Origin of the sequence: Nitrosomonas nitrosa, from assembly GCF_003051105.1 — a bacterium.
GTDB lineage: Bacteria > Pseudomonadota > Gammaproteobacteria > Burkholderiales > Nitrosomonadaceae > Nitrosomonas > Nitrosomonas nitrosa.
The window spans coordinates 57,672-113,649 of record NZ_QAOO01000006.1; the positions used below are offsets into that span (position 1 = coordinate 57,672).

Annotated in this window: 62 protein-coding genes and 1 tRNA gene (2 of these 63 only partly in view); 42 read left to right on the forward strand and 21 right to left on the reverse strand. The window is 48.2% G+C overall.

Annotated features, from left to right (window positions below; all coding sequences use genetic code 11):
• From C8R30_RS04395 to C8R30_RS04445, 12 genes are all read left to right on the forward strand, one after another.
• Nucleotides 1-571 carry the final stretch of an FtsX-like permease family protein gene (locus tag C8R30_RS04395; protein WP_107789626.1) on the forward strand. Its footprint begins 1,979 nt before the window's first position, so only the last 571 of its 2,550 coding nucleotides appear in the window; the start codon falls outside the window, past its left edge; its stop codon occupies nt 569-571.
• A gap of 12 nt (nt 572-583) precedes the next feature.
• A complete protein-coding gene (locus C8R30_RS04400) occupies nt 584-1,651 on the forward strand; it encodes a lipocalin-like domain-containing protein (protein WP_107789627.1) in 1,068 nt (355 codons plus the stop codon).
• A gap of 15 nt (nt 1,652-1,666) precedes the next feature.
• Nucleotides 1,667-3,961 (forward strand): site-specific DNA-methyltransferase, encoded by a 2,295-nt coding sequence (locus C8R30_RS04405; protein ID WP_107789628.1) that lies wholly within the window; start codon nt 1,667-1,669, stop codon nt 3,959-3,961.
• Nucleotides 3,958-4,830 (forward strand): ATP-binding protein, encoded by an 873-nt coding sequence (locus C8R30_RS04410; protein WP_107789629.1) that lies wholly within the window; start codon nt 3,958-3,960, stop codon nt 4,828-4,830. Before C8R30_RS04405 ends, C8R30_RS04410 begins: the two co-directional genes overlap by 4 nt.
• Before the next feature lie 10 nt (nt 4,831-4,840).
• Nucleotides 4,841-5,203, forward strand: coding sequence for an STAS-like domain-containing protein (locus tag C8R30_RS04415; RefSeq protein WP_107789630.1), 363 nt, complete (start codon nt 4,841-4,843; stop codon nt 5,201-5,203).
• Entirely contained in the window at nt 5,196-5,735 is a 540-nt protein-coding gene (locus C8R30_RS04420) for a type II toxin-antitoxin system VapC family toxin (RefSeq protein WP_181258698.1), read from the forward strand. The genes C8R30_RS04415 and C8R30_RS04420 overlap by 8 nt, the downstream gene beginning before the upstream one ends.
• Before the next feature lie 28 nt (nt 5,736-5,763).
• Nucleotides 5,764-5,934, forward strand: coding sequence for a hypothetical protein (locus C8R30_RS15815; RefSeq protein WP_181257754.1), 171 nt, complete (start codon nt 5,764-5,766; stop codon nt 5,932-5,934).
• A 9-nt stretch (nt 5,935-5,943) separates the two neighbouring features.
• Nucleotides 5,944-8,622, forward strand: coding sequence for a DEAD/DEAH box helicase family protein (locus C8R30_RS04425; RefSeq protein ID WP_107789632.1), 2,679 nt, complete (start codon nt 5,944-5,946; stop codon nt 8,620-8,622).
• 345 nt (nt 8,623-8,967) lie between these two features.
• Nucleotides 8,968-9,921 (forward strand): ankyrin repeat domain-containing protein, encoded by a 954-nt coding sequence (locus C8R30_RS04430; RefSeq protein WP_090672191.1) that lies wholly within the window; start codon nt 8,968-8,970, stop codon nt 9,919-9,921.
• 210 nt (nt 9,922-10,131) lie between these two features.
• Nucleotides 10,132-12,471, forward strand: coding sequence for a DNA translocase FtsK (locus C8R30_RS04435; RefSeq protein WP_090672194.1), 2,340 nt, complete (start codon nt 10,132-10,134; stop codon nt 12,469-12,471).
• Nucleotides 12,472-12,692: 221 nt separating this feature from the next.
• The gene (lolA, locus tag C8R30_RS04440) at nt 12,693-13,307 is read left to right on the forward strand and encodes an outer membrane lipoprotein periplasmic chaperone LolA (RefSeq protein WP_107783396.1); all 615 of its coding nucleotides are present in this window, start codon (nt 12,693-12,695) and stop codon (nt 13,305-13,307) included.
• Nucleotides 13,300-14,628, forward strand: coding sequence for a replication-associated recombination protein A (locus C8R30_RS04445; RefSeq protein WP_107789633.1), 1,329 nt, complete (start codon nt 13,300-13,302; stop codon nt 14,626-14,628). Before lolA ends, C8R30_RS04445 begins: the two co-directional genes overlap by 8 nt.
• A 155-nt stretch (nt 14,629-14,783) precedes the next feature.
• Here the strand turns inward: C8R30_RS04445 and C8R30_RS04450 are convergent, their stop codons facing one another.
• Nucleotides 14,784-15,923: a choice-of-anchor E domain-containing protein gene (locus C8R30_RS04450; protein WP_107789675.1), complete on the reverse strand. Its 1,140-nt coding sequence runs from the start codon at nt 15,921-15,923 to the stop codon at nt 14,784-14,786.
• Nucleotides 15,924-16,289: 366 nt separating this feature from the next.
• On the reverse strand, nt 16,290-17,423 hold the full coding sequence (locus C8R30_RS04455; RefSeq protein ID WP_107789634.1) for a CapA family protein: 1,134 nt from the start codon (nt 17,421-17,423) through the stop codon (nt 16,290-16,292).
• A gap of 372 nt (nt 17,424-17,795) precedes the next feature.
• Here C8R30_RS04455 and C8R30_RS04460 point away from each other — a divergent pair, with 372 nt between their 5' ends.
• From C8R30_RS04460 to C8R30_RS04470, 3 genes are all read left to right on the forward strand, one after another.
• Nucleotides 17,796-18,311, forward strand: a complete 516-nt coding sequence (locus tag C8R30_RS04460) for a DUF2780 domain-containing protein (protein ID WP_090672207.1) — start codon at nt 17,796-17,798, stop codon at nt 18,309-18,311.
• A 46-nt stretch (nt 18,312-18,357) separates the two neighbouring features.
• Nucleotides 18,358-20,241 carry an SLC13 family permease gene (locus C8R30_RS04465; protein WP_239654172.1) on the forward strand — a complete coding sequence of 628 codons (1,884 nt, stop codon included), beginning with the start codon at nt 18,358-18,360 and terminating at the stop codon, nt 20,239-20,241.
• A 143-nt stretch (nt 20,242-20,384) separates the two neighbouring features.
• Nucleotides 20,385-21,707: a pyridoxal-dependent decarboxylase gene (locus tag C8R30_RS04470; RefSeq protein ID WP_107789635.1), complete on the forward strand. Its 1,323-nt coding sequence runs from the start codon at nt 20,385-20,387 to the stop codon at nt 21,705-21,707.
• 13 nt (nt 21,708-21,720) lie between these two features.
• Here C8R30_RS04470 and C8R30_RS04475 read toward each other — a convergent pair whose 3' ends face one another.
• Together C8R30_RS04475 and C8R30_RS04480 are read right to left on the reverse strand one after the other, a co-directional pair.
• On the reverse strand, nt 21,721-22,053 hold the full coding sequence (locus C8R30_RS04475; RefSeq protein ID WP_107783328.1) for a DMT family transporter: 333 nt from the start codon (nt 22,051-22,053) through the stop codon (nt 21,721-21,723).
• A 36-nt stretch (nt 22,054-22,089) separates the two neighbouring features.
• Nucleotides 22,090-23,595 (reverse strand): flavin monoamine oxidase family protein, encoded by a 1,506-nt coding sequence (locus C8R30_RS04480; protein ID WP_107789636.1) that lies wholly within the window; start codon nt 23,593-23,595, stop codon nt 22,090-22,092.
• A gap of 414 nt (nt 23,596-24,009) precedes the next feature.
• On the opposite strand from C8R30_RS04480, the gene C8R30_RS04485 reads away from it, so the two are divergent.
• From C8R30_RS04485 to C8R30_RS04505, 5 genes are all read left to right on the forward strand, one after another.
• Complete coding sequence (locus tag C8R30_RS04485; RefSeq protein WP_090670959.1) at nt 24,010-24,612, forward strand: peroxiredoxin; 603 nt, start codon at nt 24,010-24,012, stop codon at nt 24,610-24,612.
• Between the two features lie 14 nt (nt 24,613-24,626).
• A complete protein-coding gene (locus tag C8R30_RS04490) occupies nt 24,627-24,845 on the forward strand; it encodes a hypothetical protein (protein WP_107789637.1) in 219 nt (72 codons plus the stop codon).
• The gene (earP, locus tag C8R30_RS04495; protein WP_258191931.1) at nt 24,842-26,023 is read left to right on the forward strand and encodes an elongation factor P maturation arginine rhamnosyltransferase EarP; all 1,182 of its coding nucleotides are present in this window, start codon (nt 24,842-24,844) and stop codon (nt 26,021-26,023) included. The genes C8R30_RS04490 and earP overlap by 4 nt, the downstream gene beginning before the upstream one ends.
• 164 nt (nt 26,024-26,187) lie before the next feature.
• The gene (gene efp, locus C8R30_RS04500) at nt 26,188-26,745 is read left to right on the forward strand and encodes an elongation factor P (RefSeq protein ID WP_090670962.1); all 558 of its coding nucleotides are present in this window, start codon (nt 26,188-26,190) and stop codon (nt 26,743-26,745) included.
• A gap of 180 nt (nt 26,746-26,925) precedes the next feature.
• Nucleotides 26,926-27,429 (forward strand): DUF4156 domain-containing protein, encoded by a 504-nt coding sequence (locus tag C8R30_RS04505; protein WP_107783331.1) that lies wholly within the window; start codon nt 26,926-26,928, stop codon nt 27,427-27,429.
• Between the two features lie 116 nt (nt 27,430-27,545).
• On the opposite strand, the gene C8R30_RS04510 is transcribed toward C8R30_RS04505, so the two are convergent.
• The 3 genes from C8R30_RS04510 to C8R30_RS04520 form a co-directional block, all read right to left on the reverse strand.
• Complete coding sequence (locus tag C8R30_RS04510) at nt 27,546-28,733, reverse strand: hypothetical protein (protein WP_107789638.1); 1,188 nt, start codon at nt 28,731-28,733, stop codon at nt 27,546-27,548.
• The gene (locus C8R30_RS04515) at nt 28,726-29,265 is read right to left on the reverse strand and encodes a hypothetical protein (RefSeq protein ID WP_107789639.1); all 540 of its coding nucleotides are present in this window, start codon (nt 29,263-29,265) and stop codon (nt 28,726-28,728) included. Before C8R30_RS04515 ends, C8R30_RS04510 begins: the two co-directional genes overlap by 8 nt.
• A gap of 246 nt (nt 29,266-29,511) precedes the next feature.
• Complete coding sequence (locus C8R30_RS04520; protein WP_107789640.1) at nt 29,512-30,168, reverse strand: thiopurine S-methyltransferase; 657 nt, start codon at nt 30,166-30,168, stop codon at nt 29,512-29,514.
• A 3-nt stretch (nt 30,169-30,171) separates the two neighbouring features.
• Here C8R30_RS04520 and C8R30_RS15710 point away from each other — a divergent pair, with 3 nt between their 5' ends.
• Nucleotides 30,172-30,354, forward strand: a complete 183-nt coding sequence (locus tag C8R30_RS15710) for a hypothetical protein (RefSeq protein ID WP_146162677.1) — start codon at nt 30,172-30,174, stop codon at nt 30,352-30,354.
• A gap of 408 nt (nt 30,355-30,762) precedes the next feature.
• Here C8R30_RS15710 and C8R30_RS04525 read toward each other — a convergent pair whose 3' ends face one another.
• A complete protein-coding gene (locus C8R30_RS04525; RefSeq protein WP_107789641.1) occupies nt 30,763-31,041 on the reverse strand; it encodes an HU family DNA-binding protein in 279 nt (92 codons plus the stop codon).
• Nucleotides 31,042-31,181: 140 nt separating this feature from the next.
• Here C8R30_RS04525 and C8R30_RS04530 point away from each other — a divergent pair, with 140 nt between their 5' ends.
• Complete coding sequence (locus C8R30_RS04530; protein ID WP_090670981.1) at nt 31,182-31,391, forward strand: TA system antitoxin ParD family protein; 210 nt, start codon at nt 31,182-31,184, stop codon at nt 31,389-31,391.
• Entirely contained in the window at nt 31,391-31,672 is a 282-nt protein-coding gene (locus tag C8R30_RS04535; protein ID WP_107789642.1) for a type II toxin-antitoxin system RelE/ParE family toxin, read from the forward strand. Before C8R30_RS04530 ends, C8R30_RS04535 begins: the two co-directional genes overlap by 1 nt.
• A gap of 378 nt (nt 31,673-32,050) precedes the next feature.
• On the opposite strand, the gene C8R30_RS04545 is transcribed toward C8R30_RS04535, so the two are convergent.
• Nucleotides 32,051-33,550, reverse strand: a complete 1,500-nt coding sequence (locus tag C8R30_RS04545) for a carboxypeptidase M32 (RefSeq protein WP_107789643.1) — start codon at nt 33,548-33,550, stop codon at nt 32,051-32,053.
• Between the two features lie 233 nt (nt 33,551-33,783).
• Nucleotides 33,784-34,392 carry a DUF4202 domain-containing protein gene (locus C8R30_RS04550; protein WP_107783339.1) on the reverse strand — a complete coding sequence of 203 codons (609 nt, stop codon included), beginning with the start codon at nt 34,390-34,392 and terminating at the stop codon, nt 33,784-33,786.
• 166 nt (nt 34,393-34,558) lie between these two features.
• Here C8R30_RS04550 and msrB point away from each other — a divergent pair, with 166 nt between their 5' ends.
• Nucleotides 34,559-35,077: a peptide-methionine (R)-S-oxide reductase MsrB gene (msrB, locus tag C8R30_RS04555; protein WP_107789644.1), complete on the forward strand. Its 519-nt coding sequence runs from the start codon at nt 34,559-34,561 to the stop codon at nt 35,075-35,077.
• 243 nt (nt 35,078-35,320) lie between these two features.
• Here the strand turns inward: msrB and bfr are convergent, their stop codons facing one another.
• Together bfr and C8R30_RS04565 are read right to left on the reverse strand one after the other, a co-directional pair.
• Nucleotides 35,321-35,785 (reverse strand): bacterioferritin, encoded by a 465-nt coding sequence (bfr, locus tag C8R30_RS04560; protein WP_090670997.1) that lies wholly within the window; start codon nt 35,783-35,785, stop codon nt 35,321-35,323.
• A 10-nt stretch (nt 35,786-35,795) separates the two neighbouring features.
• Nucleotides 35,796-36,020 (reverse strand): bacterioferritin-associated ferredoxin, encoded by a 225-nt coding sequence (locus C8R30_RS04565; RefSeq protein WP_107783340.1) that lies wholly within the window; start codon nt 36,018-36,020, stop codon nt 35,796-35,798.
• 253 nt (nt 36,021-36,273) lie between these two features.
• Between C8R30_RS04565 and wecB the strand changes: the two genes are divergently transcribed.
• From wecB to C8R30_RS04595, 6 genes are all read left to right on the forward strand, one after another.
• Complete coding sequence (gene wecB / locus C8R30_RS04570; RefSeq protein ID WP_107789645.1) at nt 36,274-37,392, forward strand: non-hydrolyzing UDP-N-acetylglucosamine 2-epimerase; 1,119 nt, start codon at nt 36,274-36,276, stop codon at nt 37,390-37,392.
• Between the two features lie 69 nt (nt 37,393-37,461).
• Entirely contained in the window at nt 37,462-38,910 is a 1,449-nt protein-coding gene (locus tag C8R30_RS04575) for a mannose-1-phosphate guanylyltransferase/mannose-6-phosphate isomerase (RefSeq protein WP_107789646.1), read from the forward strand.
• A 175-nt stretch (nt 38,911-39,085) separates the two neighbouring features.
• Complete coding sequence (locus C8R30_RS04580) at nt 39,086-39,355, forward strand: FmdB family zinc ribbon protein (protein WP_107789647.1); 270 nt, start codon at nt 39,086-39,088, stop codon at nt 39,353-39,355.
• Between the two features lie 144 nt (nt 39,356-39,499).
• Nucleotides 39,500-41,281 (forward strand): aspartate--tRNA ligase, encoded by a 1,782-nt coding sequence (aspS, locus tag C8R30_RS04585; RefSeq protein ID WP_107789648.1) that lies wholly within the window; start codon nt 39,500-39,502, stop codon nt 41,279-41,281.
• 17 nt (nt 41,282-41,298) lie between these two features.
• Nucleotides 41,299-41,745 carry a dihydroneopterin triphosphate diphosphatase gene (gene nudB / locus C8R30_RS04590; RefSeq protein ID WP_107789649.1) on the forward strand — a complete coding sequence of 149 codons (447 nt, stop codon included), beginning with the start codon at nt 41,299-41,301 and terminating at the stop codon, nt 41,743-41,745.
• A gap of 197 nt (nt 41,746-41,942) precedes the next feature.
• A tRNA-Lys gene (locus C8R30_RS04595) sits at nt 41,943-42,018 on the forward strand.
• A 116-nt stretch (nt 42,019-42,134) separates the two neighbouring features.
• Here C8R30_RS04595 and C8R30_RS16375 read toward each other — a convergent pair.
• Nucleotides 42,135-42,260: a hypothetical protein gene (locus tag C8R30_RS16375; protein ID WP_258191932.1), complete on the reverse strand. Its 126-nt coding sequence runs from the start codon at nt 42,258-42,260 to the stop codon at nt 42,135-42,137.
• A gap of 96 nt (nt 42,261-42,356) precedes the next feature.
• On the opposite strand from C8R30_RS16375, the gene C8R30_RS15820 reads away from it, so the two are divergent.
• The gene (locus tag C8R30_RS15820; protein ID WP_181258699.1) at nt 42,357-42,494 is read left to right on the forward strand and encodes a hypothetical protein; all 138 of its coding nucleotides are present in this window, start codon (nt 42,357-42,359) and stop codon (nt 42,492-42,494) included.
• Nucleotides 42,495-42,556: 62 nt separating this feature from the next.
• Here C8R30_RS15820 and C8R30_RS04600 read toward each other — a convergent pair whose 3' ends face one another.
• The 3 genes from C8R30_RS04600 to C8R30_RS04615 all read right to left on the reverse strand — a co-directional run bounded on the left by C8R30_RS04600 (nt 42,557) and on the right by C8R30_RS04615 (nt 44,383).
• Nucleotides 42,557-42,844 carry a HigA family addiction module antitoxin gene (locus C8R30_RS04600; RefSeq protein ID WP_090671020.1) on the reverse strand — a complete coding sequence of 96 codons (288 nt, stop codon included), beginning with the start codon at nt 42,842-42,844 and terminating at the stop codon, nt 42,557-42,559.
• A gap of 12 nt (nt 42,845-42,856) precedes the next feature.
• Complete coding sequence (locus C8R30_RS04605; protein ID WP_090671024.1) at nt 42,857-43,135, reverse strand: type II toxin-antitoxin system RelE/ParE family toxin; 279 nt, start codon at nt 43,133-43,135, stop codon at nt 42,857-42,859.
• Between the two features lie 405 nt (nt 43,136-43,540).
• Nucleotides 43,541-44,383 (reverse strand): phage protease, encoded by an 843-nt coding sequence (locus C8R30_RS04615; RefSeq protein WP_107789650.1) that lies wholly within the window; start codon nt 44,381-44,383, stop codon nt 43,541-43,543.
• 307 nt (nt 44,384-44,690) lie between these two features.
• On the opposite strand from C8R30_RS04615, the gene C8R30_RS04620 reads away from it, so the two are divergent.
• The 4 genes from C8R30_RS04620 to C8R30_RS04635 all read left to right on the forward strand — a co-directional run bounded on the left by C8R30_RS04620 (nt 44,691) and on the right by C8R30_RS04635 (nt 47,527).
• Complete coding sequence (locus C8R30_RS04620; RefSeq protein WP_107789651.1) at nt 44,691-45,146, forward strand: hypothetical protein; 456 nt, start codon at nt 44,691-44,693, stop codon at nt 45,144-45,146.
• Between the two features lie 49 nt (nt 45,147-45,195).
• Entirely contained in the window at nt 45,196-45,507 is a 312-nt protein-coding gene (locus C8R30_RS04625) for an Abi-alpha family protein (RefSeq protein ID WP_181258700.1), read from the forward strand.
• 96 nt (nt 45,508-45,603) lie between these two features.
• The gene (locus tag C8R30_RS04630; protein WP_107789653.1) at nt 45,604-46,449 is read left to right on the forward strand and encodes a TIR domain-containing protein; all 846 of its coding nucleotides are present in this window, start codon (nt 45,604-45,606) and stop codon (nt 46,447-46,449) included.
• Nucleotides 46,450-46,504: 55 nt separating this feature from the next.
• Nucleotides 46,505-47,527 (forward strand): hypothetical protein, encoded by a 1,023-nt coding sequence (locus C8R30_RS04635; RefSeq protein ID WP_107789654.1) that lies wholly within the window; start codon nt 46,505-46,507, stop codon nt 47,525-47,527.
• 307 nt (nt 47,528-47,834) lie between these two features.
• Here C8R30_RS04635 and C8R30_RS04640 read toward each other — a convergent pair whose 3' ends face one another.
• On the reverse strand, nt 47,835-48,152 hold the full coding sequence (locus tag C8R30_RS04640) for a hypothetical protein (protein ID WP_107789655.1): 318 nt from the start codon (nt 48,150-48,152) through the stop codon (nt 47,835-47,837).
• A 127-nt stretch (nt 48,153-48,279) separates the two neighbouring features.
• Here C8R30_RS04640 and C8R30_RS04645 point away from each other — a divergent pair, with 127 nt between their 5' ends.
• Nucleotides 48,280-48,888 (forward strand): hypothetical protein, encoded by a 609-nt coding sequence (locus tag C8R30_RS04645; protein WP_107783355.1) that lies wholly within the window; start codon nt 48,280-48,282, stop codon nt 48,886-48,888.
• A 39-nt stretch (nt 48,889-48,927) separates the two neighbouring features.
• The gene (locus C8R30_RS04650; protein WP_107783356.1) at nt 48,928-49,851 is read left to right on the forward strand and encodes a J domain-containing protein; all 924 of its coding nucleotides are present in this window, start codon (nt 48,928-48,930) and stop codon (nt 49,849-49,851) included.
• Between the two features lie 250 nt (nt 49,852-50,101).
• On the opposite strand, the gene C8R30_RS04655 is transcribed toward C8R30_RS04650, so the two are convergent.
• The gene (locus C8R30_RS04655; RefSeq protein ID WP_107789656.1) at nt 50,102-50,473 is read right to left on the reverse strand and encodes a phage minor head protein; all 372 of its coding nucleotides are present in this window, start codon (nt 50,471-50,473) and stop codon (nt 50,102-50,104) included.
• On the opposite strand from C8R30_RS04655, the gene C8R30_RS04660 reads away from it, so the two are divergent.
• The 4 genes from C8R30_RS04660 (at nt 50,447) to C8R30_RS16380 (ending at nt 52,843) form a co-directional block, all read left to right on the forward strand.
• Nucleotides 50,447-50,710, forward strand: a complete 264-nt coding sequence (locus C8R30_RS04660) for a hypothetical protein (protein ID WP_107789657.1) — start codon at nt 50,447-50,449, stop codon at nt 50,708-50,710. The genes C8R30_RS04655 and C8R30_RS04660 overlap by 27 nt on opposite strands.
• 137 nt (nt 50,711-50,847) lie before the next feature.
• Nucleotides 50,848-51,447 (forward strand): HNH endonuclease, encoded by a 600-nt coding sequence (locus C8R30_RS04665; RefSeq protein ID WP_107789658.1) that lies wholly within the window; start codon nt 50,848-50,850, stop codon nt 51,445-51,447.
• Nucleotides 51,448-51,896: 449 nt separating this feature from the next.
• Nucleotides 51,897-52,274 carry a VOC family protein gene (locus tag C8R30_RS04670; protein WP_090671038.1) on the forward strand — a complete coding sequence of 126 codons (378 nt, stop codon included), beginning with the start codon at nt 51,897-51,899 and terminating at the stop codon, nt 52,272-52,274.
• 371 nt (nt 52,275-52,645) lie between these two features.
• Complete coding sequence (locus C8R30_RS16380) at nt 52,646-52,843, forward strand: GDCCVxC domain-containing (seleno)protein (RefSeq protein WP_476703508.1); 198 nt, start codon at nt 52,646-52,648, stop codon at nt 52,841-52,843.
• Between the two features lie 6 nt (nt 52,844-52,849).
• Here the strand turns inward: C8R30_RS16380 and C8R30_RS04680 are convergent, their stop codons facing one another.
• On the reverse strand, nt 52,850-53,029 hold the full coding sequence (locus tag C8R30_RS04680) for a hypothetical protein (RefSeq protein ID WP_107789660.1): 180 nt from the start codon (nt 53,027-53,029) through the stop codon (nt 52,850-52,852).
• 757 nt (nt 53,030-53,786) lie between these two features.
• Between C8R30_RS04680 and C8R30_RS04690 the strand changes: the two genes are divergently transcribed.
• Entirely contained in the window at nt 53,787-55,163 is a 1,377-nt protein-coding gene (locus C8R30_RS04690) for a KamA family radical SAM protein (protein ID WP_107783361.1), read from the forward strand.
• Nucleotides 55,164-55,195: 32 nt separating this feature from the next.
• Here C8R30_RS04690 and C8R30_RS04695 read toward each other — a convergent pair whose 3' ends face one another.
• Complete coding sequence (locus C8R30_RS04695) at nt 55,196-55,492, reverse strand: DUF167 domain-containing protein (RefSeq protein ID WP_090671047.1); 297 nt, start codon at nt 55,490-55,492, stop codon at nt 55,196-55,198.
• On the reverse strand, nt 55,492-55,978 hold the 3' portion of the coding sequence (locus C8R30_RS04700; RefSeq protein WP_338061143.1) for a YggT family protein. It continues 89 nt past the right edge of the window; only the last 487 of its 576 coding nucleotides appear in the window; its start codon lies beyond the right edge, outside the window; its stop codon occupies nt 55,492-55,494. The genes C8R30_RS04695 and C8R30_RS04700 overlap by 1 nt, the downstream gene beginning before the upstream one ends.

Below are 55,978 nucleotides of genomic sequence, written 5' to 3' on the forward strand. Positions count from 1 at the left end.
CATAACAGGCGAATTGCGGGTCAATGAAGCCGCGCTTTGGCTACAACCCGATATGACGCCAACACGCTTCATTACCCTGATGAAAGCATTACCTTTTGGCGAAACGCTGACATTCTGGCAGCCTAACGAGATCCGTGCGATCAGCTTGAAAATTTTTGACCGCAGTTTTGCAGTCACCTATTTGCTCGAACTGATCGCAGTCGGTGTGGGCTTGCTTGGCGTGGCGGCCAGCTTCTCGGCGCAGGCATTGAGGCGGATCAAGGAATTTGGCATGCTGCGCCATATCGGCGTCACGCGCGGCCAGATTTATCGCATGCTGGCATTGGAAGGAGGATTATTGGCTGGTTTCGGTATCGGTATCGGCTTCTTATTGGGTAGCTGTATCAGCCTGATATTGATTTTCATCGTCAATCCACAGTCGTTTCACTGGACGATGCAACTCCATCTGCCATGGCAATGGCTGATCAGCATGGCGCTCGCCATGCTGATAGCGGCAGCGCTGACCGCATTGCTGGCCGGGCGGCAGGCGGTATCTGGGAATGTGGTGCGCGCTGTCAAAGAAGATTGGTAAGGAGAATTCGTGATGCATAAGCTGTTCATGCTATTGATAGCGCTGACCACACTGGGGGTGTCGAACGCCGCGCCACCGGAATTTACGCCGGTCACACCCAGGCCGCTGGTGTTTCCGGAGGATTTTGGCTCACATGAGGTTTTCCGCATTGAGTGGTGGTATGTGACCGGTTGGCTAGAAACCTCCGATCAGCAGCCCTTGGGTTTTCAAGTGACCTTTTTTCGTTCTGCTACCAGTCACGATGAGGATAATCCAAGCCGTTTCGCACCAAAACGGTTGATCGTCGGGCATGCGGCGCTGTCCGATCCGAAGGTCAGCAAACTATTGCACGCGGAAAAGAGCGCACGTGAGGGCTTCGGCCTCGCTTATGCCAAAGCGGGCGATACCGATGTGAAGCTCGATGACTGGTATTTCGTCCGGCAAGCCGATGGTCGCTATCGTACCTATACCGAAGGGGAAGATTTTACCCTGGAACTCACGTTGACACCGTCGCAGCCCCTCATGCTGCAGGATTTGGAAGGCTTCTCGCGCAAGGGGCCCAAGCCGGAACAAGCGAGTTATTACTATAGTGAACCGCATTTGCAAGTGAGCGGCACCGTGACGCGCGAGGGTAAGAATCTGCCGGTGAAGGGCAGCGCCTGGCTCGATCATGAATGGTCGAGTGAGCTCCTGCATGAGAACGCGGTGGGATGGGATTGGGCCAGCGCCAATCTCGACGATGGCTCGGCGCTGATGGTGTTTCAGATTCGCGGCAAGGACGGTCAGAAGGTCTGGGCACATGCCGGTTTGCGTGATGCTTCTGGAAATATGACGATTTTCTCACCCGATGAGATCAGCTTTCACCCTATCCGCACCTGGCGCTCCCCACACACTGACGCGGAATACCCAGTCGAAATGCGCATCAAGATCAAGGATGTCGAATGGGTGTTGACGCCGCTGATGGACGATCAGGAACTCGATTCGCGCCAATCGACCAATGCCGTGTACTGGGAAGGTGCGGTTACTTTCACGCGCGATGGCCAACCGGCGGGACGCGGCTACCTCGAACTGACCGGCTATTTTAGGGCATTGTCATTGTGACAAGCAGGCAAGTGGATGAAACTCTCTGACAACGAAATCCGCGATATCACGCTGTGCCTGGAGGCGGGCAAGCCATTGCCGGATAAATACCGTTTCCTGCTGTTCGAGGACAAGCGCGAAGTAGAGCTGGTGTGGAACGGCAAGACCAATGAAGTGTGCAACATCGTGCTCCCCTTCCAGACCATCGAACAAGTCGACGAACCGCGCGCGGAAAAGTCATCGGATACCGCTTTGCAACCGAGCCTGTTCGATATCGACAACCGCGGGCGGCAGCTCAAGGGCTGGACCAACAAGCTGATCTGGGGCGATAACAAGCTGATTTTGTCCTCACTCAAGAATGGGCCGTTACGTGAAGAAATCGAAAAGCAGGGCGGCCTCAAACTGATCTACATCGATCCCCCGTTTGACGTTGGTGCCGATTTCTCGATGGATATCGAAATCGGTGGCGACACGTTCACCAAGAAACCCAACATCCTCGAAGAAATCGCTTACCGTGATACCTGGGGCAAAGGGGCGGATTCCTTCATTGCGATGATCTATGAGCGACTGGTGCTGATGCGCGACTTGCTGGCGGAAGATGGCAGCATTTATGTGCATTGTGATTGGCGGGTGAATAGTTATATTCGTCTTGTAATGGATGAAGTATTTGGTAAGGAGAAATTGCTCAATCAGATTATTTGGAAGCGAATTTTTTCACATAGTGGTGGAAAAAAATTTGGAATCGTTGATGACACAATTCTCTTATACATAAAATCTGATTCATTTATATTTAACAAGCAGACCAAGCCACATAGTGATTCTTATATCAAATCACACTATGGAAATGTGGATGAAGATGGACGAAGATATCGCTTAGTTACACTCTCGGCAAAAGGCTCAGGCCCAGCTCGTCAGTTTGGAGAAAGAACCATCGCTCCTCCTAAAGGACGTCATTGGGCGTGGACGCAAGAGAGAATTAATGAGGGATTAGCTAGTGGAAAGATAGTCTTTGCATCTACAGGTCAACCAAATATCAAACAATATTTAGATGACACTGAGGGAACAGTAATTCAAACGATTTGGGACGATTTGCCAGGCGTAAATCCAGTTTCATCAGAGTTGGTTAGTTATCCTACGCAAAAATCAGAAGCCCTGCTCGAACGCATCATCAAAGCTTCCAGCAACGAAGATGATCTGGTCGCCGATTTCTTCTGCGGTTCCGGCACCACGGCGGCGGTGGCGGAAAAACTCGGGCGCAAATGGATCGCTTCCGATCTCGGTAAATTCGCCCTCCACACCACGCGCAAGCGCATGATCGGCGTACAGCGCCAGCTCAAAGCGGAGGGCAAGGATTACCGCGCGTTTGAGATCCTCAATCTCGGTAAATACGAGCGTCAACATTACATTGGCGTCAATCCCGATCTGCGCGAGGAACAGAAACAACAGCAGCTTGCCGCCAAGGAGGCTGCGTTCCTCGATCTAATTCTGCGCGCCTACCGGGCGGAGAAAGTGACGCAATTTGCCTGTTTCCACGGCAAGAAAGTCGGGCGGCTGGTGGCGGTGGGGCCGGTGAATTTGCCGGTGACACGATTATTCGTTGAAGAGATCATCCTGGAATGCCGCAAGCAGCATATCACCAAGGTGGATATCCTCGGCTTCGAGTTCGAGATGGGCTTGTTTCCCAATGTGCTGGATGAAGCCCGCGCCAAGGGCATCGACATCGCCCCCAAATACATCCCGGCCGAGGTGTTTGACAAGCGTGCGGTGGAAAAGAATCAGGTGGTGTTTCATGATGTATCGTTTATCGAAGTCAAGCCGCATATCAAGGGCAATACCCTCGCCGTCGAGCTGACAGATTTTTCGGTGTTTTATGCGCAGGATTCGATTGCCTATGCCGAAGCAACCCTCAAGGACAAACAGAGCAAAATCGTAGTGGAGAAGGGGCAGATCGTAAAAGTGAGCAGGGACAAGGACGGCGTGATCACCCGCGAGCAACTGACCCGGCACTGGACCGATTGGATCGATTACTGGTCGGTGGATTTCGATTTCGAGAACAAACGTGAAATTATCCGGGTCAGAAAATTTCCCCCTGGCCAAGGTGCATTGGAAGGGATGGAGCCACCACAGTTGACATTGGATGAATACGAAGAGGTCTGGACGGGAGATTACGTCTTCGAAAATGAGTGGCAAAGTTTTCGCACCAAGAAAGACCGTTCGCTGGAATTGATCAGCGTATTTCATGAAGTCATGCCCGGTCGGCGCAAGATCGCAGTGAAGGTGGTGGATATTTTTGGCAATGACACTATGACCATCGTGGAGGTGAGGGTGTGAAGTTTTTACTTCCAGAGATTCGGCATGATCTGAAAGGATTCCAATCATTAGTCAGCTTAGAAGCTGAAACAAAAGATTGCATCTTTGATGAAATTGATATCGACATGATTGCAACCTCTTGGTTTGATGCTGATATGTGTGCTGCATTTGGAGCAATTCTCTATCGTCTTGGGGAGAATTTGAATACAATCAGGCTGATTAACGTTTGTACCAGTGTCGAAAAGATTCTGTCCAAAAATGGTTTTCTCAGTCATTATGGCCGAGAAAAAGTACCTGACCGTTGGGGAACAACTATTCCCTACCGGCGATTCGATGTAAAGGATGATCGCTATTTTGCGGACTATATCGAGAACGAACTGATTCATCGCGCAGAAATGCCAATTATGTCGCCCGGGTTGCTGAAGAAGTTTCGTGAAAGTATTTTTGAAATTTTTAGTAATGCGGTGCTGCATTCGCGTACTGACTTGGGAATCTTTAGTTGTGGTCAATTTTATCCTGCGCGGCAACGGCTTGATTTCTCAGTAACTGATCTAGGTGTAGGAATGCGCCAAAATATACAAGACCATACAGGACTGATCCTTTCAGCAGAGGCTGCAATTCAATGGACAACTGAGGGGCGAAACACAACTAAGAATGGTCCGGTACCAGGCGGGTTAGGGCTTAAGTTGCTCAGAGAGTTTATTGATTTGAATGGTGGTTGTATTCAGATTGTGTCGGACGCGGGCTATTGGCGGCGTGAAAATAGAGAAACTATCACTAGGCCATTAAATTACTCATTTCCCGGCACAGTGGTTACTGTTGAAATCAATACAGCCGATACAAATTCATATAAGCTTGTTTCTGAGCCAGCCACGACAGATATTTTTTGAGGTAGTTATTATGAAGAAAGAATTAACAATATCTATATTCGAGGTTGTAGGCAGTCCTTTGTGTGTGGCCTCCAGCGATGGGCAGAAAATTTATGATCGCTTATCTGCAGCGTTTAAAGACGGCAGGAGTGCGATCCTCTCATTCCATAATGTTTCAACTCTGACCTCGGCGTTTTTGAATGCTGCTATCGGTCAATTATACGGTGAGTTTAACGAAGAGCAAATTCGTGCCTTGCTTAAAGTGAAGGATATGGAACCGGACGATCTTGCACTGCTTAAGCGTGTGGTTGAAACAGCCAAGCAATATTTCAAGAATCCACAGAGATTCGATCAAGCAATTCAGGATACACTGGGGGATGAAGGCAATGGTTAGTAAGGCTTTGTCGGTAGCCAATTACAATTTTACACCAGACGATGAGCTATTGCTGGATACGAATATCTGGTTGTTTATCTATGGTCCGCAAAAACCAGAGGATGCGAGAGTGATGATCTATTCGCAAGCATTCGCAAAAATTCTGGCTGCGCATTGCAAAATTTATATTGATGTACTGATAGTTTCTGAATTCATAAATACCTATGCCCGCATTAAATGGGATGTGCTGGGTAAACCACACAAGGATTTCAAGAAATTTCGAAAATGCCAGGATTTCAAGCCATTAGCGCGGGATATTGCTGACGATGTAAAGCGTGTACTCAGTCACTGCACACGAATCGAAAACAAATTTAATACATTGGATGTCAATGAATTGGTTGCAGAGTATGCTGCAGGAGATGTCGATTTCAACGACCAGATTATTGTGGCGATGTGCAAGGAATGGAGATTCAAGCTCCTCACTCATGACAGTGATTTTTGTAATCAGGGAATTCCGGTTGTGACAGCAAATCAACGATTACTATCATCATGAGTAATTATTTTATTCGCAACTATTAGGTATGACTGAGATTCAACGACTAGCACAGCAAGCCAGAGAGGTATTGCAGCGTGCAGTTGCCGAGGCATTGGACAAGAAGCGGCGTTTGGGGCAATACGCGGTTATTTATCAGAATGGCAAGCTCGTGCGTCTGGAGCCGGAACAAATTGCCGAGCACCTAAGAAAACATTGAGTACTGAGCATGGCGCTCCACCCTGATTTCCCTGATTCCCCGTATGCCATCCTTGATCCCGCTATCCGCTGGTTTCCGGCGGATGAAGCGTTGCGTGAAACCAACATGGACAAGCTTATGCCGCCACTGGTGTCGCAGCTGCGGCGCAAGGTGAGGGTGTTTCGTGAGAGCGGCTATGTCGGGACAACCCGTACCAGTCAGAGCTTGCTCAGATGGTGGTTCCAGGAGCCGCACTTGCAGCCGCAGGTTGAGGGTACCCCGGTCGAGTTTCAATACTTTTTCGCGCAGCGCGAAGCGTTGGAAACGATCATTTATTTGTATGACGTGGTCGGGGTGAAAGATAAATTTGATCTGATGCGCTTCGACAGCAGCGGTTCGGTGTCAGCCAGTCTGTTCGATGAAAGCTGGCGGCGTTTTGTGGTGAAAATGGCAACCGGCAGCGGCAAGACCAAGGTAATGAGCCTGGCATTGGCATGGAGCTTCTTTCACAAGTTGTATGAAGCGGATTCCGCGCTTGCCCGTAATTTTCTGGTGATCGCGCCCAATATCATCGTGCTGGATCGCATTTATAAGGATTTTCAGGGACTGCGTATTTTCTTTGACGATCCGGTGATACCCGATAACGGTTTCGACGGCCAAAACTGGCGGGATGATTTTCAGCTTACCCTGCATCTGCAGGACGAGGTGCGCGTGACGCACCGCTCCGGCAATATCTTTCTGACCAATATCCATCGCGTGTATGCCGGCGAGGATATCCCGCCTTCGCCGGATGATGACAATACCATGGATTATTTTCTGGGCAAGCGCCCTACCGGTACTACCACGGATTCAAAGGTGGATCTGGGCATGATCGTGCGCGACATTGATGAGCTGATGATACTCAACGACGAGGCGCACCATATTCATGATGCGAGACTTGCCTGGTTCCAGTCAATTCAGGATATTCATCACCGGTTGTTACAAAAGGGTGGTTCCCTGAGCTTGCAACTGGATGTGACAGCCACGCCCAAGCACAATAACGGCGCGATTTTTGTGCAGACAGTAGCGGATTATCCATTGGTGGAAGCGATCTGGCAGAACGTGGTCAAGCATCCGGTGCTGCCGGATGCAGCCAGCCGTGCCAAGCTTTGCGAGCGGCAAAGTTCCAAGTACACCGAAAAATATGCTGACTATATCGACCTGGGGGTGATCGAATGGCGCAAAGCCTACGACGAACACCAAAAACTGGGCAAAAAAGCCATTTTGTTCGTGATGACGGATGACACCAAAAACTGTGATGACGTGGCAGCCTATCTGGAAGGCCGTTATCCGGAGTTGAAGGGGGCCGTTTTGGTGATTCATACCAAGAACAATGGCGAGATTTCCGAAGCAGCGACCGGCAAGGCTAAAGAAGAATTGGAGCGGCTACGCAAGCAAGCCAATGAAATCGATACCCTGGCAAGCCCCTACAAGGTAATCGTATCGGTGCTGATGCTCAAGGAAGGCTGGGATGTGCGCAATGTGACGACCATCGTAGGCTTGCGCGCCTATTCAGCCAAAAGCAATATTTTACCCGAGCAGACGTTAGGCCGTGGCTTGCGCAAGATGTATCCCGGCGGCGTGGAGGAATATGTCAGCGTGATCGGCACCGATGCTTTCATGGAATTTGTCGAATCCATCCAGGCCGAGGGGGTGGTGCTGGAGCGAAAGGCAATGGGTGCGGGCACCCAACCCAAGACACCGTTGGTTATAGAGATTGATTATGCAAACAAGCAAAAAAATATCGATACCTTGGATATTGAAATTCCGGTACTGAGTCCGCGTATCTATCGTGAATACAAGCATCTCAGCGACTTGGACATACGTACGATGACTTTCCAACCAGTGGTCTACCAGCAATTCAGCGAGGAAGAGCAACGAGAGATCGTTTTCAAAGACATTACGACTGGTGAAATCACGCATACCACAATACTGGATAGTGCTGGTATGGCGGATTACCGTAGCGTGATCGGCTATTTCACTCAGGCGGTGATGAAAGAATTGCGGCTGATCAGCGGCTATGACGCGTTATACGGCAAAATCAAAGCGTTTGTCCGGGAGGCGCTTTTTGCCCAGATGGTCGATCTCGAATCGCCCAATACCTTGCGTAATTTATCGGAACTGGCTGCGACCAAAACCGTTATCGAGGTTTTCAAGAAGGCGATTAACGCATTGACCGTCCAAACCAAGGGGGACGCGGAAATACGCGACACCATCAAATTGCGGCAAACACGCCCATTTATCGTGAAAGACCAGGGCTATCTGATGCCCAAGAAAAGCGTGTTCAATCGGGTAATCGGCGATAGCCATTTCGAGCTGGAATTTGCTAGCTTTCTGGAGAGCTGCAACGATGTCGTGTCTTTTGCAAAAAACTATCTGGCAGTCCATTTCAAGCTGGACTACGTGAACGTAGGAGGAGATATCGCTCATTATTACCCGGATTTTTTAGTGAAGTTATCCGATAGCCGTATTGTCGTAGTGGAGACCAAAGGGCAGGAAGATTTGGATGTGCCCTTGAAAATGCGGCGATTGCGTCAGTGGTGCGAAGATATCAATACGATCCAGGCTGACATAAACTATGATTTTGTTTATGTGGATGAAGTGGGATTCAAGCAATACGCACCCAAGACTTTTGGAGATTTGTTCGCTGGCTTTCGCGAGTATAAATAGATATCGCAGTGATGGGTTCCAGCAATAAAGTGATAGGGAACAAGCCGTTTCGGAGCTGAATGCTTGGTTGGATGACAAGTGATTTAGCCTTTTCTCCTCACAACTTTCAGCAGAAATATCTTGATCGTTCAAAAATCCAGATTAAATCTTTTGACGGATTCTTATCATCGCCTATTAGGTAGAATTTTAGTAAAACAATAAAAATCAGTTGAGAGCGTTTCTATATCTTGCTTTCAGCGAGATAATGGCCGCTGAAGAACAGTTAATATTCTTAGTATGAAACCGTTTGCGCTATACTTGACGATCATTTCAAATCACGTTATCCCAAGTAGATTAAAGAAAAATATGAAAATTTCGTATAGTTTCCGGTTCAAGCGATTCGTATTCATGATGGTTTCTATGTTGTTGCTGACGTTGGCAACAGTGAGTTTTGCCAGTAATGAAGCAGATTATCTCAAGGCTGCCCTCAAAGGAGATGTTGCGACCATCGAGAAGCTGCTTGCTGAAGGCATCAATATCGATTTGCAAAATCCTGATGGTTTTACCGCGCTTGCGGCAGCTTCGCAGAACGGTCATGCTGCAATTGTAAACTTGCTACTGGAAAAAAATGCAGCGCTTGATTTGCAGAATACGCAAGGCGTGACGGCATTGATGCTGGCGACTAAGAACGATCATAGCGCGATTGTCGATGCTTTATTGGCAAAAGGTGCCAACCCGGATTTGCAAAGCAAGAATGGTTTGACGCCATTGATGGTCGCATCTGCCATGGGTCATCAGGCGATCGCCGATGCTTTGTTGGCAAAAGGTGCCAATCCGGATTTACGCGATGAAAATCAAACGACAGCGCTCCATTTGGCTGCGCAGAATGGTCATCAGGATATTGTGAAAGCGCTGCTGGCGAAAGGCGCCAAACCTGACTTGCAAGATGCAAACGGTGCATCTGCGCTGATTCTGGCCGCTCTGTCCGGGCAGCAAGCGATCGCCGAAACCTTGCTGGATAAGGGAGCGCAACCGAATCTGAAAGCGACCAATGATTTTACCGCGCTGATTTTGGCTGCGCAGAACGGCCAGCTTCCCGTCGTTGAGACCTTGCTGACACGAGGGGCCAATATCGACCAACAAAATCAGGATGGCATTACCGCATTGATGTGGGCTGCATTGCATGAGCATGCGGATATCGTCAAGTTGTTGCTGGCAAAAGGTGCAGACCCGACCATCAAGACTGCCAGTGGAAAAACTGCATTGGATATTGCTAAAGATCCGGCCATTATTGAGCTGCTTGAATCGGCCAATAAATAAACAGTTCTTTTTGAATCAGCAAGTTTCAGGCTAGCAAGCGGCGCTTTGCACATTTTGGCTGAATCCTGGCAGTTTGCATTATGGCCTGAAACCTTGCTTTTATAGCTGTTTCATTGTTCTGTTGAACCACAAGTCACGACGAAAGCGTGCCTGAGAATTTCTATATAATTTCCATAACAACACACTGGTTTTTGTTTTCCTGGTATTTAAATGGGTGCTATCAATAAACCAATGGCGAGGAAAGCCAACAATAATCCTCTGCCACCAAGAATTGCTAAATTACTACGAGAATCGGGTTGTTTGGTATTGGGCGGTATCGCTCTGTATCTGATATTGATTTTTATTAGTTTCGATCGCGCCGATCCAGGGTGGTCGCATAGCGGTCATGTCGACCACATCAAAAATGCCGGTGGGCAGGCTGGCGCTTGGCTGGCCGATCTACTGCTTTATTTATTCGGTGCTTCCGCATGGTGGTGGGTCGTTTTTTTTCTTTCAGCGGTGTTGTGGAGTTACCGGCGTATCGATATAGTCAGCATATTCGATCCGCGTGCGCTGCTCATATCATTAACCGGTTTTATGATTCTGCTTGCAGCCAGCAGCGGGCTCGAGTCGCTTCGTTTCAATTCCATCAATATATCGCTACCCCTGGTGCCGGGTGGGATGCTGGGGGAGACGCTGAGTAGAAATCTTTCGATGCTACTCGGGTTTAGTGGTGCGTCGCTTGGATTGGTGATTTTGATGGCGATAGGCTTTAGCCTGTTTTCGGGGCTATCTTGGGTGCGTATTTCTGAAAAAATCGGCGAGACGATCGAGGAAGCTTGTTTTTCCCTCTGGAATCGCTTATTGGCTTTGCGGGATCGGCGAATAGATATGAGCATGATCTCGTCGCTGAAATTGAACAGGGATCATAAAGAAGATCGCGATCTTGTCGAGAGCGGTGACAATAAGTCCAGCGAGCCTTATGCGCCATTACGAATCGAGCTGCCTGATCCCGTTGTTCAGAAACCTGCGCGCATCGTCAAAGAGAGGCGCACCAGTTTGTTTGCCGATGCGTCACCCGATACGCTCTTGCCGCCACTCGATTTGCTGGATGAACCTCAAAAGGATGTCGAGCTGCTGTCCAATGATACCTTGGAACTCACTTCTCGTCTGATCGAACGCCGATTAAAGGAATTCGGTATTGAAGTCAAAGTTGTTTCCGCCCATCCGGGGCCGGTTATCACGCGCTATGAGATAGAACCGGCAGTCGGGGTGAAGGGTAACCAGATCATCAACTTGGTGAAAGATTTGGCGCGCGCGCTTTCTGTTGCGAGCATTCGCGTAGTGGAGACAATACCTGGCAAAACCACGATGGGGCTGGAAATCCCCAATCCCAAACGTCAGGTGGTGCGCTTGCACGAGATTCTGGGCTCTCAACCTTATGCCGACATGTCGTCACCGTTAACCATTGCGCTCGGCAAGGATATCAGCGGTCGTCCGATCGTTTCCGATCTTGCGAAAATGCCGCATGCATTGGTGGCTGGAACGACGGGTTCCGGTAAGTCAGTTGCGATCAATGCGGTCATCTTGAGTTTGGTGTATAAAGCGACGCCCGAGCAAGTCCGGTTGATTCTGATCGACCCTAAAATGCTGGAACTTTCGGTCTATGAAGGAATTCCCCATTTATTGACGCCGGTTGTGACGGATATGCGCGAAGCGGCTAGCGCGCTCAATTGGTGTGTGGCTGAAATGGAAAGGCGCTATAAGCTGATGTCTGTGCTGGGCGTGCGCAATCTTGCCGGCTATAACCAGAAAGTCCGTGAAGCCATCAAAAATGAGGAAGCGTTGACCAATCCGCTGAGTTTGATGCCAGATGGGCCTGCACAGTTGGAGGAGATGCCCTTGATCGTCGTGGTGATCGATGAACTGGCCGATCTGATGATGATCGTAGGGAAAAAAGTCGAGAAATTGATCGCACGGCTTGCCCAAAAAGCGCGTGCAGCAGGAATTCATTTGTTGCTTGCAACCCAGCGGCCATCGGTGGATGTCATTACGGGGTTGATTAAAGCCAACATTCCAACTCGTATTGCCTTCCAGGTTTCCAGTAAAATCGATTCGCGCACCATATTAGATCAGATGGGTGCTGAAGCTTTACTCGGTCAGGGGGATATGCTGTATTTGCCGCCGGGAAGCGGTTACCCTCAACGTGTCCATGGTGCCTTTGTCGCTGACCATGAAGTGCACAAGGTGGTCGAATATCTTAAGGAGCATGGTGAGCCGCGCTATGTGGAGGAAGTGCTCAGGGCAAGCGAAGAAGAAAGTGAATTTACCGGAGAGAATGGCGAAAGCAGTCGTCCGGCGGGTGGCGAGACCGATCCGCTGTATGATGAAGCTGTGGCTATTGTGGCGAAAACGCGGCGCGCTTCGATTTCACTGGTGCAGCGGCAGTTACGAATTGGCTACAATCGCGCTGCGCGCTTGATCGAAGAAATGGAGCGGGCTGGGCTCGTTTCTGCCATGCAGAGCAATGGTAACCGGGAGGTGTTGGTGCCAAACCGTGGGGATGATTAAGCTAGTGTTCATGCACCCACGAATTTGCGCTATGCGGTGTACTGAAACGAAGATATCGCTATGATTATGGATCGTTTATTGCTTCAGATTGCTTTGCCCGTTCGCGCATCATCCGTTCGTCTGAGTAATCAGCGCATGATATATAGTGACCAAGTTGAATGGATAACGAAAACGTGCTCAACCATGCCGGCTCCATTCAGATATTATTTTTGAGGAGCAGCATGAGTCGATTTATTCTGATTTTGTTATTTTTTCTATTTTCCCAGCTGACCTACGCTTCAGCGATCGATAGCCTACGCAGCTTCGTGCAGCAAGCCCACACGTTTAAAGCGGTGTTTTCTCAGACTTTGCTCGATAAAAACTTACAAGTCATGCAAGAAGCGAGCGGTACCATGATGTTCGAGCGTCCTGGAAAATTCCGCTGGGTCTATGAAAAACCCTACCAGCAGTTGATTGTGGGGGACGGTAGCCGGGTATGGTTCTACGATCAGGATCTCAATCAAGTGACGGTGCGCCAATTGGATCTCGCAATTGGGAGCAGTCCCGCGGCGTTACTTGCGGGCAGCAGCACCATCGAGCGGGATTTCGAACTAACCGATATCGATGTGCAAGATGACATGGAATGGCTGGAAGCCACGCCAAGAGCCAAAGAAAGCACTTTCGAGCTGATACGGATGGGTTTCTCCAAGGCGGGCGAATTACGTGAAATGGTATTGCGTGACAACTTTGGGCAATTTACTTTGCTGGTATTTACCGATCTTGATGCTAACCTCGATCTTTCACCCGACTTGTTCCAGTTCACCCCGCCAGAAGGGGCGGATGTGATCAGTGACTGATTTATTTGCGCAACCGAAGCCGGCGGCTCCGTTAGCGGAACGCTTGCGTCCCCGCTCATTGGATGAGGTCATTGGACAGGCGCATTTATTAGGTACCGGCAAACCCTTGCGCGTTGCCTTCGAATCCGGCAAACCGCATTCGATGATTTTATGGGGTCCGCCAGGCAGCGGAAAAACGACACTGGCGCGTTTGATGGCACGAATATTCGATGCTGAGTTTATCGCCTTATCAGCGGTGCTGTCCGGCGTGAAAGATATTCGTGAGGCGATCGAACGAGCACAACATGTCTTGCAGCAATCTGGCCGGCATACCATTTTATTCGTTGATGAAGTACACCGTTTCAACAAGGCGCAGCAGGATGCTTTTCTACCTTATGTCGAACAGGGGTTGATTACGTTTATCGGCGCCACGACGGAAAATCCATCGTTCGAAGTCAATCGTGCGCTCTTGTCACGTTCTCAAGTTTATACGCTGAAGGCATTGGCGGAAGAAGACCTGCTGCGTTTGTTCGAACGCGCTTGCCAGTCCGAATTGCAGAAATTGCATTTTGCTGCGGAAGCCAAGACTTTGCTGATTACCTTCGCTGATGGTGACGCGCGGCGCTTGCTCAATCTACTCGAGCAAACGAGTATTGCCGCCGAGACTGAAAAGGTAACCGAGATCGATAGCGCTTATTTGCGTAATGTTTTATCGCGTGGCTTGCGAGGCTTCGATAAAGGGGGCGATACCTTTTATGATCAAATTTCTGCGTTGCATAAAGCTATTCGAGGATCATCCCCGGATGCCGCGCTTTACTGGATGTGCCGCATGCTGGATGGCGGAGCCGATCCGCTTTATATCGGTCGGAGATTGGTTCGCGCTGCGGCAGAAGATATCGGCCTTGCTGATCCACGCGCTTTGTCCATGACGCTGGACGCCTGCAGTACCTATGAACGCTTGGGAAGCCCGGAAGGGGAACTGGCATTAGCGCAGGCAACACTCTACCTGGCCTGTGCACCGAAAAGCAATGCGGCCTATCTTGCCTATAAAAAAGCGCGTGCATTTGTCGAGCACGATCAATCACGCGGTGTGCCGATACATTTGCGCAATGCACCGACCAAGCTCATGAAAGATATGGGTTTTGGGAAAAATTATCGTTATGCGCATGATGAGTCGGGCGCCTACGCTGCTGGGGAAAATTACTTCCCAGATGGCATGCCGCCGGTGGATTTTTATCAACCCACTTCCTACGGGTTGGAAGCAAAAATAGCAGAAAAGCTAGCGCATTTGAAAAAGCTGGATGAGCAAGCTAAAAAATTACAACCGAAGAATGGAGAATGAGTACTACAGAAAGGGTAAGCCAAATCTGACTTGCTCGTGACGATTATTTCACTGCATAAAAAAACACTGCAAGATCATTTGGCATGGCTTGCAGTGTTGGAACTAGATTCCTTATAGAGGAATCTAGTTTAAATTAATCGACAAATTAGTAACTTCTAGTTTCTTCGCCGCGTCAACCCTAAAAGACCGAACAAACCGATACTCAACAGCGCGAGCATGCCAGGTTCAGGGATATCATTCACTTGTGCGGGCGATGAAGTTGTTTCTCCAACGATGCCTCTTATATTCAGGGTAAGCTGGTAATGATGCCAGCTATCCGAGGCGCCGATATTGGCATCGGACAGATTCAATACAAAGCTTGCGTTAAAGTTACCTGCATTGGAAGTATCAAAGGTAATGAGCCCGTTGCTGCTTGCGCCTTGAGACAAGTTCGTGAAAGACAAATCATCAATGGCGAACTTATTATCAAGATCAGTTTCAATCCAACTATCCAAATCAAGACCGGTACGATTGATGCTGGCTAAATTAAAGAGATCGAATGACTGGGTGGCGCTGTCTCCAATAGCCAATGTACCGAAATCGACATCTAGCACCAGCACTTGTGTGGTTTCGCTGAAGGAGGGTGCTGCGTGCAGCAGATAATCGTAGGTTACTTGAAGCTGACCGTCCCAGCCGACGGTTCCTTGGGTTGATTCTGTTCCAGTGAACACATTGCTGAGCTGGGTCGCTTCTAGGGTTGTTGCCGTGCGAGTGAGTGTGATGTCGCCCGTTCCCGTAAAAGTATTGAGATCGCTGGGAGAAGCACTGGTATTGACGTTTTGGCTGTTGCTGGAAGCAGCACCGGTACAGTCATCCTTTCTTTTGCCTGCGCAATCATCTGTAACGGCCAAATTCGCAGACTGGTAGCTAATCCCTGCACCTTCGAGTTTGACGCTGCTGGTCGCCGTGCCACTCGAGGTTACATTGGTATTGGCACCTGAACCACCGCCTGCAGTTGATGTGGTTTGCGTAGTCTGTGTCTGTATTGAAGTAAGATTGACGGTTACCCCTGTCAATACGCCTAAACTTGAGTCGAATTGATTGATGGCGGTTGTTCCAAGCGCAGCGTTATTGTTAGTAGTTTTGGTTTGTGCACCTGTATTTTGGCTGTCCGTGACGGTAGCTGACCCCGAAAAATTATAGGTATTGATGATTGCTAGCGCATGGGCAGAGGGTGATGAGAATATTCCTCCGCCACTGATGCCAATGGCTAACCCAAGGGTAAGCAATTTAAATCGATTTTTTATTTTTTTCATTTGTGAACGGCTCTAAAAGGGTGGATATTTTTTAGCTTCTAGTTATTCTGAAGCATAATGCATGCCACAGATAATAAATATTGCATAAACAACTACTTAATGTTTTACATTATTATTATTTCTATACTTGTGTAAGAAATTCCGACAAGATTACAAGCGCTTGTGACAAAGCAAAATCAGCTAACGTGCTATTGCGAATAAGATAACCTGGATAAATGGGATTCAAAACGTGGAAGATCGAGCGTTTTTGATCCGATTTCTTAAAGATTAAGTGTATCGCACCATAAAGCCTGTTCGTTTTTCAAACGACGGCATCACTCTGGCTTGATTGTTAATGTAAATATAGCCGACAAAGCAGTTTTTTGGTTAAAGAACGAGTTTGAGGGTTCGATCGGTTGTTAACTCGATCCTGCAATTGAATTTTCGGCTTTGCTCGTCCAAGGTGCGGTGTAGCCAGTGGGCGTCGTGTTCCAAAGCAAGGTTCAATCGGAAGCGTCTGATTTGCATGGGTACCATCTCAAGCGCGATCAATTGGCCGGTATCCGGAGCAACCTTGACAAAATACATCAAGGACAAATCGCCCCGATACGACTCATGCCCACCTATCCCTTCGTAATCATTCAGGAAATCGCCGCAGCCATAGAGAATCAGTTTTTCTCGATACACTTCCAATCCCAGGGGGTGGTGGGAAGAATGGCCATGCAGGATATCGACTCCGGCAAAATCAATGAGGTGATGTGCAAATTCGATATGCTCCTGGGGAATGTGATATCCCCAATTTCCACCCCAGTGAATGGAAACGATGGCGATATCGCCGGGTTGCTTTACTTGTCGCACGATGGAGCCGATTTCGTCAACGCTACCACGTGATAGATCAGATAACAAATAGACACCCGCTTTCCCGTTTCGGGCAGCCCATTCGCTTAAAATACCGCTGGAGGCTGTACCGCAGGATATGACCATCACTCTGCCTTTAGCGGGTATATCCAGAATAGCCGGAGTTTGCGCTCCCTGCAGATTTGCGCCAGCGCCCGCGGTTTGGATGCGGGCATGACGCAGGGTTTGCAGCGTTTCGCTCAAACCGGCATAGCCCCAGTCCAGGACGTGATTGTTCGCCAGGGCACAGCAATCTATGTTTGCAGCGGTGAGGCAATCGATATGAGTGGGATGCATGCGGTAGTGGATGCCTTTATCTGCCCAGAAATCATCACTGATGGTAATGCTGGTTTCCAGATTGATGAGGCGCGCATCGGGTTTCATGTTTTCCAGTTTGGCCAGCGCATCGCCCCAGATATAATCAAAACTAACCGGTTTGGTGAGCGTACCGTTGATTTTCTCACCCAATTCGACGTAACGCCGGGCATTGCGCACATAAGGCTCGTGCAACTGTGGGTTGCTTGGGTGGGGCAGTAATTGATCGATGCCTCTGCCCGTCATGACATCGCCGCATAAAAACAGGGTGAGGGGCGCTTTAATTGTCGATTCTTTTAAATTGACCATGGTCATTGCTTTCTTGGATAGCCTCTTAGTCAAGCTATTGACGACTGAACGAGGAAATTGCGCCGCTTTACAATAACACCGATTCGGGCTAAATCAGAATACTGACGAGAGGCCGCACCCGTTGGTTAGCACGATTGACTATAGGGCTGCATGCCGGGTGTGTCAATGCGCTATCCTGGGTGCGCTTGTGCTTCCATTCCTGTGTTGTTTCAAATTTTCTTCTGAATGCTGGATTGAATCGGTGGTAAGCTAATCCCAGGCATGCGGATAGCTATGAAAAAATGGAAAGCCGTAGCGTTCATGTGTTTCGTCAAAATTGTGGAATGCTGTATCGATATCCTTGAGTAATTCTTTTCATAAAGGAGTGCAACGATGAAAATAATTTTGTTAAAAACTACCCTTTTGTTGGGCTTTCTTTCGTTTTTAACCGGCTATACTCATGCAGTCGATTTAGATGATTTATCGGGCGCGGCTGGAACCTTGCAGAAAGGCACACAGGTTTTTCAAGGAGGGGAAGCCGCGACAGCGGTGGTGCCGGGTGCAACGGCGGGCACCGGTTTGACCAGTGTATTGATGCAGCAATTGGGCGTATCCCAACCACAAGCTGAGGGGGGAGCGGGCGCGTTGTTCCAGTTGGCGAAATCACGCATGTCAGCGGGAGATTTTACCGCGTTGAGCGATTCGGTGCCTGAAATGCCAGCATTATTGTCGGCAGCACCCGCGCCCAGCCCTATCGGAGGCGGTGGAATGGCGGCAACTTTTCTGCAGCTCGGATTGACGCCTGATATGGTGCAAAAATTCATTCCTGTCGTGGTGCAGTATGTCCAAGGGTCGGGCGGCAGCGCAGTGGCAAGTGCGCTTCAATCTGCTTTGATGGGAGGGATGTGACGTTACTGGCGTAAGAACAAGTGCCCTTGAGATTGGATGAGAACGCATGCTGACGAATGAGCAATGGCTCATCGTTGGCATTTTATTTGCCACGCTTTCCTTGTTTTTATGGGGACGCTGGCGCCACGATATGGTGGCCGTAGCCGCCCTGCTTGCCTGCGTGTTGGCGGGCCTAGTGCCATTCTCGGAAGCCTTTACCGGGTTCGGTCATCCCGCCGTGATTACCGTAGCTTGTGTGTTGATATTGAGTTACGGCCTGCAAAATACCGGTGCGGTTGACTGGTTGACGCGATCTGTGTTGCCTGCCAAGGCAGGCCCCACGGTAACTTTCTTATCGTTGACCGGGGTTGCGGCGCTTTTGTCGGGTTTCATGAACAATGTCGGGACGTTGGCTTTGCTGATGCCTGTTGCAATGCAGATTGCCGTTCGCTTGGAGATGCCGCCTGGACGGGTACTGATGCCGCTTGCGTTCGGTTCCATACTCGGGGGCATGACCACTTTGATCGGCACGCCGCCTAACCTGATTGTATCGGGGATACGTGCGGAGATGGGGGCGGGAAATTTTTCCATGTTTGATTTTACCCCAGTGGGGTTGGCAGTCGCTGTGACGGGGGTGTTATTCATTTCGTTGTTGGGCTGGCGGCTGGTACCGATTCGCAAACAGGCGAGCAGCGAGGGTTTCGATACGGCCGCTTACCTAACGGAAGCGCGCGTGACAAAAGAAAGCAAGGCGGTTGGGATGCGGTTGCGTGAGATCGAAGCCATGCTGGACGAGGCAGATGCGCAAGTCGTTGGCCTGGTGCGTAATGATGTCCGCGTGATTGCGCCAGATTCCGGCAGGATTATCTACGCAGGTGACATCTTGATTCTTGAAGCAGAAGCGGGAACCTTGCCGAATGCGTTGTCCAATCTTGGTCTGGAGTTGGAGGAAGCGAAAACCAAAGAAATCGAGCAAGCCAATAACGGTAAGCAGGCTGAAGAAGCCCTGGAAGCGGTAGTGGAAATAAAGAAGACCGATGCCAACAATGAGGAAAATGAGCCAGCCGTTCCTGAGAAAGAAGACAAACCGACGGATGAGATCGTCCTGATGGAGCTTGCCGTTTTACCTGCGTCCAGTTTGGTTGGCCGTTCACCCAGTGATATTCTGCTGCGCACCCGCTATGGCATCAATCTGTTGGCGTTGTCTCGCACAGGTCGGCGTACCCTTACTCGTTTGCGTACCGTTCGGTTCAAGGCGGGTGATGTGCTGCTATTGCAGGGCTCGCCCGATGCTATTGCTGGATTTGCCGATAATTCGGGTTGTGTGCCGCTGGCTGAAAGGGAATTGCGTATTCCTGACAAACATAAGGCAATCGTTTCGGGGGGTATTCTGGTGTTAGCGGTGGGGCTTGCCGCATTCGGCCTGCTGCCGCCGGCGATTTCCTTTACCCTGGGTGTGCTGGCCTCGATGATATTCCATACGATTCCTCTGCGTTCGCTTTATCAAGTGATTGACTGGCCGGTAATCGTATTGCTTGCGGCATTGATTCCGGTGGCAGGGGTAATGCAAACCACTGGAACGGCCGACTTGATTGCCAAGGGGATGCTGACGCTGATGGCGCAAGGCAATGCGATCATTGCTTTGGGGCTTATTCTCATCGTCACCATGACATTGTCCGATTTGATGAATAACGCAGCCACGGCCGCCGTGATGTGCCCGATTGCGATCGGTACGGCTAGCCAGCTTGGTGCAAACCCGGATACCTTTCTGATGGCAGTGGCCATCGGTGCCTCCTGTGCCTTCATGACGCCGATCGGCCATCAGAACAATACCCTGATCCTAGGCCCGGGTGGATTCCGCTTTGGCGATTACTGGCGAATGGGCTTGCCACTGGAATTGCTTGTCATCCTCGTGAGTATCCCCATGCTGTTGTGGATTTGGCCGTTGTAGTTGTTGTCAAAAGTTAAAGATAGACTCACCGCACCTCAAAATTCGGTTTTTACCATCCCTCATCCAACCTTCTCCCAGCAGGAGAAGGTATACATGCCGAATTTTGAAGTGCGAAGTGTATATTTTTATGGGAGTGCAAAACCATGTTGATAAATCGTAGGCAATTTCTTGGTTTGACCGGTGCCGGTGCGTTGGTGGCCACATGCTATCCGCAGGCGTTGCTGGGGCAATCTTTGCCGAGTCAACCACGGCAAACCACCTCAACCATCCTGAGCGGCATGCGCGCCTTGCCTGAACAGAAGAACAGACTGCTTGGTTACCCGATCAATTTGGCGACATTGTCCGACGAATTTTTTGCCTGGCGCGAAAAATTGCTCTCGGTGGGGCTCAATCAATTTGCCTTTAACAACGTAGGCAATCCCTACGAGCATAGCCATATTCCTTTCAATAGCCATCAGTTTGAGAAAGCGTTGATAGATCGGTTTGGTACGGTATACGGCTTTTCGCAGGACAATGTCTGGGGCTTTCTGACGAATAGCGGCACAGACAGCAATATGCACGGGATGTACATGGGGCGCACGTTACTCAAGAGCCAAACAGGCGTGATGCCCAAAGTCTATTTTACGCGGGAAGCACATTATTCCATGCAGATTCTGCGCGATGTGCTGAATTTGGAATGGGTGGAAGTTGGCACTCATCACGATGGCAGCATGGATGTCGATGACCTGGAAAGGCAATTGACCGCAAACGCGGATTATCCCGCTTTAGTGGTCGCCACAATCGGCACGACTTTCAAGGGATCGATCGATTCCATCGATGGCATCCAATCTAAACTCAGAGGGCGTGCCGCCTATCTGCACCTGGACGCTGCGCTGTTTGGCGGTTACCTTCCGCATACGCCTTATGCAGCGGATTTATTGTATGAAATCACTGATCAGGCGACGGGTGGAAAGGTGAAGCGCTATGATTCCATCGCGGTTTCCTGCCATAAATTTTTTGGATTTCCATCGCCAGCCGGTTTATTCATCACCGATCAAAGGAATTTTGAAGCGTTTCAGGTTCAGTTTGGTCAGATTCATGACCCCGAATACATTTTGCAAGTGCCGGGAACGATTACCTGTTCACGTGATGCGGTGAAGCCAGCTGAGTTTTACTTCTTCAGTACGGCATCCGCTTTTCAGAAGCAGACCGAAGACGCTAAGGCCATGCTGGACAACACAGCTTATTTGTTTAAAGAAATGACGAATCACTATAAACATCTGTCTCCTGTGAGAACCAGCGAGCGATCCAATCTGGTCTACTTCAGAAAGCCGAGCGATGCGGTGGTAGATCGTTATAGTCTGGCAGTCATGGGATTGGAAATCGATCGGCGGCGAACGCCTTACGCACATGTAGTGGTGATGCCGCATGTGAGCAGGGAAGTACTGGATCAATTTTTGGCGGATCTGGCCAGCAAGGAGAGGTGACCAGCTGAAAAGGTCAGTGGGAGATTGTTTTAGAGAACACATTGATGACCACGACACCTGTAACAATGAGTGATAAGCCGATAATGGCGGGCATATCCAACGATTGGTCCAGAAACAACCAGCCTGCCAGTGCAATGAGTACAACCCCTACGCCTGACCAGATGGCGTAGGCGACACCAACTGGGATCGTTTTGAGCGTGAGCGATAGAAAGTAAAAAGCCAGCAAGTAGCCAACCAGTACCACCAATGATGGCCAGAAACGTGTAAAGCCCTCCGCCGCCTTAAGGGATGAAGTGGCGATGACTTCACTCACAATCGCGATCGAGAGAAAAATCCACTGCTGCATGAAAGTGACTCCTATGTTAAAAATGAGCAAAGCGATTCATTGGATATGGGGTATCACGCCCAGAGCTGAACGTAATCCGCCTTCGATGAAGCCTTGAAAATCGGAATAAGCCTCGCCGCAAATATGAATATTGCCTTTAGCAGGCGAATCTGCGAGACCAAAACTGGCCAGCAAGGCGATCGATTGTTCTGCTTGTATCCCGGGTTTCCAGATATGACAGCCAGCTTCAAAGGGTTCTCTGCTCCAATCGCGGATCCCGAAACAAGTGATCGCCTGAGTTTGTGCAATTCGTTCTTTGGGATGGATATTGCCGGGATGAGGTGTCAAATATTTCAGGTATTGTTCGATTAATCGCTCGTTCTGATTGATTTCCGCTTTTTGGTGCGGCTCGTTTGTGACAAAAAACTTCCAATAATTCATGGAAGGGGCATCGCCGTAGACCATTACCATGCCGCGTTTTTCGTCTTGTTCTTCCCGATAGTAGTAATGTAGCTCACGAGCCGGGATGGACGAGGCACGGGTCTGAGGCTTGGTAGCAGCATTCCACCAAGGCTTTTTGGTGACAAAGAAACATTTCATCAATGGGATGGGGATGACCGCATCGATGATGCGGCTAATCGCGTCAGGAAAGAATGGCAGGAGCTTTTTCAAGGGGCTCTGCGGAATGGCCAGGATGAGATGGCGGGTGCGAACGGTGACGCTTTCATGATGGCTCGTTTTTAGAACGAGTCGCAATTGATCATTGCCATCCTGATGGATAGCTGACAGGCAATGGTTTTTGTAAAGTCGTACGGATGCGTACTGAGGAGAAGCCAGCGTTTGGGTCAACTCGGTAATCAGCGCCTCGGTGCCTTGTCTGATACCAACCAGCTCGTCACCGGGATGCAATCCTCTCAACCAAAAATTGATCCATTCGGCGGCATTGGGATTTTGGTGAATGAGATGATAAAAAGTGCCATACTCGATGATTTTCTTGAGCGCGTTGTGGCTCAACACTTCGCTCAAGGCATTCCAAAAACCCATTTTGTGTAGTGGGATGCCATTGAAGGTGAGCTCACTTCTGACCTGATGATAAAAAGGTTCATCCAACGTTGCCCACCATTCCCAATGGTGCGTGTCTCGCGGATTGTTTAAATCGCCGCCGCTTTGCTGAAGAATCCGTAATATCCCTAGACTGAGCAACTCAAGCGCATTGAATGGATGGCCATGAGAAATGCGGCCTTCATCTTTTTCCAGATCAAAAAGTGCTTCTAAATTGGTTGCTGGTGTATAAGGCGGGAAATAGCACGTTTCCAGTCCCAATGTCTGGATGAGCTGCATAAGCAGCGGCTGTCCTTTTTTCTCAAACCGCATCGGCCCGAATTCTGCCAGGAACCCATCCATTTCGACGGTTTCGATGCGCCCGCCAAACCGGTCGGATGCCTCAAACAGGGCGATCTTATGGTTAGGTCCTTTTTGTTGACATAACTGGTAGCAGGTATAAAGACCCGTGATACCCCCACCGATGATAACGGTATCCAATTGCATAGTTTCGTTTAGCATGCTTTTCCTTTGTCATTCCGTATCAGATGCGATTTCTACACGATCTAACGCGCTCTGTCAAATCAGGCCAAGGGCGATAGGATGAGCTACGGCAGAACATGTATGCAAAAATTTGAGTTGCTTGCTTTTATCATGGCGATAACGAGTATAATTTTATGAAGATGGAGGAAGCTGATAGTATGAGTATGCATGAGCTTGACTTCATGTGCGTTAAGTACGCCAAGTACGTTAAAATAGCCAGACTTGCTTTGGCGATGGTATAAGCTTGTCATGCCTGCAGGACACCTTTCGTTGTTCATTCGAAGGGTGGTTACCCGGTTTGTTGTTTTCCAATTCGTTTGCTGGGCCCTTGTCTGTGTGGGTATGATAAATTCGATTTATTCTGAGATTTTTTATAACTAGAAAGGAATCATTATGTCTGTACTCGTCACTCGACCTGCACCTGATTTTACTAAACCTGCGGTACTGCCCAATGGCACCTTCGATGAAAATTTCAATTTTCATACCCATATCCGCAACAAATATGCGGTATTGTTTTTCTACCCGCTGGATTTTACCTTTGTTTGCCCTTCAGAAATCATTGCCCATTCTCATCGTGCAAAGGATTTTCAGCAACGGAATGTTGAAGTGATCGGCGTATCGGTAGATTCTCATTTCACACACTACGCTTGGCGTAATACGCCGGTAACGAAAGGTGGGATTGGGCCGATCGATATCACATTGGTTGCCGATTTGGGTGGCGAAGTGATGAATGCTTATGGCGTTAGCCATCCCAACCATGTTGCGCTGCGCGGTTCGTTCTTGATCGATAGGCAAGGGATCGTTCGTCATCAAGTCGTCAATGATTTGCCGCTCGGCCGTGATGTCGATGAAATGATCCGTATGGTCGATGCGCTGCGTTTCTTTGAAGAGCAAGGTGAAGTATGCCCTGCAGGTTGGAAGAGCGGTGATCCCGGCATGAAACCGAGTCCGGAAGGCGTTGCTGAGTATCTCAGCAGCCATGCCGATAAACTATAAGTTAAACCCTCTGTTTGGTAATCAATAAAGGCCGGGATGTTGGACATCTCGGCCTTTATTACATCGTTTTATCACAAATCCTAACGCAACCCTGGTTATTTTCTGTACGCACGCCTGTGGGCTATGCTGGATCGACGAGTACCCCTGTCTTCGTTCAGGTATGGACGCATCGGCCATATTCCCATGAAGGGCAAAAAGAAAACGGTATTATCGGCATGACGCAAGGGCGATGATGCGCTGGGATATTTTTTGCCGCGTCATCGATAACTACGGCGATATAGGTGTGTGCTGGCGGTTGTCGCGGCAGCTTGTCATGGAATATCGATTCGCCGTACGGTTGTGGGTGGACGATATGACCCGTCTTCAACGCCTATGTCCGGCAGTTGATGCTCGACTGGCAATACAAAGTTGCCGAGGAGTGGAGGTGAGGCATTGGCGCCACCCTTTTCCTAACGTGACGCCGGCGGATGTGGTGATCGAAGCTTTCGGGTGTGAATTGCCGGAGAATTACGTGTCGGCGATGGCTGGCACCTGTTCTCGGCAGCATGACCAAATCCAGAATGGATGCACCATCAGTACAGAAGCAGGAACCCCGCGAGCATGGATTAATCTGGAGTATCTATCGGCGGAACAGTGGGTGGAAGGCTGTCATGGCTTGGCCTCACCGCATCCACGCATGCCGTTGACCAAGTATTTCTTCTTTCCCGGTTTCACCGCGGCAACTGGCGGATTGCTGCGAGAAAAAGGATTGTTGGCGCAACGCGAGGCTTTTCAGAGCGACACCGTGAAGTTTTGGCGTCAGCTGGGTTTGGCGCCCCCTGCGGCTACCGAAACAGTGGTCTCGCTGTTTTGCTATGACAGCGCGCCAGTGAGCCGTTTACTTGATAGTTGGGCTGCCTCGGTTACCCCTGTTCGTTGCCTGGTGCCAGCAAGCCACTTGTTGCAGCAGATCGCGGGCTGGGCCGGAATACAAACGCTGGCGCCAGGCGCCAGTGTGCTCCGCGGCAACCTGACTTTACATATCATTCCTTTTTTATCCCAAGAGGATTATGACGCTTTGCTGTGGGCGTGCGATTGCAATTTTGTACGCGGTGAAGATTCTTTCGTACGTGCGCAGTGGGCAGCACGGCCGCTGGTTTGGCATATCTACCCGCAGCAGGATCAGGCGCACCTGGTCAAGCTCGAGGCATTTCTCGACCGCTATTGTCACGATTTAATGCCAGATGCAGCCACGGCAGTGCGCACATTTCACCGGCAGTGGAATGGTGATGGGAATTTGGATTGGAGTGGCTTCTGGCAGTTTCGCGCCCAGTTGCAACGCCATGCCACGGCCTGGGCAGAACAGCTCGCTCGATTTAAAGATCTCGCTTACAACTTGGTGCATTTTTGTAAAGATCGCACAAACCACTAGCTGAAAAAGTTTGCGTGCGAACAAACCTGAGTGAATGTATCTGACTGATATTTAACAAGTAAAATTCGCAAGAATTACGTTGACTCAACGACGAAAATTAGATTTTTTGAAAGCTGTCCGAGTATAATAGGTGATTTTTAGCTCCCAGATTTTATATAGATTAGATGAAAACAGCACAGGAACTTAGAGTAGGTAATGTATTTATGGTGGGTAGCAACCCCATGGTCGTCTTGAAAACCGAATTCAGCAAATCCGGCCGGAATTCTTCCGTGGTAAAAATGAAATTCAAGAATCTGCTGACCGAATCGCCCAGCGAAGCCGTGTACAAAGCGGATGATAAGTTTGATGTCGTCGTGCTGGATAAGAAGGAGGTCACATACTCTTATTTTGCTGATCCCATGTACGTTTTCATGGACGCTGAGTACAATCAATATGAAGTTGAAGCGGAAACGATGGGGGATGCACTGAATTTCTTGGAAGATGGTATGGCATGCGAAGTCGTATTTTATAATGGTAAGGCGATTTCAGTTGAGCTCCCTAACTCGGTCGTACGGGAAATCACCTACACCGAACCTGCCGTGAAAGGCGATACCACCGGGAAAGTGCTGAAACCGGCCAAAATAGGCACCGGCTTCGAACTGTCGGTACCGCTGTTCTGCGAAATCGGTGACAAAATCGAAATTGACACCCGTACAATGGAATACCGTAGCCGGGTCAAATAAGGTTTTCGACTACAACAAAACATAAGGAGCCAATTGGCTCCTTTGTTGTTTGGAGCACGTAGCAGCGAGAAGGATTATTTTCGTTCAGCCATCGCTGAGAAAATTATCCTTTTTATCTTCGAAGAAAGTGAGTAAAGGCAAATTATTTTTTGTTAACTTTTTCTTTGTGAGCGATTACTTATGCGTATTATGGTGAAATTCAAATTGTGGGTTAGCCAACGATTCCAGCATGGGGTGTACAAAAGCGCTGTGCGGCGCGTACCTGACGTGGGGCGATTCCGGTTAGCTGCTGGCTCGATGCGTGCATCGTGTACAGTCAAGGCATTGCTGGAGCGATCCATTTGTGTGGTAGCGCTGTGCTGTTTTGTATCGACGGGTCATGCTTCAACTCCAGCCCCAGCCCCTAACGATCCAACAACGGTCATGATATTGCTGGGCGAGCAGGATCTTACAAGCTGTAAGTTGTTGGGGAATGTGACGGGCTCCTCGCTGGACAGTGAGAACGAAGCTTCTTACCCGGTGCGGCTGATGTCGGCCAGAAACAAATTGAGAAACGAAGCGGCTAGCCTGGGGGGTAACACGGTGCACGTGAGACAGATCGATGCCAGAAATGCAGGCCGGTTTGAGATACCTGGAACCGATAAAAAAATCACCTTTACTGGACAAGCTTATTTTTGCGAATAACTCTGCCCGGTAAAGTTAACCGAGTGCATGCTTTGGATCATGCGTTTGCCAGAACGTGTCTGGCACAGACAGCCGGGCACTATTCATGTTTCTTTCCCGATGGATGGGAGGCAAGGCTAAGCAGTGACCGGCCAATATTCCAGGCCGGTTTGAGTCAAGCCTACCAGGTCGATATTCGCTTGGTTGAGCGGTGTGTCTGCCGCCATGACGCCAATGGAAGCGGTAGTGTAAATGGAATGATCCAATAATTCTATGTAGTAAGCGGCTTCCTCGGCACTAGGGGCGAAACCTACAACATTTTCATAAAGCAGATTGACGACCATCGCATGGTTGGTAGCGTCTGCTCCAAGCGCTGTCTCGATGGCCAGTTGCATTAACTCCTCAAAGTGCATACCGTTATCGAGCAAATGCAAACCGATTCCCGCATACACTTTGTTCGATATGGATTCTGGGCCGAATACCGCACCCAGTATCTTTGCGGTGATACCTGCATTTCCATTGAGGTCGAGTGCGAGGGCGGTATTGCTAAAAAGAATGCGTTCAATATCGATGAGCGCATCAGAGCCCTCCCATCCGCCATTGGTGTGTTCGATCAACCAGCTTTCATCAGGACGCTTTGCTAAGTGGTATTCAGCAGCATTACCGTGATATCGAGCACTATCGAGCGCTTCCTTGCCGATTAACACGTCATCACCTCCAAAGCCAGTTAGGGTATCTCGGCCTGCACCGCCTTCAATGATATGGGATTGGTCATGGTTGGCAGTGAACGGTGTCTGGTAGCCTTGGAACACAGCCATATATTCATTGGCAGTGGTTCCATTGCCATCAGCGGGACTGAATACCGCGCCCGATAGCAGATAGCCCTTTAGCCCGGCTACATCGGATGATTGGCTGCCTGTTCCTATTAGGTGTGAAGCGGCCAACATGCCAGAGACCGTGATCAAATTACCATTCAGGATTTGCCCGGCGTACTTATCGAGCCCCAGAAAGGTGATTCGCCCCCATAACGTATCGTGCCACTCGCGCACGATGATTTCTTGTGCCGCACCGTTATGAAGATAATCCTGCTTGCTCGTTATGCCGTTTTTTCCTGACCAGTTACCCACCCAATCATTTCTGAATAGATTGTGGTCACTGTTATCGAAACTGTAATACCCCAGATCAAAAAGCGCCGCCTCACCAAACTGATATTTTCCAATATAACCATATCGATTCTCCGTATCATAGTTCTGAACCCCACCGGGAATACTGGAAGATTCCTTGAACCCAAGCAAATCGAAATAATCCTGATAAGTGTTAGTCACAATGATCGCTCCTATGCTGAAACCGAATGATTTCGTCCGTTTGTTTTAGATCGCCATTTTTCCAGCGATAGCGCATATATTCATTTGCTGTGGGAAGACCGGTTTTATCCCTGGGTTTGATCGCAATGTTATGGAAACCATTATTGCTCCTATCATCGAGTATCAGGATATCGGCAGAGCCGCTGCGTGCGGTCTGATACGCCAGTTTTTCATTTTCCGGATCGAGTTGGAAAAAGATAAGATGGCACCCGCCTTGACCGCACATACCGGTACCCGATAAATAAAGAATGGTCTCCTCGAGACCGTCATCGTTGAGATCGTATTTTGCGATTTTTCCTTTGGGATGTTTTGTAGGAAATTTGTTGAGGGCGGATTGCCAACTCGCTGCAATGATCGCTGGCACCCCCGCCTCGTTGATCAGCGCGCTGACTTGTTCGTGGGTTATGTTTTCGAATTCGAGCTTGACGAGACATTTTTCTTGCGCCCAGGCGGGAGTAGCTAGCATGGCCGTGATAAGCAGTAAAAAAATCAAGAAAACCCCTTGACATCATGAAATAATCCACACTTTTTTTCTGAGGTCATTATATGCCGGCTAAGTATCCGTTAATATAGGAAAAATTATAATTATTTGATTTGTAAATATTATTTTATTTGTTTTAAATTTAATCAATTTGTAAAAAGATATTACGAACAGCTATCTTAGCGCAGCTATGTACATGTTATCCACAAGTTTATCCCCAGAAAATGTGGACAAGATACGGGGGCAATTATCGTGCATTCACCGAAGCGTCAGCAAAAAGATAGCTTCCTGTATTCGACTCAACCCCCGTTCCCGGAAACGTTGGTTCTGCTCGAGCACGTCCAGCTTAGCCAATAATTGTATCTCGGCATGGTCATGATAGAGTGCTTGCACTTCTTCCGGTGAAACCGCATAAGGCGGCCCCGCCATTTCAGACTGGGGATAATCGAAAGTGATGAGCAAGATTTTTGTCGCAGACGGCAAAATTGTCGCTAGGTGATGAACATAGCGCTTGCGCATCTCGGGGGGTAGGGCAACCATAGAGGCGCGATCGTATACAGCGCGTACATTTTTGAGGTCGGCTTGACTCAATTCAAAAAAATTGCCGTGCAGGATCGTGATGCCGTCCGTCTCATAATGATTGAACTGTCCACGGATCACGTGCTGGGGAACGAGATCGTTCTCTTTGAAGAAAGTGTGTACCGCAAACTCACTCAACTCGATACCCAGCACCGCGTGTCCCTGCTCGTGCAGCCAGATCATATCGCGGCTTTTCCCACAGAGCGGAACAAATACCTTGTCACCATGCGCAATATGGAGCGTATCCCAATACTGACGCAAATAGGGATTCACTTCATCCTGGTGAAAGCCGATTTCACCTTGTTTCCAACGGCTTATCCAATAATCATCTTCCATTTTATGTCCATAAATTTAGTAAAAACCATCAGCAAGCAATCCGCTAGTGACTGCACAAGACTAACACGAGAACAAAGATGGGTGCTGGAGGTCTTGCTGGCCGATCTGGATGTACCGGATCGATACCAATCCCCTCAAGCGTGTGCTCTGCACCATTCCGATAAAACGAAAGATTTGGAAAATTAGCAAGAACGATGACAACTGTACAGCTCAGCTACCTAAACAAACGGGCCACTAGGACCCTGAAGGTAAATCAGAAAAATCTGCGGATGATAGATGGATCCGGAAAATTAGTTGCTAGGCTCTATAATCCTACCAATTATAGAAAACGGCAAAGCCTGTTATAAACATTCATCACCAAGATAATCGAATTGTCGTGTTCGGCAGGCAGGCGGCTGCGCTACAAGAACGTGCAGCCGACATTCCACAAGCTGCTACACCCTTGCAGTATCACACCACGTACGGCGGCATGCAGACCAAGGATCCATGATGTCCGGCATGGCTTCGCCGTTAGCACCATCATTGATGGCTACAAGGCAGGTGAGCCCGGGGAGCGGAAAAGGCCGCTCCCTGTGGGTTTTGGTTTTAACTCGGCTATTTCTTGGCAACTGCACTTTTGAAGGTTGCACCGGCAGAGAATTTGGGCACGGTTGTCGCAGCAATCGAAAGTTTCTCGCCTGTTCTGGGATTCTTGCCTTCCCGGGCAGCGCGTTCGGTTGTTTTGAACGAACCAAAACCGGGCAGCGTGACATCATCACCGTTACTTACGGTCTCAACGATGGTATCCAGCGCAGCGTTCAAGGCACGACCTGCATCAGCTTTGGTTAAGTTGGCGCGGATGGCAATCTGCTCAATCAATTCAGTCTTGTTCATCGCTTCAAATCCTCCTGTGGGTTGAGAAGCCAGCAGTATAGCCGTTTAGCTTTGTTGCCAGCGTGAAAGCCGATGAGAAAACATCAAGGTTACTTTATGGAACCTATTGGACTATAATGGGCTTTTAGCAGGAGAATGCCATGTCTATAAACGTAAAGTTGTCAGAGGAGCTGGTTGCTCAGGCCAAACGTTACGCACAAATTCAGCATCGCTCGGTACCCAAGCAAATCGAATATTGGTCGCAGATTGGCAGAATCGCCGAAGAGAATCCCGATTTACCGTTTAGCGTGATCCGCGATATCCTGCTCGCTGATCAGGAGGAGCCTGTCGGCGAATATAAGTTCGGCTGATGCGACTGCTTGTTACCCCTACATTTGAGCGTGCTGTAAAAAAGCTGCATCCCAAACAAAAATCTGAACTGCTGGATGAAGCAGTGCGCACCATCGCTAACCATCCTGAGTACGGTGAAGCGAAGGTGGGAGATCTACAAGGCATTCGAGTCTACAAGTTCCATTTATCGAACCAGTTGTGCATGCTGGCTTACCGTATTCTCGATGAGAATAGCCTGAAACTGCTAACCTTTGGTCCGCACGAGCATTTTTATCGCGATCTCAAGCGGCAAGACAAGTAATTTTTCAGGCTACAGCGGCTTCGCGCTGCAAAGCCACGTCAGCAAAGGTTTGTTCGCATCCAGCTAGGATTGCCTGTTTGCCAGTCCAGTCCTGCCAGCGGCGTACAATCACATCACAATACATAGATAGGATCGAGTTCCAACAGTCGGGCCTGACGCCCCGACTTCTCAGCAGCGATTAGCGTGCTAATATATTGATTGTGGATTGTTTTTGTTGATGATCGTTGCGCTTAATACCTTGGTTGATTGTGTTTATGTAAATTTTTCCGACAACATGAGAGCAAGTTGCACATCAAACGGTTGATTTGCTGCATTGGCTAAGAAAAAAAGTCCCTGGTGCTACAAATGGAAATTGGCGCATTTTGTTGGCTAGAACCTCTACAAATATTTTCGCTTCAAGTACGCAAGAAAAGGCTGCGACGACAGGTCTTGGCCGGTTACGCGTTGGATCAGCTCCTGCGGGAACAGGCTTGAGCCGTGCTGATGGATGTTTTCCTTCAGCCACGTATGCAGGGTGCTGAAATCTCCCTGTGTCATCGCTTGTGGAATTTCCGGGTGTGCTTTGAGTGCGCCGTCGTAGCACTGTGCGCTGAAGAGGTTGCCAATCGTATAACCTTGGAACATGCCGCCGACACTTCCATAATACCAATGGACATCCTGCAGGCAGCCCTGGGTGTCGGATGGCGGGCGCATGCCGAGGTCGGCTTCGTATCGGGCGTTCCATGCGCTAGGTAGATCCTTGACCGCAAGTGAGCCGTCTAATAGCTGTGCTTCGATATCGAAGCGTATCATGACGTGCAGATTGTAGGTCACTTCATCGGCCTCGGTTCGAATCAACGAAGGCTCTACGCGATTGATGCCGCGATAGAATTCGTCCAGAGAAACGTCTTGCAGCGTCTCGGCGAAATGGGCTTGCAGGTGGGGATAAAAATATGTCCAGAATTCGCGCGACCGGCCTACCAGGTTTTCCCACAGACGGCTCTGGCTTTCGTGGATTCCGGCGGAAATACCGTGACCCAGAATGGTTCCGTCCAGGTGTGGCGAAAGCCCCAGTTCATAGAAGGCATGACCAGATTCATGAATGGTGCTGAAAAGGCCGTCACAGAGGTTCGTTTCGTCGATTCGGGTCGTGATACGGACATCTCCCGCGCCAAGCTTGGTCATGAAGGGGTGATGGGTGAGATCCTGGCGCCCGCGATTGAAGTCGTAGCCGATTTGCTTGGCCAGCCAATTCAAAAATTCCATTTGTCGGGACTTGGGATAGGTTCGTGACAAAAAGTCGGTGCGCGGTTTTTCGCGAGATGACAATTCGCGGACCAATGGCACGAGTTCCCGTCGAAGGTCGGCAAAAAGCGTCTTGAGACTCGCCGTGGTCATGCCGGGATCGGCATCTTCGATGTGCGGGTCCATGGGATGATCCCATGCCGTTTCGCCGGCGTTGAAAAAATCCGAGATGGCCCGTGAGTAGATGACAGTCTTTTGCAAAAAGGGAGCTACCGCGTTGAAGTCATTCGATTTACGCGCGTGCACCCAAATGTCGTAAGACGCGGCCATGTGTTGAAGAAATTCAGCCTTGAAAGCGGAGGGAATTTTCGACGCGCGGGTAAACTGTCGCTGGGCCAGGCGTAGGAATGCCCGATCGTCAGCGGTCAATGTCGCATCTGGTATTCCCGATGCGGTTTCGAGAAGGGCGGCTACCGCCGGATCGGTCAGTTTTTCGTGGGCAACCTTCTCGACTGTGGCGATCATGCGGCCGCGTGCGGTTGCTCCATCCCGAGGCATGTAGGTCGACATATCCCAATGGAGCACGGAACCTGCCTGCCGCAGATCATCGATTTCGGCAAACCGGGCTTTTAAAGACTCAAGGGCTGGATGCATGAGGGTAGTATCCTTTTTGTGGTGAGTGGTGCTGGATCATAGGAAACGAAAGTATAAGAAAGCGAGTAAGGTGTCAAACGCATCGACAAGTGGTCATGGGCTCAACAGCTTATGCGCGTTTGCCAGCAAATCATGTGGGTTTTCAACCACAGCGAAGCTTGGGAGGAGGGGCTTCGTCTATTGGATAAACGAATAGTCAAGCGCTAACCCGCAAGCTTATGCATGCAGGGCATTCAATGATACTCTGCTATTGCCTTCTGGATTGTTGGAGCTAGTGAATCAGGAAATTTGATGTGCCCGGCGAGCGCGTATCGATGGGCACGGCCAGACATTTTGCGCCAAATTTTGTGGATGATATCGATCCATTTACGCTCGTCGTACTCGGGGTGCTTGTCAGCAAAATCAAGCAGGTAGTATTCGAAGAACACCAAGCCGGCAATATCTTCCAATAGTTGGCTATCTGGATTTGTTTTGAGCGACTTCTTGCCAACAGCCCGGCTCACACGATCGATCAATTGATCTTCATATCCAGCCTTTGTGAGTAGATCGGCAATCGTTTCGGCATGAAATTTGTTCAACCCAGCGCGCCATTGATGGTAACCCTTACGATTCATCGGGTAATCACTTCGTGGTGATTGCCAGCGTTGGATATGTTGTGCACGTGCTGCCAGCTTCATAGCGTCATCGGCTTCAGGGGCGTAGCGCTCGAGCATGTCTGACATGCGGTGCGAGTAAAGCAGTTCTTTTGGCCAGTCTTTTCCTTCGCTGATTTCCCGATTAGGGTCTTCACTATTTGCCGCGTCTATCAGCGCTTTTGCTTTGTCGAAGCATTGTTTTGTCATATGGTTGGCTTGCCACTCTGGTTTCAGTGACTTTCAGTGAACTGTTGAAAATCGGTGAGTCAATCGATGCATGAACCATTGAAACTACGAATAAATTATAATTCAAGCAATTGGCTCATACCGGAGCCCATTGAAAAAGTACCCTTGTTGATTTAGAGAAAATGTCATGAAACGACGCACTTTGTTACAAGCGCTTGCCGTGGCAGCCGTGTTTCCGCTGATTCCTGCATGCTTCCGGGCGCAAGTGGTTGGAGAGGCTGCCCATCCGATTACACCCCTCAACAAAACTCGCAAGGAATGGCGCGAATTGCTCTCAGCCAGGGCATATCAAATACTGTTTGAAGAGGCGACTGAAAGACCCGAATCCAGTAATTTGGTTTATGAAGATCGTGAGGGCACTTATATATGTGCTGCCTGTTATTTGCCATTGTTCGAAAGCGCGCATAAATACGAAAGTTGGACAGGCTGGCCAAGTTTTACCCAGCCTATTGCTGGGCACGTGGCGACAAAAACCGACTTCAAGATGATCTGGCCACGCAAGGAGTATCACTGCGTGCGCTGTGGAGGTCACCAGGGTCATGTGTTCAGCGATGGCCCGCCTCCCCGGGGAGAACGCTGGTGCAACAATGGTATAGCGCTAAATTTTGTACCAAAAGATGAACAACTGCCTGCGCTAAGAAGCTGATCGGCGAGTTCTGCTTCTGCCATATCCCCGCTTTGCAATTTAGTTGATAGTTGAGGAGCTGCGTGCACTCTTTTATCACTCTTTTATCAAAGGGGGCGTGTTTAAACAGAGGCGAATTCAACTTTGAATTCGCCCTGAAAGTTTGGTGCGGAAATATAGGTGCTTATTCGAGAAAAGGGATGAAATGAATTACTAAAAGCGCTCCGTAGCTGGTTAGGCAAAGTCAGTGGTAGTTTGGAAAAATTACATCTGGCTTTGTAGCCAATTTTCGCTGCCTACTTTTTGCATCACGCCTAATTGCGTTTCCAGCCAATCGATATGTTCTTCGGTATCTTCCAGAATATGCTCAAGAATTTCACGCGACACATAATCTTGCACTTTCTCGCAATCCGCTATGGCGGCGATGAGTGTTTCGCGCGATGAATTTTCCAGATTGAGATCGCAAGTGATGCATTCCTGGGCAGATTCACCGATGAGCAGCTTTCCGAGTTCTTGTAAATTCGGCAATCCATCCAAAAACAAGATGCGCTCGATCAGTTTGTCGGCATGTTTCATTTCCTCGATCGATTCGTGGTACTCGTGTTCTCCAAGCTTGTCAAATCCCCAGTTTTTATACATACGGGCATGAAGGAAATATTGATTGATCGCGGTCAATTCCTGCTGTAATTGGCGGTTTAACCAGCGAATGATGTCTGCGTTGCCTTTCATAACTGTCTCCTCAGACGGTTGGCTCGCAAGAACGAGCAGATTTGGGTAGCTGAGGGCGAGCCGAGGCTTCTTGTAACAGTGTTTGATCTAATACCATTTTTGCATGGCAGGCACAGATCCCGCATTGTTCTGTAACGCCTAGACTGGCTTTGAGATCCCGCATTCGCTCCGCGCCTTGCTGTACGGCTTCGCGAATCGCATGATCAGTAACCCCCTTGCAGACACAAATATACATGAAACACGCCTTTTGTCGACTGGTTAACGTTCGATAGTTAATGGTAAAAATAGCGCAAACAATTTTGCTAATGAGAATGATTCGTAATTATATTCATATTTGGAGAGAATGCAAGCAATCGTTGTTAAAAAATCTAGAGCGAATGATTCTTGCAAATAAACTCGCAAAATTGACCGAATTCTCGCCTGAACTTAACACTATATGATTTACAATCATCGCCAATCTCAATCTATTGGTGGAAGTGAGGATGACAATGCAAAAGAAAATTTATCTCGTTGCGGGTGCTCGGCCCAATTTCATGAAGATCGCGCCGATTGTAAGAGCTTTGCAGGAAAGTGGGGATTTAGCCTATCGAATTGTTCATACGGGGCAGCACTACGATCGCGAGATGAACGAGGTGTTTTTCGAGGAGCTCGGGATTCCTGAACCGGATATTTTCATGGCGGCAGGCGGGGGCAGCCATTCTCAGCAAACAGCTAAGATCATGTTGGCATTTGAGGAATATTGCCAAGAAGAACGCCCTGACGCGATCGTTGTGGTGGGGGATGTCAATTCGACGCTTGCCTGCTCTATTACCGCTAAAAAAATGCATATTCCGGTTGCGCATGTGGAAGCGGGTTTGCGTAGTGGCGATATAAAGATGCCGGAAGAAATCAACCGACTGGTTACAGATAGTATTTCAGATTGGTTTTTTGTGACGGAGCCAAGCGGCATCACTCATTTACGCAGGGAAGGGAAGCCCGAAGAAGCCATTCACCATGTCGGGCATGTCATGGTTGACAATCTGCTTTATCAAATCAATAAATTAGCTCAAACCCAGTTAGGGGCTTCCGAGACGAGCGAATTCAAAGCGGCGCAGACCAAGCGCGCAAAACGCTATGGCGTCATAACTTTGCATCGCCCTAGTAATGTGGATGATATCGAAGTCTTTTCGCGGATCAGCAAGGCGTTGAAAGAAATCTCTGCAGAGCTGCCCTTGATCTTTCCGGCCCACCCCAGAACACGTGATAATTTGAAAAAATTTGGTATCGATCTTGGGGAGAATATTGCATTGGTCGGTCCGCAAGCGTACATGCCTTTTCTCGATTTATGGAAGGATGCTGCTGTTGTATTGACGGACAGCGGGGGATTGCAAGAGGAGACGACCGCCTTGGGCGTGCCATGTATTACGATTCGTGAGAATACCGAGCGCCCCATCACGGTTGAGGAAGGTACCAACACATTGGTTGGTACGGATCCTGCCCGGATCACCGCCGAAGTGGATAAAATTTTGCGCGGCGAAGGTAAGCAGGGGCGTCGGCCGCAATTGTGGGACGGAAAGGCAGCGGAGCGTATCGTCGACGTGCTGGTATCCGAGCTTCATCGCAATTGAAACAAAATTGTTTGACATCGTGATCAGTCAGTTTGATATCACTTTAATCGTTAGGAATTGAGAATAATTATGCAATCGTTAGTTCCCGTAGTGCTTTCCGGTGGATCGGGCACCCGTTTATGGCCACTTTCGCGTGAACGATATCCTAAGCAACTGCTGTCTCTGGTAAACAATGATACATTGCTACAAGCAACGGTGCGCCGCTTGGATGGGTTGACGGGGGTGCAGATCCAGGCACCTCTCATTGTGTGCAATGAGGAGTATCGTTTCGTGATAGCCGAACAACTCAGGGTTATTGGCAAAGAATGCAATATTTTATTGGAACCTGCGGGAAGAAACACCGCTCCTGCATTGACGCTGGCTGCTTTGGCTGCGATCCGTAATGCAGCCGATCCCGTTTTGCTGGTCATGCCGTCCGATCATGTCATCGTGGATAATTCCGCTTTTCAAGCGTGTGTGCGCAAAGGTATGGGGCTTGCGGAAGAAGGTGCGGTGATTACGTTTGGTATTACCCCGGATGCACCCGAGACCGGTTATGGCTATATCCAATCGGGTAAGGCAATGGCCGCCGAAGGCGCTTTTCGTATCGCCCGCTTTGTTGAAAAACCTGATTTGGCGACAGCGCAGGCTTATCTGGATGATGGTTCGTATTTATGGAATAGTGGCATTTTCATGATGCGGGCTTCAGTCTGGTTATCGGCTATCGAACATTGCCATCCGGATATTTTGGTTGCATGTCGTGCGGCATGGGATCAAGGCTCCGTGGATGGTGATTTTTTGCGAGTAGACAAGACCGCATTCATGCTATGTCCGAATGATTCCATCGATTATGCCGTCATGGAAAAACTTGCCGAGAATAGAAGCGAATTGCCTGCTGGTGTGGTTATTCCGCTTTCGGTAGGGTGGTCTGATGTCGGTGCTTGGGATTCACTCTGGCAGGTATTGCCCAAAGATCCCTCCGGAAACGTGACGCGTGGCGACGTGTTGCTGCATGAATGCCAGAATACACTGGTGATTTCTGAGAATCGGCTGGTGGCCTGCGTCGGTGTAGATGATTTGGCCGTGATTGAAACGCCGGATGCTATCTTGGTCGCACACAAAGATAGAACGCAGGATGTGAAGAAGATCGTCGATACTTTGAGACAGAGTGGCCGTACTGAGGTGTTGTTGCATCGAAAAATCTATCGTCCCTGGGGGTGGTATGACGCGGTAGATGCGGGAGAGCGTTTCCAGGTAAAACGCATCGTGGTCAAGCCGGGCGCGGCTTTATCCTTACAAATGCACCATCACCGTGCAGAACATTGGGTCGTCGTGCGGGGAACGGCAAAAGTGACGCGCGATGAGAGCAGTTATCTCGTCAGCGAAAATGAGTCCACTTATATTCCACTGGGTATTCGCCACCGTTTGGAAAACCCGGGCCGCTTACCGCTCGAGATGATCGAAGTTCAATCCGGTTCTTATTTGGGAGAAGACGATATCGTTCGCTTTGAAGACAAATATGGGAGAAACGAGCGTTAAAAAAACAAGTGTAAGGAGAAGTCTGGGCTCTTTAAAAAACGCCTTGAATCTATATATTATTTCCGCTGTTTGTTTTGAGTGCTGATCAAAACATTTTTCCCAATTATCAAATCAATCGAACGCAATGGTTAAAGTATAATACTGCTTTTTCCATTCAAGATTAATGGAGACCAAGATGCCTATTTACGAATATATTTGTCGATCATGCGGCCTAGAAAAAGAACATTTGCAAAAAATGAGCGATGCACCGATCGAGCTTTGCCCTGAATGCGGTAGCCATGATTATATTAAACAGATTTCCGCAGCTGGTTTTCAACTGAAAGGAAGTGGTTGGTACGTTACAGATTTTAAAAACAAACCGGTATCGGGAGCCAAATCAAAAACCGAATCTAAATCGGAATCCAAAACAGAAAGCCCTGCCCCATCTCCTGCAACAGCAGAATAGTGCGATAGGGATATACATCACTGTTGATTGGCATGGCGACCGACTTGGACACGCACACACCTGGGCTGAATATTTTCCTTTACTGAGGTTAATGCAGTAGGTCCATAGGTGTTTTTCTATTCTTGAACTAAAACAAATAACAATATGCGTACTAATTATTGTGGCGCCATTAATACTCATTATCTAAATCAAACGGTTACTCTTTGTGGATGGGTTCACCGTCGACGCGATCACGGTGGTGTGATTTTCATCGATTTGCGCGATCGGGAAGGTATCGTGCAAATCGTCTGTGATCCTGAAAATGCAGCTACTTTTCATGTTGCAGAAAAAATTCGCAATGAGTATGTGCTTAAAATTACCGGCGTAGTACGCCACCGCCCTGAAGGAACGGTCAATCTGACCATTCACACGGGTGAGATCGAAGTGCTGGTGAATTCGATTGAAATCCTTAATCCATCGCTTACACCGCCTTTTCAAATGGATGAAGAGAATTTGAGTGAAGCGATACGTTTGGAGTATCGCTATCTTGATTTGCGCCGGCCTGCCATGCAAAAAAATTTGCGTTTGCGTCACAGAGTCACCATGGCAGTGCGCTCGTACCTCGATCAGCAAGGCTTTATCGATGTCGAAACACCGATCTTGACCAAATCCACGCCTGAAGGCGCGCGGGATTATCTGGTTCCGTCACGCGTCAATGACGGTCATTTTTTTGCATTACCGCAATCTCCCCAATTATTCAAGCAGCTTCTGATGGTATCTGGGTTCGATCGTTACTATCAGATCACTCGCTGTTTTCGTGACGAGGACTTGCGTGCAGATCGACAACCCGAGTTTACTCAGATTGATATCGAAACCTCTTTTCTCAGTGAAAATGAGATCATGGCATTGATGGAAGAAATGATCCGCAATTTGTTCCGCGATGCTATCGGTATCGATTTGCCCGCTCCTTTTCCTCGCTTGAGTCATGAGGAAGCGATGTTCAAGTACGGCTCCGATAAACCGGATTTGCGCATACCGTTGGCTTTTACAGAACTCACTGATTTAATGCAGGATGTCCCTTTTCAGGTCTTTCGTGATGTCGCGCAAAAGCAAGGTGGGCGCGTAGCTGCATTGTGTGTTCCCAAGGGTGGAGAACTCTCCCGCAAGGAAATTGATGATTACACGCATTTTGTTGCCATTTACGGCGCAAAAGGGCTGGCCTATATCAAGATCAACAGCTTGGAAAAAGGCATGGAAGGATTGCAATCGCCTATTCTAAAATTCCTACCGGAAACCGTGATCAATGCCATCATCGAACGTACGGGCGCTCAAGCAGGCGATCTAATATTTTTTGGCGCTGACAAAGCCAAAGTCGTTAACGATGCCTTGGGTGCGTTGCGAGTCAAGATCGGGCATGATCGCAAATTGGTTAGCTCCGAGTGGAAGCCATTATGGGTGATTGACTTTCCGATGTTTGAGTGGGATGACGAAGATAATCGCTGGAAGGCGCTCCATCATCCGTTTACCTCACCGGCGGAGGGGCACGAAGACTTGCTGGCGACCGATCCTGGCAAAGCGCTTTCCAAGGCTTACGATATGGTATTGAATGGTGTGGAGATTGGGGGGGGGTCTGTGCGTATCCACCGCCAAGAGGTACAAACGAAAGTGTTCCAAGCTTTGAATATTTCGGATGAAGAGGCGAACGAAAAATTTGGCTTCCTGCTCAATGCGCTCCAATATGGGGCGCCTCCGCATGGTGGCATTGCATTCGGCCTCGATCGGATCGTTGCCATGATGTCTGGCACGGATTCAATTCGCGATGTGATTGCCTTCCCGAAAACGCAGCGAGCGCAATGCCTGCTGACGCAGGCGCCCAGCGCAGTTGAGGAGAAGCAACTCCGAGAATTGCATATTCGACTACGTAATTCTGGAGCGATAGCCACCTAAAATTGTAAATTCCGGCTGTGCCAGCTTACAAAAAACCTGTTTCCGTTTTGGTCGTCATTTACACGGCCGATCTGCAGGTGTTATTGCTGGAGCGCGCAGATCATCCAGGCTACTGGCAGTCGGTTACGGGCAGCCAGGATGAGGGGGAAACCTTGTTCGATACCGCGACCCGGGAAGTTAAGGAAGAAACTGGGCTCGATGCGGAAAATTTTGAGTTGACTGACTGGCATATACAAAACCAGTACGAAATTTTTCAGGAATGGCGCTGGCGTTATCCGCCCGGCGTCACGCATAACACCGAGCATGTATTCGGGTTGAAAGTGCCCAGTGCTATTCCCATAACCATCGCAGCGCGTGAACATCTGAGCAGTATTTGGTTGCCGTGGCAAGAAGCCGCAGAGAAGGTCTTTTCATGGAGTAACGCGCAGGCAATCCGAAGGCTCGGATCGAACCAGCAGTCATGAAAAAGCGTTAAATCATTCTGATTTCTCGGCTTTATTTAACGGCTAAAATTTTATGCTTAGCTTATTAATTGTCTCCATGGCTGGAGATGGAATCAGCGCCTGATTCGGTTTGTTAGAAAATTGATTTTATGTCTGTGCTTTTTATAGGCGATTGGGTATTTTATATTGCTGTATGAATTGATATAATGTCGTGCTTTGGGTCGTTAGCTCAGCTGGTAGAGCAGCGGACTTTTAATCCGTTGGTCGCGCGTTCGAATCGCGCACGGCCTACCAAATAAAATTGGGCACTTAATCAGAAAATGATTAAGTGCCTTTTTCTTTTATAGTCTCCATGTAGGAAAATAGTAGGAAATTTTTTCAATACTAAGTGGGGCTGCATGGAAAATATTTCAGTCATACTTGCGAGTGACACCAGCAAGAAACCCATCCACGCCTACGTTAAGTGCTTGCGTTGTGTTGCATTCAATCTCTACACGCAAACCGGTTGCGCGCTGTCGGTCTTTCACTCGCAACATTATTTGTTTTTCTGAGGCCAAGGAAGAAGCGTTGAAGCCCGGTGCGGTGAATGGCATGCTTGTGCAAGTGGGGCAATCAGCAAAAGGACTGGAAAAATGAATACAACCAACATCGCAACCATGATTGCGCCAAGTGATTCGATGTCACCTACTTTTGAAGCTGGAGATATTCTTGAAATTGACGTAAACGTAATGTCAATCAATCGAGTCGAGATTTATAAAATAGCTGATTAAGCTGCCCGATTTGTGCATTGCTGTGTCGTCTCTCTTTTTAAGAGGTTCGCTGAACCAGAGAATCAGACAGGCAATCTTTCCAGTGGTCTAATTTTGGGTCTTGGTTGCTGCTCTGCCTGCCATAAGTCCCACTGTGTTTGCATTCCTAACCAAACATCAGGGGTTGTGCCTAACCATGATGAAAGACGCAGCGCCATGCTAGCAGTAATGCCTGCCTTGCCGTTCAGCACTTTGGAAAGGGTGACACGGGAAACTTGCAATTCTTTTGCTGCTTGCGTTACCGTCATTTCTTCTGGTAGCCACTCCCGCAATACTTCGCCTGGATGGGCTGGGTTGTGCATTCTGCTCATGGGTAAATTCTCCTAATGGTAATCTTGATAATTGACTAAAACGGCATCTTCGCCTTCAAAAGTGAAAGTCATGCGCCAGTTCCCGGTTACCCGTACGGCATAGTGACCAGAATGATCGCCAGCCAATCCATGTAATTTCCAGCTTGGCGCGTTCATATCATCCGGTCGCTTTGCGTTGTCCAATGCGGTCAATAATATTCGTAGTTTTCCAGCATGGCTTGGTTGTATACCTGCCTTGCTTCCCGTCCTAAAAAAGGTCTCAAGTCCTTTGTGGCGAAAAGTCTTAATCATCTATAGAGTGTATATTGTAAACTAACACTTATCAATATGAAGCGATGCGCACCATTACTTTAATGATCATTTTGCTAACCGCAAAGTGGCTTGATCGGGTATGAAATTGATTCTTGCTTGTTACAATATCAAGACTTCTATTTTGCTATGCCACATCCTCAGTAGAACCAGTAGGCGTCGAATGTAACGCTTTCAGCGCACATCCTGTGGTTTATGTCCTTGGATTTGGGCTGAGATCCCTGCGGGTGTTTCTACCCATTCCGACAGGGAAGCGAATGATCGTTGTAGACCATGAATAGACAAATCGATGTTTAGCAATGGAACAAACTTTATTAGGCCGCTTCGTTGGTTCAGTCAATCGTCCGCTAGGCTGCTAAATACCCGTTGATTATGCCGTGGTTTTTTTCACTTGATGGCTTTCTTGCAGCGAACATTGACGGTCTTCGCACCATCCGCGCCGTCTAAATAGGTGAGCGTGGCCGCCACGGCACCCGGTGTGGCGTAGCTGGATGGATCAGGATGATTAGCAGCCGCTTTGAGGGAGGCAATTTCGCTGTTGAGGCTTTGCACCAGCGCCACCAGATTGAAATCGGCCTTGGTGGCAATCGCAGGATTGCTGTCTTTCAACTGGTCGATGGCTTTCTGCAGCTCGGCGACCACTTCATCCACCGTCGCCGTCACCGGCATGTTGAGCAGCCAGCGCAATTGCTCGAGCAATTCGTTCATAGATAATTTCTCCGTGTTAAGAAGTTGATATTGAGAAGCGGCAACGGCATCCATGCCATCGAGCACCGGGTTGTTGGTCAATGCGGCATGCAGCAGCCGCTTGACCTTACCGGTCTTCTTGTCGTAAGCAAAAACAGGGGAGATGTAACGATATTCGCCGCCCTCGATCATTTGGGTGGCGCGTTCCGTCCATTCCACATCGATGGCATAGAGGCCGGATTCTCGCCATTCCAGCTTGCCGAACCAGCCTGCAGCCGGGGCGGGTTGGCCGTTTTGTGCAGTGAGTAGGGTTTGGTGTTCGTAGTCCACCACCGTGCGGTTCGCGCGCGCTTCAAACTCGGCAATGATTTGTGCCGCCAGGGCGGCATCGATAAACCAATGCGGCACGTCATGCGGACGGCCATCTAGCGCGCGGAATTTCCCGGCGGGGAATAGCTGGATCTCATTCGCAGCGGTGACCGAGATGGCGCACGCAGCGATGCCGTGAGAGGGGTTGAATGATTGGGAGCGTTTTCGATTCATGCTGCCATGGTACCGGCAGCATTGAGGGGGATTAAGGAGGTAGTGTTTCCTCCTTAAATCAGAGAGATAGCCTAAAACAGATTAGCACCTGATCGATAAATCAGTCAAATGGGGAGCATAAAGAGATGGGCAGCTAGTGCTGCCATAATTCTTCTCCAGAACTGTATATTGCTCCATATCAGGTGATATACAGTTAGCAAACCTAATAAACTTTGCGGTTTTGCTGTCGTTAATATCAAAAGTATAGAAGATATGCGGAAACTATATAATTACTTGATATGCTCTAGGGCGCACCATAGGATATTGAATGCTGAGAATTACAGGTCTTCATCTCGCAATAATTGCAGTTCTTATCAATTTTAAGAATTGGTTTGAGCAGCCTGTTGCGACTTTACCGGTTATTGGGCGTGCAGTGCCAAGCGATGCGGGATGGCTAAACCCAGTACTCTATGCATGGTTTGTAATTGCTAATTTGCTTTACATCCAGGTCTTTATTCGCAATGGAATTTCAGCAGTATCTGGTGAGTATCAAAATGTTGCCCAACCCCACTATGAAAATCAGGCTGTTATGGGTGACTATGAGCGGGTTATGAATCAAAGGGAGTATCATCCGGGCCTTGGCGCTAAAGCTGCAGGTCTGTTTAAACTATTGATTTGGTATCCAGTTAAGCTGTTAGTGCTTAGTCCGGTAGCATTGGGTTATTTACTCCCAGTTTTCCTTAGTATTACGGCAGTGGCATCAATTTTCCTAGGGGCAGAATAGGGGACAGACTACGATTGTTTCCAGAATTATCAGAGCTTCGTTAGAAACCGTGGCCTCTCCCCTATTACGCCCTTTTGTAACGACTATTGGCTTTGATGCAGGATGCGAGCATTGTGAACTAACGGGAACATATCTCAATAACCTTGAAAGGTTAGGCTTAATTAATATTCCAAGAAACAAACAATTGGTTGCCGAGGGTATATATGATCGGATATTGAAAGATCCGGCAATTAAGAAAATCGAAGAAGAACTAAATGCTTTGGAAGAACACAAGACCCAATTTGAAAAAAATTACGCTACAGTCTCTGAACTAGGCAAGCTATTCATTGCAGCTTGTGTCGATAGTCGAGATAAAACATAATAAGTGGCTGCTAGGGACTGACTGCATTACGCTTTGCTCCATGCAACCCCAGAGCCAAGTTATAGGACTCACGAGTAAATTAGGTTCAGGAACCATATGGAAGAATTCGACGATGCGCCGGAGAAATACTGGCATTGCCATGTAGAGTTGGTCGGTGGTGGCAAAAAGAAAGACAGGTCTGCAGTCTTTAATGATCTAACTTTCGATGAGCTCAATCAGCAGATAGTAAAGCCCTGGCATTCAGGGCGAGCTTTTACAGTTGATGGCATGATTGTTAAAAACATTGACGACATTCAAAAGATAAAGATAACAAATACTCCGCAACCGAAATCATACTATGCAGAACAGCACAATGAAAAAATGAGAAGATCGAACATCGCTGACTTGGCTACCGATCGTAGGCTATTGCCATTATCCTCAGGGAAAGACTATACACATGATCTGCTTTTTAAAGAGCAAGAGGTTAAAAACACAAAGGGTGATATTGTAGCTGGAAACATTGGCAATGTTTTTGTTGTGCATGGGCATGATGAACAAGCAAAGGAATCAACAGCAAGATTCATCGAAAAACTTGGCCTAAACGCGGTAATCTTACATGAGCAAGCGAATGAAGGACAAACGATAATTGAAAAACTGGAAAAGCATACTAATGCTGCATATGCAGTAGTCTTATTTACCCCAGATGACATAGGTGCTAGCGCTTCTTCGCCAGAAAGCTTTCAGCCACGTGCACGGCAAAACGTCCTAGTCGAACTTGGCTATATGGCAGCAAAAATAGGAAGAAATCGAGTATGCGTTTTGAGAAAAGGAAAGGTGGAAGCACCATCTGATTTTCTCGGTGTGCTATGTATCGACATTGATGCAGCAGGAGCATGGCGTCTTAAATTGACTAAAGAGCTAAAAGTCGCAGGGTTAAAAGTTGACTTAAATGATGCATTGTAGGCATTAACAAGGCACCCCAGCCGATCGCTGAAAGCGGCGGCTGAGTTTAAACGCTATGTGTAATAAAGATAAAAGTAATAAACGACCAATTGATCGTCTTAGAGACGGAGCAGTATCGTTAGAAGTAAAAACCCCAGATGATGATAGCGCGATCACTGGAATGATAACGTTTGGCGATAGGCTGTTCACCGTTAAAGAAAAAGGCATCTACGAAATCAAGCTCGCTGACCAAACAGATCCTGAGCGAAAAAACATACATGTACCAAATGCTATCCAACGAGTTTTATCGTATGGCTCAGCCGAACCTTGGGTTGGTTCAGTATTGCTAACTGGTCATGAACTTCTGAAAAAGGAAATATTGAAAAAAGAAATTGACGTAGATCGTGCGATGTCCCTGGTTCTAGAAATCGCTCAGAATATTGCCAGTGCTAAAGAGTTATTAGAGGCGTTTAGTGATTCTCAACGCATAGAATTTGAGAAATACGATCTAAAAATAAGAGAAGATCGCTCAGTTATATTGCCTTCTGTAACTGGAATTACCAACAAATGCAAGGAGTTTTTCCAAAAATCAGATCATGCGCTAGATAGCTTATTCAAAATCACCAAAATATTTTTTTCCAAAGTAGGCAAAGGTCATTGGGAAGGTTTGAAAAAAGAGGTAGAGGCTGAAAGTCCACAGATCGATAATTTTGGTGAAGTACTAGCAAATATACTGCCTTTTCTACAGCTTGTCAGGAACGCTAGAAATTGCGTAGAACATCCTAGAACAGAACAAAAAATCATTACTACAGACTTCGACATAAATCCGGATAATCAACTGCTTCCGCCGTTAATTGAAATTATCCACCCAAAAACCCCGCAGCCACAGATGCCTGTTGTTAATTTAATGAGTCAGATTATCAGTACGATAGTAGATATTGTCGAGCTTATACTTGCATTTCTTTGCAACAGGCGGATTCGGCCAATTACAGGGTTTCCAGTTCAGGTGCATGAATTTCCAACTAGTCAAAGACGAACAGAAAATGTGAAGTATAGTTACGGCATCGCTACGAAAAATAACATCATCCCTTTTGGCTAGCTTATGTTCACCAGAATCACACATAACAAGATCATAAACTCGCCCCCCCTAAGCTATGCGACGAAGAAGCGCAGCTTAAGAGGGACGGTTATGGATGGCGTTATCTCTGTTAAAAACAAATTCTGTACTATCTGTAACCACCTAGTTTGGGTTGATCTCTGACGACAGATCAGATTCTGGTAGCATCGATTGTCAAACTAAGCCTAAGCTTCTATCCACAAATAGCAATTAAACGCGATTTAACGCCCAGTTAACGCGGGTAAAATTTTCAAGTAAGGGCACAGCAGCCAGTAACACAGAAAACCGCTTAAAACCCCGCTTTTTTGATTCGCTCATTTGCCGCTGTTTTTAAATCATCCGGCAGGCGATCGATCTTGTCAGCCAGCATCTTATTCAGATTTGCCAATCGCCCTCCTGGCGGATAGTTGAAGCTGGGGTCAACCCCTTTCGGGATGCGTTGCACTTCGCCCGTGCGCTTGTTGATATAGGTGTAGGTTTCTTCCTGCGGCGGTTCGGCAGGTTTCAAACCCAGCTCATCCAGCGTGTCTTCATCCAATTGCATCACGCCGCATTTGCAGCCCCATGCCTTGACCGGGTAATGCGACTGCCAGAAGGGATCATCCACTATTTAGTGCAATATACAAATTAAAAATCTGATAAAGGCCGCATCTTTTTTTGCCGTTAAAGCCCCTTAAAGTATAGAAGTTATATAAAAGCTATAAAATTACTTGTGAAGTTATTTATGGAGGCACATGGGAATATTCATAAGATTTTTGTCAGGATTAATAATTCCGATCGGCTTATTTAACATGTTTGGGGGAATTGTATCGGGCATATGGCTCGCAATCTTGGGCGAGTGGAGTTTAATCGGTTATGGAATCTTGGCTTTGCTTGTTTCAGGCGTAGGTCTTAGCTTTGTGATGGCTCCAGGGTTAATTTTTTTAACCGGCCCAGCAGCCGTTTTACTTGAAAAGGGCCACAAGATCAGTGGCTCTATCTTCGGTCTTCTGAGTGTAGTTTATACAAATGTGGTTCTTACAGCCTGGTGCATTCTCGTACTTTTTTATTTCAACAATCATGCTAATGCAGATTCAATTATTCCTGTGCTTATTTGGTCATATGGCATTGCAACCAGCCCGATAGCCTGGCTTGCACAGAAAGACCAACAATCAGGAAATGAGTATTCTATGATTACGACCTTCTTTATCTCGCTGGCCTACATACTTACTATCCTCGCCATTTTGTTAGCCGGAGCATCGCTAATGAATATCCTCATATTATTCGGCGTGGTTATGTCTATTAGTCTTATTGTGGAATTCTCCATTGCTTATCTAGCAGAGAAATCGCGAGAAAATTACTAATCACATAAGCTAATACTTGAAATTCAAGGTTCATCATATATGGCTCGGATACATACTCATTATGATAATCTCAAGGTGGCACGTAACGCTCCACCAGATATCATTCGTGCCGCATACAGAACACTCTCACAGAGATATCACCCAGACAGGAATCAGGGAAATCCCGAAGCTTCTCGAATAATGGCAATCATCAATACTTCATACGAGGTATTATCTGACCCCGCCAAGCGCCGGGAGCATGATCTATGGATTGTTGAAATGGAGGCAACGTTTTCAGTTAACTGGCAAACTAGTCAGGTATCCCACGCAACCACTCAGCATTTAGATCCCTCGCCTGGTAACAAGGCTTTTCTATCTATATTCAATTACATTAAAAGATTCTTTATAGAGGCATTCTCTTTTGCCATTCGTCTATGTGTCGGGGGAGGAGTTATTTTTATTATTATCAGCGCCATTGATTTTTTTGAAGATAAAAACTCACCCACTACTGATTCAAAACCATATCAAGCTAGATCTCCATCAACTCATGCTGAATTTGTCAGACCCAAATATGTCAGACCCAGTAGAGCTCCAAATGGTCAGTCTTGGCCAACATTTGCGGGTTACGTTAAGGGCTATCAGCAGCTTCATACGAACGGCCTTTCGACAGTGACTGTAGATAACAGTAGAAACAATTCTGATGTTTTTGTTAAGCTGGTTTCTCTAGATGGCGCAGAAGCTAATCCAGTGCGCCAGTTCTATATTCCTGCGTTTAGTAGCTTCACCTTGAACAAGGTTAGCGCCGGGAGTTATGACATACGATATCGTGATCTTAGCAATGGCGGTCTTTCACGATCTGAATCATTTAGGCTTGAAGAAATTCAAACTTACGACGGCACTCGGTTTAGTAATATTAGGATGACATTGTACAAAGTGCAAAATGGAAATATGGAAACCTATGCTCTATCTGAAGCGGAATTCTAAGCCTAACATTGAGTACTTACACTGTTTCTAATAATAATTTTTCACTAATCAACCATTTCCTTGAACCATCTTGCGACATAGAATCATATTTTGATGGCACTAACTATCACTATCAAGGTTAGTTTTGAAGTAATGGCCTAGTAACCAACGACAGCAAAAACCGCTTAAAACCCCGCTTTTTTGATTCGCTCATTTGCCGCAGTTTTTAAATCATCCGGCAAGCGATCGATCTTGTCAGCGAGCATCTTATTCAGGGGTTTGCCAATCTTCCCCCTGGCGGATAGTTGAAGCTGGGATCAACCCCTTTCGGAATGCGCTGCACTTCGCCCGTGCGCTTGTTGATGTAGGTGTAAGTTTCTTCCTGCGGCGGTTCGGAAGGTTTCAAGCCCAGTTCATCCAGCGTGTCTTCATCCAGTTGCATCACGCCGCATTTGCAGCCCCATGCCTTGACCGGGTAATGCGCCTGCCAGAAGGGATCATCCACTGGCAACACCAGTCCATCCCAGGCGGAGTGCTCCAGACGAGGATGCTCTGAGTTGTTGGCGTCATACTTGAAATAAGGAAAGTCGTCCTTGTTGCGCTGGATGCGTTGCCATTGTCCCTCGTTGTGGGGGGTACGCAGATTGGTGTCTTAAATCACCTTCAGGCGGCGCGTGCTACCAAGCTGCACGCGAGGGCGCTACAAAACCTCGCTAGAAAATGCATCCAGCTTGTGCGCCCGCGCAGCCAGCCTATCCTGTCGGTAGAGAATATTATGGGGCGGGAACTGGATGCCCGCTTATCGAACAATGCTCTCAAGCGTTTGATGCCAGAGCATGCGGATACATCGGGATGGGTGACTTGTGCGACCCGATCGTAGACAATAATGGGGAGGCGGATTCGACTATTTTAACAAGCCGGGTCTACGAAATAAAAACCTGATTTCATAAAATAACAGCAAGGGAAGCTGTAATTTGCCCTTGACACGGGCTGATTGATGGGTGTCCCTTATTACTGATGCTGAAAAGAGCTATGGAAGAAAACGACAAAAGTCACATAATTGCAGAGATATGCCAGGCAGTCTTGGGCGGGGAGCTTGAACGCGCTGCGGTGGTCTTGCGCTGTACGTATCCCTTCACACGCCCGACAGTGGCAGGAAGGAAGTACACAGAGTCTGATGCCTTACGCGTCTTCATCCGTGATGGCTTTGTGGATCGGTACTCTGGGCAGCGGTTAGTGTTCTCGCCTGTGCTTCGGCTCTTATCTCGGTTATTGCCAGAAGAGTTTCCCTTCCATCCCAACTGGAAAATGGATGCCTGCCACATCGCGTATTGGGAATTGTCGCCGACTCTTGACCATGTGGTGCCAGTCACCCTTGGTGGTGCTGACAATGCCACCAATTGGGTATGCACCTCGATGTTGCGGAACAGTGTCAAGGCCAACTGGACGATCGAAGAGCTGGGATGGCACCTTGTGCCGCTAGGCGACTTGCATCAGTGGGATGGTTTACTGCAGTGGTTTGTCACCTATGTTGAGGGGCATCAGGAGTTAGCACAAGAACCCTACTTTCGGCGATGGCATAGAGCGGCGCGAAGTGCATGGCAGCAGGCATTGTGAGTGCCAGTAGCTTCATGAGGTAGACAGTCATAGGCATCAACCAATCTCCCTATGCCCAGAGTATAACCACTGCGGGGCGGGCTCGGTGGCTCGGCGAGCTGTCTCCGGCCTAACGAAGGTATGCAGGCGACGGTTTATCCTAAATCTTGAGAGGAATTTGCAAAATTTAAGAATTAAGCTGTACTAATGGTCCGGATGAAGTGGTCAAGTGGTTGCTGATCACCGCAGCGCCCCAGTGAACGCTCGTATACGTCCCATACTGTTACCCGTCATTGTTTCTGCTGGAGTGATTTAATGAATTCCGGTGCTAGGGGTAACAGTTCATCGATACGATTATTGGGCCAGGTGGGGAGTTTGATGCAGAATACGGGACTACGATTGTTTCCAAAATTGACAGAATTTAGCTAGAAACCTTTGTTTGTCCCCCTATTACACTAACGGAGGGTGCCGTGAATACTATTTCATATTTTGAAATTCAATCAGCTCATCCAGAAAATGCAGTGAACTTCTATCGGGAAATTTTCGGGTGGCGGTTTATGAAGGATGAGAATATTCCGATTCCGTACTGGCGTATTGAGACTGATGGGATTCGGGGCGGTTTGCTTCAACGGCCAGCTCAGACACCACCACTGGCGTGTGGAACAAACGCATATGTGTGCTCAATTGAAGTCGTAGATATCGACACATTAGCTGAAAAAATAGAATCGCTTGGTGGTCAAATTGCGTTACCGAAATTCGCAGTTCCTGGTGTTTGTTGGCACGCATACTTTGTTGATCCTGATGGAAACACGTTCGGGCTCTTCCAGCCTGACCCCGAGGCGCGCTAATAAGAAAGATTTCCAACATCACATGCGATGCTGTGCCTACGGGGGAATCATATCATCCGAACTACTGTATTAGGCATTTAGGCACTTGGCAGGAAGCAGCTCTAGCTATGAAAAAGAATGAAGAAACCCTTGCCTTTGATTGTACAGAATAAGGGACAAACCACGATTGTCTCCAAAATTAACAGAACTTATTCATTAGAAACCGTGTCCCCAATTACGCACTGTAGCCGAAGGTGTTCGAGATGACCTCATGCGAATGAAAAGTGAAAGGCCGTTCACGTTCTTTGCTGCGTTGCTCAGCGTTGGTAGAGAGCGAATATTTGTTACCACTCGTTGGCACTTTTATGCATAAAACGATTATTTTTGAGTCGATGATCACATGCCCGTCCTGCGGACACAAGGAAACGGAACACATGCCCACCGATGCGTGCCAGTACTTCTACGAGTGTAAGGGGTGTGGCGCCCTTCTCAGGCCAAAGCCGGGAGATTGCTGTGTGTACTGTTCGTATGGCACCGTACCGTGTCCGTCTATACAAGCAGGGAGGCATTCATGTTGTTCATCACAATGAGACGGCCTACTTGAATGCGATTTCTGCTGATGGATCCCATCCCATATTGGGAACCCATAGCCAAATCAATCTGAGCCACCTATCCAAAAAAATAGCCATTAAACGCGATTTTTTGATTTGCTCATTTGCCGAAGTTTTTAAATCATCCAGCAGCTGATCGATCTTGCCAGTTTTCAGATTTGCCAAACGTCCGCCTGGCGGATAGTTGAAGCTGGGGTCGACCTCTTCGGGTTGCGCTGTATGAGGTGGCTCTCGTTCTTAAAATATTCCAGATTTGCTTCAAGCGCGTACCAGAATGAACACCTGCCAATTCTTGCAGTTTTCAGTTTGGTATGTTCATGTCACCAGGTTATTTTGCATTATCTAAAGCAGTTAACCATAGACGTTGTTTATTTCATGACTCGGCAGGATGGCTGCTTTGCTTTCCGCCAAGAGAGCTTCAAACCCTTTATGGTTAAAAGTTTTGGCTTGCAATATTTTGTGTTTTTTACCAAATTTACACAACAAGGGTAAATTCAAATCGTGGTCATTCCGTAAATCGCTCGCGACCCCCATAAACATTGATTTGCGGGACAGCGATTTTTGATTTAATCGGGCATTGGTGATACACATGAGATCAAAAAACGGAATTTTTGCTTGCCTGCTAGGCTCATTATGGTAGCCTTATTGACCTTTCTTTTTTAAGGATGTTGTTATTGAGCAGTATCGGATCAATTAATTACTGTCACTATTCCGCTTATCCTGATCAATCAGCATCCTGAGATAAAGGCATAAGTCGTGAAGAGTGCAAGTTATTTTATCGGCACACACCCATTGTTTGGGTTCCAAAGGGCCAGATCATCGAGATCGTATTGCACCGCCCTGATTACGGACAGGAATGGTCAAATTTTGTGGGAAATTATCCCAAGATTTGACAGCTTTGCAACCTACTCAGGAGAAGCCAATGCACCCCTATTCTCGTACACAACGAATTGCTACAAGAAACGAAAGTCTGACGCAAGTCCATCAGCTCCAGATTTACACTGAGTCGCATTTAGAGGACATTTCTCAAATCAGGCAATTGCCTGCTCCACAACGTCGAGCAATGCATGCCGTCGCCAAAGTATTGCCATTCAGAGTCAATCGCTACGTTATTGAAGAATTAATTGATTGGAGCAATATCCCTGATGATCCTATTTTTCAGCTTACTTTTCCGCAACAAGGGATGCTCTCCCCAGAAGACTTCGAATATATCGCCTCACTCATGGATAAAGGGGGCGATACCAAACAGATACAAATTGCTGCGAATGAAATCCGCTTGAGACTGAATCCGCATCCGGCGGGCCAGCGCGCTTTGAATATTCCCTACCTCGAAGACAAGCGGCTGGAAGGTATGCAACACAAGTACCGAGAAACTGTTCTTTTTTTTCCGAGTCAGGGACAAACCTGTCATTCCTACTGCACATTTTGTTTTCGCTGGGCACAGTTCATCGGTGACAAGGAATTACGGATTTCTGCGCATGAAGCAACTCATTTGCATCGCTACTTGAAACAGCATCGAGAGGTTACCGATCTATTGATAACGGGCGGTGATCCGATGGTAATGAAAACGAGGCATTTGGCCAATTACCTCGAACCCTTGCTCGCACCCGAGTTTGAGCATATTCAAACTTTGCGAATTGGCACCAAGTCATTGACATTCTGGCCGCATCGCTTTGTCCTGGACAGTGATGCGGATGACCTTTTGCGTCTCCTGGCAAAGTTAGTCGATCAGGGTAAGCATGTGGCGATCATGGCGCATTACAACCATTGGCGAGAGATGGATACCCCCATTGCACGCGAAGCTATTCGTCGGCTAAGGGATACAGGTGCAATTATCCGCAGCCAATCCCCTTTAGTCGCGCACATTAATGACGATGCAGCGACCTGGGCTAGGCTATGGAAAACACAGGTGCATCTGGGGATTGTCCCATACTATATGTTTGTTGAGCGCGATACCGGTGCACGCCATTATTTTCAAGTTCCTTTGGCGCGTGCTTGGGAAATTTACCGTGATGCCATCCAGCAAGTTTCTGGAGTTGCGCGTACGGTGCGGGGGCCCTCTATGAGCACTTCGCCCGGCAAGATAGAAGTGCAGGGCGTGACGGAAATTTATGGCGAAAAGGTTTTTGTACTGCGCTTCATTCAGGGACGCAATCCAGAATGGGTACAGCGACCCTTCTTTGCACGTTATGATGAGCGGGCGACTTGGCTGGATGATTTGCAGCCTGCGTTAGGTACGCAACCCTTCTTCTTCCAGGCTGAATATGACACTATGCTCGATTCATTGACTCAACATTAAGTGCGATAAGGCGAGAAGGTTGCAGCAAATTATCAGCTTGACCGCTCTGCCAAAAGTGCTTGAGGTGCCACTGCTGGATGAAGGATCTCAACAATTTTACGCCGGGAATGTTCCCCCTGTTTGATCGATACTTGGCACAATGGCACTTGGAAGCGTTCGGCAAGAAATTTCAGCAGCGCCTTATTTGCCCTGCCTTCAATCGGCGATGCAGACAATCTGATTTTTAGTGCATTCCCATGCAATCCAGCCGGTTCGGTGTGTCTTGCGCCTGGTTGAATGTATAACGTCAGAATAAGATTGTCATTCTGATCAATACGGTACCAGCTCATCAAAACATGTATGCGATTTCCTGTTGGACGCTGGCCACAACCATGAGTAGCAGCTGTACCAGGATGATAGCGAACAAAGGCGATAAGTCGACATTGGCGACAGGAGGGATGCGACGCCGAAAAATATCCAAAATCGGTTGGGTAAAGCTATCGAGTATCGGGGCCAGTGGACTGTAGGGGTTAATCCAAGAAAGCACGGCTTGAACAATGATCATAATCATGATGATATAGAGCGTCATTCTTATCAGCTCGATTAGCGCTAGCAATCCAAATCCGAAGAATGTACTGGCCATACTCGAGTCAGGCTCATAACCTTGCAATAGATTCACACCTGACAGGATGATGAACTGTGCCAGCCATGCGAGTATCAAGGTTGCCAGATCAAATCCCTTCCAGCTTGGAATGATACGCCGGACTGGCAGCACGATAAAATTTGTGATGGCGACCAGAAACTTCGATAGCGGATTATGATAGGGCGTACGTAAC

Excerpts from the sequence above, each read along its gene's own strand:
- C8R30_RS04400 (WP_107789627.1), top strand. The coding sequence starts at position 584 with ATGCATAAGCTGTTCATGCTATTGATAGCGCTGACCACACTGGGGGTG.
- C8R30_RS04565 (WP_107783340.1), bottom strand. The coding sequence starts at position 36,020 with ATGTATATTTGTGTCTGCAAGGGGGTTACTGATCATGCGATTCGCGAA.
- C8R30_RS04530 (WP_090670981.1), top strand. The coding sequence starts at position 31,182 with ATGTCTATAAACGTAAAGTTGTCAGAGGAGCTGGTTGCTCAGGCCAAA.
- C8R30_RS04505 (WP_107783331.1), top strand. The coding sequence starts at position 26,926 with ATGCGTATTATGGTGAAATTCAAATTGTGGGTTAGCCAACGATTCCAG.
- C8R30_RS04475 (WP_107783328.1), bottom strand. The coding sequence starts at position 22,053 with ATGCAGCAGTGGATTTTTCTCTCGATCGCGATTGTGAGTGAAGTCATC.
- C8R30_RS04645 (WP_107783355.1), top strand. The coding sequence starts at position 48,280 with ATGGGAATATTCATAAGATTTTTGTCAGGATTAATAATTCCGATCGGC.
- C8R30_RS04470 (WP_107789635.1), top strand. The coding sequence starts at position 20,385 with ATGTTGATAAATCGTAGGCAATTTCTTGGTTTGACCGGTGCCGGTGCG.
- efp (WP_090670962.1), top strand. The coding sequence starts at position 26,188 with ATGAAAACAGCACAGGAACTTAGAGTAGGTAATGTATTTATGGTGGGT.
- lolA (WP_107783396.1), top strand. The coding sequence starts at position 12,693 with ATGAGTCGATTTATTCTGATTTTGTTATTTTTTCTATTTTCCCAGCTG.
- C8R30_RS04695 (WP_090671047.1), bottom strand. The coding sequence starts at position 55,492 with ATGAGCTGGTACCGTATTGATCAGAATGACAATCTTATTCTGACGTTA.
- C8R30_RS16380 (WP_476703508.1), top strand. The coding sequence starts at position 52,646 with ATGATCACATGCCCGTCCTGCGGACACAAGGAAACGGAACACATGCCC.
- C8R30_RS04650 (WP_107783356.1), top strand. The coding sequence starts at position 48,928 with ATGGCTCGGATACATACTCATTATGATAATCTCAAGGTGGCACGTAAC.
- C8R30_RS04405 (WP_107789628.1), top strand. The coding sequence starts at position 1,667 with ATGAAACTCTCTGACAACGAAATCCGCGATATCACGCTGTGCCTGGAG.
- C8R30_RS04465 (WP_239654172.1), top strand. The coding sequence starts at position 18,358 with ATGCTGACGAATGAGCAATGGCTCATCGTTGGCATTTTATTTGCCACG.
- C8R30_RS04620 (WP_107789651.1), top strand. The coding sequence starts at position 44,691 with ATGCTGAGAATTACAGGTCTTCATCTCGCAATAATTGCAGTTCTTATC.
- C8R30_RS04460 (WP_090672207.1), top strand. The coding sequence starts at position 17,796 with ATGAAAATAATTTTGTTAAAAACTACCCTTTTGTTGGGCTTTCTTTCG.
- C8R30_RS04580 (WP_107789647.1), top strand. The coding sequence starts at position 39,086 with ATGCCTATTTACGAATATATTTGTCGATCATGCGGCCTAGAAAAAGAA.
- C8R30_RS04665 (WP_107789658.1), top strand. The coding sequence starts at position 50,848 with ATGCTGAAAAGAGCTATGGAAGAAAACGACAAAAGTCACATAATTGCA.
- C8R30_RS04545 (WP_107789643.1), bottom strand. The coding sequence starts at position 33,550 with ATGCATCCAGCCCTTGAGTCTTTAAAAGCCCGGTTTGCCGAAATCGAT.
- C8R30_RS04605 (WP_090671024.1), bottom strand. The coding sequence starts at position 43,135 with ATGATTAAGACTTTTCGCCACAAAGGACTTGAGACCTTTTTTAGGACG.
- C8R30_RS15815 (WP_181257754.1), top strand. The coding sequence starts at position 5,764 with ATGACTGAGATTCAACGACTAGCACAGCAAGCCAGAGAGGTATTGCAG.
- C8R30_RS04630 (WP_107789653.1), top strand. The coding sequence starts at position 45,604 with ATGGAAGAATTCGACGATGCGCCGGAGAAATACTGGCATTGCCATGTA.
- C8R30_RS04520 (WP_107789640.1), bottom strand. The coding sequence starts at position 30,168 with ATGGAAGATGATTATTGGATAAGCCGTTGGAAACAAGGTGAAATCGGC.
- C8R30_RS15820 (WP_181258699.1), top strand. The coding sequence starts at position 42,357 with ATGAATACAACCAACATCGCAACCATGATTGCGCCAAGTGATTCGATG.
- C8R30_RS04480 (WP_107789636.1), bottom strand. The coding sequence starts at position 23,595 with ATGCTAAACGAAACTATGCAATTGGATACCGTTATCATCGGTGGGGGT.
- C8R30_RS15710 (WP_146162677.1), top strand. The coding sequence starts at position 30,172 with ATGTCCATAAATTTAGTAAAAACCATCAGCAAGCAATCCGCTAGTGAC.
- C8R30_RS04690 (WP_107783361.1), top strand. The coding sequence starts at position 53,787 with ATGCACCCCTATTCTCGTACACAACGAATTGCTACAAGAAACGAAAGT.
- earP (WP_258191931.1), top strand. The coding sequence starts at position 24,842 with ATGATGCGCTGGGATATTTTTTGCCGCGTCATCGATAACTACGGCGAT.
- C8R30_RS04575 (WP_107789646.1), top strand. The coding sequence starts at position 37,462 with ATGCAATCGTTAGTTCCCGTAGTGCTTTCCGGTGGATCGGGCACCCGT.
- C8R30_RS04535 (WP_107789642.1), top strand. The coding sequence starts at position 31,391 with ATGCGACTGCTTGTTACCCCTACATTTGAGCGTGCTGTAAAAAAGCTG.
- aspS (WP_107789648.1), top strand. The coding sequence starts at position 39,500 with ATGCGTACTAATTATTGTGGCGCCATTAATACTCATTATCTAAATCAA.
- C8R30_RS04600 (WP_090671020.1), bottom strand. The coding sequence starts at position 42,844 with ATGAGCAGAATGCACAACCCAGCCCATCCAGGCGAAGTATTGCGGGAG.
- C8R30_RS04485 (WP_090670959.1), top strand. The coding sequence starts at position 24,010 with ATGTCTGTACTCGTCACTCGACCTGCACCTGATTTTACTAAACCTGCG.
- C8R30_RS04615 (WP_107789650.1), bottom strand. The coding sequence starts at position 44,383 with ATGAATCGAAAACGCTCCCAATCATTCAACCCCTCTCACGGCATCGCT.
- C8R30_RS04430 (WP_090672191.1), top strand. The coding sequence starts at position 8,968 with ATGAAAATTTCGTATAGTTTCCGGTTCAAGCGATTCGTATTCATGATG.
- bfr (WP_090670997.1), bottom strand. The coding sequence starts at position 35,785 with ATGAAAGGCAACGCAGACATCATTCGCTGGTTAAACCGCCAATTACAG.
- C8R30_RS04635 (WP_107789654.1), top strand. The coding sequence starts at position 46,505 with ATGTGTAATAAAGATAAAAGTAATAAACGACCAATTGATCGTCTTAGA.
- C8R30_RS04415 (WP_107789630.1), top strand. The coding sequence starts at position 4,841 with ATGAAGAAAGAATTAACAATATCTATATTCGAGGTTGTAGGCAGTCCT.
- C8R30_RS04425 (WP_107789632.1), top strand. The coding sequence starts at position 5,944 with ATGGCGCTCCACCCTGATTTCCCTGATTCCCCGTATGCCATCCTTGAT.
- C8R30_RS16375 (WP_258191932.1), bottom strand. The coding sequence starts at position 42,260 with ATGTTGCGAGTGAAAGACCGACAGCGCGCAACCGGTTTGCGTGTAGAG.
- C8R30_RS04450 (WP_107789675.1), bottom strand. The coding sequence starts at position 15,923 with ATGAAAAAAATAAAAAATCGATTTAAATTGCTTACCCTTGGGTTAGCC.
- C8R30_RS04435 (WP_090672194.1), top strand. The coding sequence starts at position 10,132 with ATGGGTGCTATCAATAAACCAATGGCGAGGAAAGCCAACAATAATCCT.
- C8R30_RS04420 (WP_181258698.1), top strand. The coding sequence starts at position 5,196 with ATGGTTAGTAAGGCTTTGTCGGTAGCCAATTACAATTTTACACCAGAC.
- C8R30_RS04550 (WP_107783339.1), bottom strand. The coding sequence starts at position 34,392 with ATGACAAAACAATGCTTCGACAAAGCAAAAGCGCTGATAGACGCGGCA.
- C8R30_RS04455 (WP_107789634.1), bottom strand. The coding sequence starts at position 17,423 with ATGGTCAATTTAAAAGAATCGACAATTAAAGCGCCCCTCACCCTGTTT.
- msrB (WP_107789644.1), top strand. The coding sequence starts at position 34,559 with ATGAAACGACGCACTTTGTTACAAGCGCTTGCCGTGGCAGCCGTGTTT.
- wecB (WP_107789645.1), top strand. The coding sequence starts at position 36,274 with ATGCAAAAGAAAATTTATCTCGTTGCGGGTGCTCGGCCCAATTTCATG.
- C8R30_RS04525 (WP_107789641.1), bottom strand. The coding sequence starts at position 31,041 with ATGAACAAGACTGAATTGATTGAGCAGATTGCCATCCGCGCCAACTTA.